Genomic DNA, 57,043 nt, shown 5'->3' with positions numbered 1-57,043 from the left:
GCCGAACTCGGCGAGGATCACGAAGACCTTGTCCTTGCGCTCCTGGGCCAGTTCGACGTACCGCTTGCCGATCTTGGCCTGGCGCGGGAGCCTGCCGTCGGCCCCGGCCCGCAGGCCGCCGGGTCGGCCTGCGGCCACCTCTTCGAGGGCCTGGCGGCGCAGGGCTTGCCGCTGGAGCTCCAGGGGGGCGGGCGGCGGGGCGGCCCGATCGGTCTGCTGCTGCCCGGCGGGCGTCGGCGCCGGGGTCGGGGGTGCGGTGGCGGCGAGCGCGGGGGCGGCGAGGAGGGCGAGTGATATCGCCGCTCCCACCGCAGCGAGTCTGCGCAACGTAGCTGACCTTTCTGGAAGTTCCGGTCGGTCGGGTTGGCCGGAGCGGGAGTAATATTTCACATGTGACAGGTGATTGATAGGTGTGGGACAGGGGGACGGCGGGTACGGCGGGTACGGCCGGGGGGCGTGCCCGACCGCGCCAGGACGTGCGCCCCGGCCCCTCCGAACTCGACGTTCCGAGGGCCCCGTTCGTCGCGCGGCGCTATCGTGCCGAGCGGGGACGACGGTGCGAGGGGGCGGAACCGCGATGCGATTTCTGTTTGTGCACGGCACGGGGGTGCGGCGCGAGCGGCACGACACGCTCTTCGCCCTGGTCCGGGACCGGCTGACCGCCCGGTTCCCCGGGGCGACCGTCGACTCCTGCTTCTGGGGGGAGCGGTACGGGGCCACCCTCAGCGCCCACGGGCGGTCGGTGCCCGGACTGGGCGCCCCCGGTGCGGTCCCCGGGCCGGACGAGGAGGAGATCGCCGAGTGGGGGCTGCTGGTCGCCGACCCGCTCTGCGAGCTGCGCGTCCTGGCGGAAGCCGGCTGGGACACCGCAGCCGGCGGCGACCCCCATGACGATCCCGACGGGGACGAGTTCGCCATGCCCGGCGTGCAGTCCGCGGGCGACCGCGTGCTGGAGCTGCTCGCCGGAGTCCGCGGGGTCCCCGACGGCGGCGAACAGGCCGCCCTGCTGCTCGGCACCGGCCTCGCCGCCGGATTCCCCGCCGCCCTGGAGAGCGTCTCCCGCTCCGCCGAGGCCGCCCGCGCCGGGGAGCGGGCCGTCGGCGAGACACAGGCCCTGGAGCTGGCCAAGGCCCTGGCCCGCGCGGTGACCGCCGCCGCACTCGCCTCGGCCGGAGCCGAGGCCGACTGCACCGGAGCCGAACGCGACCGCCTCGTCGAGCTGATCACCGCGCGTCTCGGTGGCGACGCCCGGTTCCCCGGCGCCCGCGCCGCCGCCGTCCTCGGCCGGCTCGCGATGCGCGTCACCACCCAGCCGCTGCTCAACGCCTGGCGCGGCTCCCTCACCGTCGGGGCCACCCCCGCCCTCGGCGACATCCTGCGCTACCAGGCCCGGGGCGCCGACCTCCGTGCCTTCCTGCACGAGCGGATCACCGCCGAGCCCGGTCCGACCGTGCTCATCGGCCACAGCCTCGGCGGCATCGCCCTGGTGGACCTCCTCGCCCTCGCCGCCGCCCGCGGCGAGCCGGTGCCCGGGGTCGAACTGCTCGTCACCGTCGGCTCGCAGGCCCCCTTCCTCTACGAACTCGGCGCCCTGGCCGGGGTCGTACCGGGCACCAAGCTCCCGTACGCCTTCCCGCGCTGGCTCAACGTCTACGACCGCCAGGACGTGCTCTCGTACCTCGCCGAGCCCGTCTTCCCCGGCGACCCGCGCGTCAGCGACCAGGAGATCGGCAGCCGCCAACCCTTCCCGGCCTGCCACAGCGCCTACTGGAAACAGGACTCCCTCTACGCACGCATCGAACAGGCGGTGGCCGAAGCGGAGATCGGGTGAACCCCCTGGACCTCCTGCCCTCCGAGCTGGGGCCGCGCACCTTCGCGCTCGTCGCCGGGGTCGAGAAGTACGAGATCAGCCGCCACTGGAACCTGCGCGGCCCGGCCCGCGACGCCCTGCGGTTCGCCCGCTGGCTCACCGGACCGGGAGGGGTGCCGCCGGGCCACGTACGGCTGCTGCTGTCCCCGCTCGACGATCCGGACTCCCTCGACTGGTCGGCCTCGGCCGGTCTGGAAGCCCTGCGCGACACGCACCGCCCGGCGACCGAGGCGAACACGAAATCGGTGCTGTTCAACGAACTCCCCGCGTGCGACGGCGATGTGCTGGTCATCTTCTGGGCCGGACACGGCTACACCGAACCGCTCCGCGGCGACCTGATGCTGCCCTCCGCGGACGCCCGGACCGGCCAGATCCTCCACCTCAACCTCGACTCCGCGCTGCGCTGGTGGCGCACCAGCCTCGTCAAGCGCGAGGTCTTCCGCTACCAGGCCGCCCTGGTGGACGCCTGCCGGGTCGACGCACCCCGCGAGGCCCGGTGGAACTTCGGGGCCAACGACTACGGCGGCGGCGCCACCGTCCCGGGGCGGCGCCAGTTCCGGCTGTACGCCTCCCGCGAGGGCGAGGCAGCGAAGAACGACGCCGAACGCGGCGCCGGCCGCTTCACCGAGGAACTCCTCGCCGAACTCGGCGAACGCCCGGTGCACGAGGCCGTCTCCGGCCTCGCCGACACCGCCCGCTCCATCCACCGGACCTTCCTGGGCCTGCGCGCACGCGGCGAGGGCTGGCAGCTCCCGCAGTTCGTCGTGGACCGCAACTGGGACGCCTCCTCCTTCCTCGACGACGACGTCCCCGGGATGGCGCCGCCGGGCGCGGGCCGCCTCGACCAGAGCGCCTGGGACGGGCTCGGCGAACTCTTCGAGGACCGCGACCTGCCGCGCTGCGCCTACGAGGCGTACCTGTGGGCGTTCAAGGCCGCCGGCTGCGCGGCCCCCGCCCGGGGCGGGCTGCCCGGCGACAGCCTGCTGGAGGTGGTCCAGGACCTGGACGAACGCCACGGCGGGCCGGGCGGGGTGCCGCTCGCGGTGCCCTTCGTACGGTTCCTCGGCGAGCAGGGCGCGGCGGGCGACGAGCAGTGGGCGGCCCGGGTGCGCGACTGGGTGCGCGCCACCCGCGAACGCCTCGGCCTGCCCGCGCTGCCGCCCCCGCCCCCGCCCGCGCGCAAGACGGCCCTGCACGTACGGCTGGAGACGCCGCCGGGCGGGGAGGACGGCTTCCTCGCCCGGATGTGGCTGCGCCGGGAGGCGACCGAGCACATCTGGGAATCGGAGGGCGAGCCGGTCCGGCTGGACGCGGTACGGGACGCACTCGTACGGCACCTCGGGGCGGTGGCGAAGGCGTGGGGCGCCGACGCGGAGGCCGGACGGCTGTCCGCTGCGGTGGAGCGGATCGAGTTCCACGTGCCGTACGAGCTCCTGGACCTCGACTTCGACCAGTGGCAGGTCCCGCGCGGCCCGGGCGGGCGGACCCGGCCCCTGGGGGTGATCTACCAGGTGGTGGTGCGCTGCCCGCAGGAACGCGAGGACACCGGCGCCGAATGGCGCGGCAAATGGCGCTGGCTGTGGGCCCAGGGAGGTCGGCACCCGGACGCGGTCAGGGTGGTGGCCGACGCGGACGCGGACGACGGGCTCGGCATGGAACTGGGCGCGGGAGCGGCGCCCGCGTGCGTACTGGCCCACACCCGGGCCGGGGCGCGGACCTCGGCGGTGGTGGAGGCCGTGCTCGAGGGCGGTGTCCCGGTGGCCCTCTGGCGCCGCGGCGCCTCACCGGCGGGCGCGGGCCGGGCCGGGGGACCGGGGGCGGCGCAGGCGGCTCCGGACGGCTTGGCGTACGGCGGGGCGGGGCGGGCGGGAGGTGGCGGGGGTGTGGGCGGTATCGGGGGCGCGGGGGGTGCCGGCGGCACCGGGGATGTCGGTCCGGACGGGTCCCCGGGCGACCTGCTCGCCCTGCTGGCGCCGGCCGGAGAGGACGGGCGGCCGCCCGACCCCGGCGCGCTCGACGTGCTCGCGCTGCCCGCCCGCGTGCGCGCGGTGCGCCGGGCGGCGGCCGTCGCGGGCGCGGGCGCCCCTGCCGGCGATCGCCGACAGCCGCCGGGGGGAGACCGGTTGGTCCTCCTGTGGGACGATCCCGACGACACCCTCATCCTCCGGTCCCTGGCTTGAACCCGATGCCGATACCGACGCCGCTGCCCACGCCGACTCCGATCCCGCACCCGGACCCGGGGCGGGTCCCGGACCCGACCCCGAATTCGACCCCGACTCCGAATCCGGCACCGACCCCGATGACCGCTCGCGGCTACGGCCCGCGACACCGACGATGGAGGCAGAGGCTGTGGTGAAGGACTGGTGGCTGTACCAAGGGACCGGCGAGGCCGCCGAGCGCCGGGCCAGGCTGGAGGCCGGACCGCCACCGCCCTGGCGGGACTTCGAGGGCATCCCCGACCCGGGGTACACGCCCCCCGGCTGCGAGGGGCCGGCCTGGGAGCGCACCTGGCGGCGCGGCGAGGGCTACGTGCCCGACGAGTTGGAGAAGGACGTGGTCAACACGGCCCTGCACCTGCGGCGGCCGCTCCTGATCACCGGCAAACCGGGAGTCGGCAAGTCCACGCTCGCCTCCAGCATCGCCGCCGACCTCGGCCTGGGCCCCGTACTGCACTGGCCGGTCACCAGCCGGACCGTCCTGCGCGACGGCCTCTACCTGTACGACGCCATCGGCCGGCTCCAGGAGGCGGGGCTGGAGCAGCTGCGCGCGCCCGGCGCCGAGCCGCCCGCGGCCCGCGCCGCCGAGGCCTCCGCCTCCACCGTCTCGTCCGAGGGCGGTCCCTCCATCGCCCGCTACCTGCGCCTCGGCCCCCTCGGCACGGCCCTGTTGCCCCAGGACCGGCCCCGCGTGCTGCTCGTGGACGAGATCGACAAGAGCGACATCGACCTCCCCGGGGACCTCCTCACCGTCTTCGAGGACGGAGGCTTCGTCATCCCCGAGCTCGCCCGGCTCGTCAAGGAGGCCCCCACCGTCGCCATCGGCACCGACGACGACACGGAGGAGGCCGTCCGGATCTCCCAAGGCCGTGTCCAGTGCCGGTACTTCCCCATCGTCGTCCTCACCAGCAACGGCGAACGCGACTTCCCGCCCGCCTTCCTGCGCCGCTGCGTCCGTCTCCACCTGGACCCGCCGGACCCCGACAAGCTCGCCCGCATCGTGCGCGGCCGGCTCGGCGTCGACATCGAGAACAGCGACGAGTACCGCGATCTGGTCCAGAGCTTCCTGGAGCGCGCCGAGGACGGCGACCTCGCCACCGACCAGCTCCTCAACGCCATCCAACTGCGCCTGGCCGGTGCCTGGTCCGCCCCCGGCGACCGCGAGCGCTTCCTCGACACCGTCATGCACCACCTCACCGGGCCCTCCGCGTGATCGAGAGGCTCCTCGCCGCCCTGGCCGAAGGCGCCGAGGACAGCGGCCCGCGCCCCGGGGTCGGGGCGGAGGAGATCGCCGACATCCTGTGGCTCGCGACCCGGGTGGACGCGGCCGCCCGCGGCGAGCCTCCTGTGCCGACCCCGGCAGTCGGACCCGAACCCGGCGACGACGGGATGGAGTTACCCGTCACCGTACGCGGCGGCGGCGCCGGCGAACCGGGCGTCCAGTACTTCCCCGCGGCCGGTCCCGCTCCCGCCCCCGGCGGCCCTGCGGACCCCGCCGCCGGCCGGACCGCGGGAGGCGGCGCACCAGGCGCCGCACCCGCGCCGGCCGCGCGCAGGGGCACCGCGGTGCGGCTGCCGCGCGCCGCCACCCTCGACGACCCGCTCGCCCTGATGCGCGCCCTGCGCCCGATCGGCCGCCGCAGCATCGGCGGGCCGGGGGAGGAGCTGGACGAACAGCTCACGGTCGAGCGCAGCATCGAGCGGATGGTGCTCACCCCGGTCCTGCGCCCCGCCGAGAGCCGCTGGCTGGACGTGGCCCTGGTCGTCGACTCCCACCCCTCGATGCTGCTCTGGTCCGACCTGGTGGAGGAGGTCCGCGGTCTCCTCACCCGCAGCGGGGTCTTCCGCGACGTACGGACCTGGCGGCTCACGGGCACCGGCCCCGGCGGCGTGCCCATGGTCGCGCACCATCGCGACAGCCCGCCCCGCAACCCCCTGGAGCTGGTCGACCCCGCGGGTCGCCGGCTGATCCTGGTGCTCTCCGACACGGTCGCCGGCGGCTGGCGCGAAGCCCCGCTGCGCGGTGTGCTCCGGCAGTGGTCGGCGCACAACGCCGTGGCCGTACTAAACGTCTTGCCCGAGCGGCTCTGGACGCGCGGGGCGGTCCGGCCGGTCCCCTTCGCCGTCCGCGCGGACCGGCCCGCGGCGGCCACCCGCTCCTGGCAGCGGGTCCCGATGACCCGGCGGGCCCGCGGCGGCGGGGCGGTGATCCCGGTCGTCGGCATCGCCTCCGGGAGCCTGGCCCGGCTGGTGCGGGTGGTGTCCGGCGACGGCCGCTGGCGGCGCCTCGCGTGCCTGCGCCTCGACGCGGAACCCGCGCGCGAAGCTCCGTACGGGACGACACCAGCGGCCCCGAAGTTCTTCCCGGACCCCCTGGAGGTGGTGGAGCGCTTCCGCGCGAGCGCCTCCCCGACCGCCCAGCGCCTCGCCGACCACCTGGCCGCCGTACCGCTCACCCTGCCCGTGATGACCCTCGTACGCCGCTCCCTGCTGCGGGACTCCGAGCACGGGCACCTCGCGGAAGTGGCGCTGGGTGGGCTGCTCGCCCCGTGGGACGGCGAACAGCCCGCCGATACGGTTCAGTTCGAGTTCCTGCCGGGCGTACGGGAAGCCCTGCTCGGGTCACAGCTGCGCGGCGACGTGGCCGCGGTGCGGGAGCTGGTCCGGCGGCGCGTCGGGGAGTACATGTTCCGCAACCGCGGCACCGGCCGCGACTTCACGGCGATCCGCCGCGCGCCCGGCGGCGGAGGCCGCCGCGAACTGGCGCCGGGGGCCATGCCGTTCGCCCAGGCCGCTGGACCGGTGTCCGGGCTGGCCGACCGGCTGGTACGGGTCCGCTTCGAGCCGCAGCGGGAGCCGTTGGCGGTGGGTGTGCTGTTGTCGCCCCGACTGGTGCTGACGGTCGCAGAGGCGCAGACCGGGGGACCGTACACCTCTGCGTGGGTGCGTGCGGCAGACGGGCAGGACGTCCTGTGTCGACGCGCCTGGGGAGACGGGGCGGCGCCCCAAGTGCTCCTGCTCGCCTCCGAGGTGGACCTCGTGGACCCGGCGGACTGGACGGGGCAGGCCTGGGCGGAGGGCTTCGCGGCCCCCGGGGAGCACCTGGTCGTGGACGGCTCCACCGACCAGGGCGAGGCGGTGGCGCTGACCGGCGAGGTCCTCCCGTACGAGGGGGAGCGCAACGGGGAGCTCGTCCGACTCTCCCCCGAACCGGAGACCTGGACCCAATACGGGGGCTCCCCGGTCTCCCGCGACGGGCTGCTGGTGGGCATCGTGCACACCGTGTGGCCGGACCGGATGGTGTTCCTGACCGGGCAGGCGCTGCTGGAGCAGCCCGGATTCCGCGAGGTCGTGGCGGCGCACGGGGTCGCCGGGAGTCAACGCTCGGGTGTCTGCCTGGCGGTACTGATCCATGTGGACCTGGCGCCGACCCACCGATCGGTGGAGGAGGAGGTGACTGACCTCCTCCTGCGGGCGCAGGAGGAGGTCGGCGAGGGAGGCCGGGTGTACTCCATGGGAGACGGGGTTCTGTTCGTTCCCATCGAGGATCCGGGTGCTCTCGGAAGAGCCGGGGTGATGCTGGCCGCGCTCCCCGGGCAACTGGAGCGGCTTCGCGCGGGCTCCGGCGAATGGGAGATCTCCCTGGCGGTGGCCCTGGCCAGAGGGCTGTTCACGCCCGATCTGCGGGGCCCGGCGGCGCACGAGGCTCACATGTTGGTCCGCCGAGCGGAACACATCCACCGGCCGGTCCGTTCCGGAGGACGGGGGACGCTCGTCATCATGAAGGGCCAATCGCTGCTCGATGTCGGCGGGCTGGAATCCCTCGCGATCGAGCCGCTGGCGCTCACGGAGCAGCATCCGCGCGGGTGGATCTGGACCGACTCCGCCGCCAAGGTGGGGCGGGCGCTGATCGATGCCGAGCTGAGGATCCACGACCCGGACATCGGCTGGCCACGCTGCGGGTACGGAGGCACGCAGGCGGATCCGGGTGGGTGCATCGGTATCCGTCTGCCGGACCGCATGCGCTGTCTCGCCCACGTGGCGGCGGTGGAACGGGACCTGTACCTCCTCACACTGGGACCGGGCGCGCACGTGGACCTGCGGGGGACCACCATCAGCGAGGAGCTGCTCGACCACCTGCTGCTTGCGCTGCGTGAACCCGGGGTGGGACAGGTGAGGATGGGGCGCGCGCTCTTCGACCGGGCGCGCTTCACCGGCGACTGGGTGACGCGCGGGGGTGAGTTCGGGGGAGGGGTCTCCTTCGACCGGGCCGTGTTCGAAGGCCGCGCCGACTTCGCCGCGGCACGTTTCAGGAAGAGCGCCTCCTTCGGACGGACCGTGTTCCGGCGCGGCTCCGGCTTCGTGGGAAGCGTCTTCGACGGGGAAGCGCGGTTCGCACGGGCGGACTTCGGCGGCGAGTCGGAGTTTACGGAGGCGACGTTCGCGGGTGGCCTGAGCCTGGCCCATGCCGAACTCTGGGACAGCGCGGGGATGGGCAGGATGAGGGTGCAGGGGGAGGCGGAGTTCGAGGGCGCGCTCTTCCACGGCAGCACCGAGTGGGGGGAGACCGTCTTCCTGGGGCCCGCCTCTTTCACGACTGCGGTATGGGGGTCCGTGGTGCATTTCAACGTGGTCCGCTTCGAGGGCCCGGTCTCCTTCGACCGGGTGACCTTCGCCGCCGAAGTGCGATTCTCGTACACAGATTTCACGGACCGGGTGACCTTCGACGCCGCGGACTTCGCGGGCCACGGACGATTCGTGAACGTGACCTTCGCCGATCCCTCGGGGCTGCCTGGCGCGTGGCGGTCGCTGCTGCCGCTGTCGGGTCCCGCGACGTTCCCCCTGCTCAGCGCCGACGGAGGCTCCGCGATGCCCACGCCCTGACCCGGGAGGGCTACCCGCTCCGCCGGAGCAGGAAGAACAGGCTGGGCCCGAAGTTGAGGGCGGCCAGCGGGCTCTGGACGCGCTGCTCCACCGCCAGCAGGCGGTCCTCGCCCACGCTGCGCTTCAGTCGGCCGCTGCGCATGTTGGACACCGAGAGCTTGTCCTCGACGCGCAGCCCGGCCTCCGCGAACTGCCGTACGACGGTGTCCGGATGGTGGTTGACGAAGGGAATGCCGCCCTCGGCGGCCTTCTCGGCGGAGCGGATGTCCACGGGCCCGCGCGGGATGCCGCGCAGCCGCTTCGCGTAGCGCAGCTTGTTCAGCATGTGCGCGGAGTTGGCCACCTCGATCAGGGCGCGGCCGCCGGGCTTCAGTACGCGCGCTATCTCCCGCAGCGTGGGGCCGGGGTCGGGGAGGTGGTGCATGACGCGGATCATGGAGACGAGATCGGCCGATCCGTCGTCCAGCGGAAGGTGTCCGGGGCGCATGTGGTGTGCCGAGATCCCGGGCCGGTCGGCCAGCAGCCGCTCGGCGATGGCCACGTGCTTGGCGCTCGGGTCGAACATCATGACCCGGTCCGCGTATTCCTTGAGGACCGGGCTCAACCTCCCGAACCCGCCGCCCACTTCGCAGGCGAGCCCGTAGTGGCTGTCGCCGATCAGTCGTTTGACCGCGGCCATTTCCGCCGCGTGCTCGTAGTCGCGCCCCTGCCAGTAGGCGACGTAGTCCTCCGACTCGTCGTCGTACTGGTCGCCCCGTGCTCCACCGTCGTTCATGTGCCGCCCCCCGATGTGCATGTGTGGCGCATCATCTCGGCGGATCCCGGGGGAGGCAACGGCTCCGGCGTGTGGATGCTGCACGGATTCCCGGGTGCGGGGCCTGTCGGTCCCGCACCCGGGCCGGGGTCAGGCGGTGGGCGGTACCCGTCCCGGGCGGCCCGCGCCGCGGGTCAGGCGGTAGCCGCCGATGCCCGCGAGGGCGGCGAGCAGACCGCCGGCCGCCGTCCAGAGCCAGCGGTCCGACCACCAGGTGCCCGACCAGTCGTCGGCCGGTGCGATGCCGGAGGCCGTACCGGCTCCGGGGACGAGCGGCACGGCCAGGGCGTTGTCGGCCGCGTAGGCGCCGCCGACGTCCTGGGCCTCGGCCCGCACGCGGGCCCGTACCGGCTGGCCGAGGTCCTCCGGCGCGAGGTCGGTGACCGTGAGCCTGAGGTAATAGGCGCCCGGCAGCGGGTCGTTGGCCCACTGATCGGCGCCCGATCGGACCGGGCGCAGCGTGCAGGACAGGTCGACGGTCGCCGCGTCCTTGGCGGCCGTGCCGGTCTGCGTGCCGTAGGTGCAGGGCTGGCGGCGGCGCAGGCCGTCGTACACGTCGAGCTGCCAGGTGGAGGCGGAGTGCCGGCCGGCCGCGGCGGGCAGGGTGACCGAGGCCCGCACGGTGGCGCGCTGTCCCGAGTCCAGGGGGAGCACCCAGTAGAGGTAGTCGCCGGTGGAGGCGTCGGCCGTGGCCCCCTCGCCCAACTGGAGCGGGGTGGCGGTACGGAAGGCCGTGCCGGCCTCGGTCGGACCCTCCCCGCCGCCGCTCGGGCTCGGCGACGGCGAGGCCGCCACCCCGAACAGGCCGCCGCCCACGAGCAGGGCGGCGGTCAGCGCGCGTCGCACGCTTCGATCACGTCTCAGGGCACTCATCAGTTGGTCCTCCAGACCGCGATACGCCAGCGGGAGACCCAGCCCCACACCAGTCCGGCGAGGAGGCCGGTGAGCGCCAGTACGCCGAGCAGCCACCAGCCGCGTCCGAGACCGAAGGAGGCCACGTCGGAGGCCCCGTCCGGGCCGTCCACCACGTCGATGGTCAGCTCGACCGGCATGCCCGGGGTGGTCTTGACCGTGGCGGGCGCCGAGAAGGAGTTGCTGACCTGGAGGCACACCGTCTCGGCCGGCTCCTCGTCGTCCGCGCTCCCGGCCTTGGGATAGCGCAGCCCGGACGAGATCAGGTCGGTCCGACCGTCACCGGCTTCCTGGCCGCGTACGATCTCCCGGCCGCTCAGCGTCGTGGCGCGCAGCAGCACGCCATAGTCGTTGTTCACCGCACGGTCGGCGCCGATGCTGACCGAGGCCCGCAGTTCCTTGCCCGGCGCCACGGAGACCCGGTACCAGCGGTGCTCCCCGAAGCTTTCGCGGTCACTGTAGAGACCGGGCTTCAACTCCGGTGCTCCCGTGCACTGCTTGGCGCCCTCGGTGGCCACCGGATTGACCACCGGAGTGGCCGCGCGGCCGACCAACTGTCGCACTCTGCCAGAGAGTTCGGCCGTGTGCTGTACGGAGGTGTACGTACCTCCGGTGGCCTCGGCGATGCAGATCAGCTGGTCGCGGGTCTTGGCGTCGGGGACGAGCCCGAGCGTGTCGATGACCAGGTGGATCCCCTGGGCCGCGATGTCCCGCGCCACTTCGCAGGGGTCGAGCGGGGCGCAGGTGTCCTCGCCGTCGGTGATGAGCACGATCCGCCGGGTGGCGTCGCCGCCCTTCAGGTCCTCGGCGGCTCCGAGCAGGGCGGGCCCGATGGGCGTCCACCCGGTGGGAGCCAGCGTGGCGACCGCCGTCTTGGCTTCGGTCCGGTCCAACGGGCCGACCGGGTAAAGCTGCTTGGTGTCCTTGCAGCCGAGGTTCTTGTCGGGGCCGGGGTAGTTGGCGCCCAAGGTCCGTATGCCGAGCTGCACTTCGTCGGGTACCGCGTCCAGCACCTCGTTGAACGCCTGTTTCGCGGCGGACATCCGGGTCTGCCCGTCGATGTCCTGTGCGCGCATCGAGCCGCTGACGTCGAGTACCAACTCGACCTTGGGCGCTTCCTTGGCCACGGGTTCCCCGGCGGCGGCGCCTGCCGGGAACAACCCGGCAGCGAGGGTGACGAACAGGCCGCACACACTGGCCCTCACCCATCTTCTAGTGATCATCGCCGGATCGTATTGAGATTCCCCGCACCCACCAAACCGAGCACCCGTTCCGGAGCCGATGCGCTCGCGGAACACCCGGTACGTCCCCTTCCGGTAGGCGCGGAACGTGTCGCGGCGGCCCGCCGCGCTCACCGCGACCAGTCGGCGTCCTGGTGGTCGGGGCCGCGGGGTGCCGCAGGGGCGGCGGGGGGCTGGAGGCCGACGGGGGGCTGGAGGCCGACGGGGACCTGGAGGCTTCCGTAGCGTTCCATGCGCTGCCAGCGCAGGCGCGAGCCCGCGATGGCGGTGAACACGGACTGGATGACGACCAGGTACATCAACTGGCGGTAGACGAACTGCTGGAGCGGCAGGCTCCACAGCGGGCCGGGGTGTTCCTCGTCCAGGCGGAAGGCGTAGAGGCCCATCAGGAGCTGGAGCAGCAGGAAGGCGCTCCACAGGCCCAGGATCCGCAGCGGGTCGAGGAAGATCAGACCGAAGACCGCTGTCACGTCGACCACGGGAGCGAGCAGCGGCAGCAACACCTGGAACATCAGGAGGTACAGCAGGCCCCGGCGGCCGAGCTTGCCGGCCTGGCCGCGCTGGGTGAGGGCGCCGCGGTGCTTCCACATGGCCTGGAGGGTGCCGTAGCACCAGCGGTAGCGCTGCTTCCAGAGGGCGCCGAGGGTGGCCGGGGCCTCCGTCCAGGCCTTGGCCCGCTCCTCGTAGACGACGCGCCAGCCGTCACGGCACAGGGCCATGGTGAGGTCGGTGTCCTCGGCGAGGGTGGTGTCGCTGACACCGCCCACGCGCAGGAGGGCCTCGCGGCGGAAGGCTCCCACCGCACCCGGCACGGTGGGCATGCATTCGGCGAGGTCGAAGAGGCGGCGGTCGAGGTTGAAGCCGACCACGTACTCGATGTGCTGCCAGCGGCCCAGCAGGCCACCGCGGTTGACGACCTTGGCATTGCCCGAGACGGCGCCGACGCGGCGGTGGGCGAACGGCTGGATGATCATGCGGACGGCGTCCGGTTCGAAGACGGTGTCGCCGTCGACCATGACGAGCAGGTTGCAGGAGGCCGCGGCGATACCGGTGTTGAGGGCGGCCGGCTTCCCGGCGTTGCGCTGGCGGATGACGCGGACGCCCGGCAGCCGCAGGGCCTCGACGATGTCGGCGGTCCCGTCGGTGGACCCGTCGTCGACCACGATGATCTCCACCGGATGGTCCGAGGCCAGCAGCGAGCGGACGGCCGCTTCGATGCCCGCGCTCTCGTTGTAGGCGGGGACGATGATGCTGACCGGTTCCGTGACGGGAGCTCCCCAGGGCACCCGGCGCTTGCGCACGTGGCGGCGGGCCGCGGTGAAGACGGCCACGGCGCGCAGCACGCTGATGGCGCCCGCCGCCCACAGCAGCCAGGACAGCGCGCTCAGGACCCGGTCGCTGGCCCGCAGGGCGTAGATGAGGGAGGTCCCCTGCCAGGCGTCCACGGTCGCAGCCTCGTGCGTGGCCGCGGGAAGACCGGTCGCCTCGGTGACGGTGGTGAGCTGGAAACCCGAGGCCTTCAGCCGGGGAACGAGGCGTTCGAGGGCCGCGACGGTCTGCGAGCGGTCGCCGCCCGCGTCGTGCAGGAGCAGGATCTGCCCCTCGCTGTCCGCGGGCAGGGAATTGGCCACGATCTGCTCGACCCCGGGGCGTCGCCAGTCCTGACTGTCCTGGGTACTGAGGACGGTGAGGTACCCCTCGGTGCCGGCCTGGACGACGGAGTCCCAGGCGCTGTCGTCGAGCGCCTCGCCGGTCGAGGAATAGGGCGGGCGCAGCAGGGGGGTGGTGACTCCGGTGGCACCGGCGATGACCAGTTGGCTCTCGCGCAGCTCCAGGGAGCGGCGCCAGGGCGAGGCTGCGCCGAGGTCGGTGTGGGTGAAGGTGTGGACGCCGATCTGGTGGCCGTCCTCGACGATCCGGCGCGCCAGCTCGGGGTGGGCGGCGACCTGCGCGCCCACGGTGAAGAAGGTGGCACGGACCCCGTTGCGCCGTAGGACGTCCAGGATCTGCGGGGTCCACCGGGGGTCCGGACCGTCGTCGAAGGTCAGGGCGATGGTGCGGGGCTTGACGGCCGCGGTCCGCCCCACGGACCCCTCGATCACCGGGCCGCCCGTCCGGATCTGCTCCGGGACGGCGTCCGCCGTACCCGGATCGCGGTGGGCTCCGTCGGCGGTGGTGTCGAACATGTGCGTGGCGTAGCCCTGGAGCAGCAGGGCCGCCGAGAGGGTCAGGACCAGGGTGGTCAGCAGCAGCCAGTGGGTACGCAGGGGGACGTTGCGTACGGTGCTGTGCCGGCCTCGGGGGAGGCGGCGGTTCTTCGACAAGGGGAGGTGCTTCCTGCCTGTGCTGGTGCCTGTGCTGGTGCCTGAGCGGGCGTCTGGACGGGGTGGGGGCGGGTCACGGGTGGGCGGTGGGTTTGCCGCCCTGGCCGGGCGCGGACGTGGACTTGCCGCGGTTGGTCTGGCCGGGGGCCGGCGTGTTCCCGGGGACGGTGGTGGGGGCCGGCTGCGCGGGGGGCGCGACGGTGGCGCCGGGCGTGTTCCTCGGAGTGGCACCGCGATCGGGGCCCGCGGCGGACGGGGCCGCCGGCGCCTGGGTGGTACCGCTCACGGCGGCGCCGGTGCGCTTCGGCGCGGCGGACCCGGGGGCCGGGGAGGCGGCCGGCGCCTTGCTCGGCGCTGCGTCCGGGGCCGCCTGCGAGGGGTGGGGGAGCGGCAGGAGCGGGGAGGAGAGCGTGGGCCCGCCGAAGAGGGAGCTCAGCAGGAGCACGATGTAGCCGACGGCGGGAACGACGAGCAGCCATCCCAGACGCCGTACGCGGCGCTGGCGCCTGCCGGAGGAGTCGACGAAGACGGGACTCGGGTCGGAGGTGGACGCGGGGGCGGTGGCGGGTGTGCGTGCGCGTCCGGAAGCGGGCGTGGGTGCAGGCGTTGCGGGGGGTTCGGAGGAGGGCGCGGGCGCGGGCCAGGGCGTGGCGGGAGGTTCGGGGAAGGGGGCGTCGGCGGACGATGGCGTGGCAGGGGGTGCGGGCCAGGGCGTGACGGTAGGCACGTGCCAGGGCGTGGCGGGGGGTTCGGCGAAGGGTGCGTCCGCGTGCCATTGCGCGGCGGGAGGTTCGGAGAAGGGCGCGTCCGCGGGCCAGGGCGTGGCGGGAGGTTCGGAGAAGGGCGCGTCCGCGGGCCAGGGCGTGGCAGGGGGCACGGGCGCGTACGCGGCGTGCGGATACGGTTCCGGCTCTGCCGTGGAACCCGGTGGTCGGTGCATCGGTGGACAGCCTCTACAGGTGGTGGACGGGACCCGGGCGGGGGTACGGACACGGGGGACGACCCGCACTCCGCCGGACCGGGGCCCGCCCGGCGTCAGGGGTTCGCCCGCGGGGGGTGCCCGGGCGGGACGTTGCGGCCGGGCGGGGACGGGACGGGGCTCGGGGGGCCCGGCGGACGGGTGCCGGGCCCGTGCTGTCCGGCGCTCGGGCCCGGGGTGACGGGACGCCGGCTCGGTTCGTGTTTGCCGGGATGCGTGGGGGTGGCGGCCCGCGGGTTCCGCGTGGGGGGAGCAGTCGGTGCGGCGGCGGCCGGTGCGGAGTCGGTCGGTTCCGGCCCACCGTCCCGGACGGGAGCGCAGTAGCCCGGAACGGCGGACCGGCCTCCCGCCGCGGCGACCAGCGGGGCGAACCGCTGCTCGGCCAGGACCTCCTCGGGACGCCGGCCCGGGGTGCGGGTGAAGGCCCGGCACAGCTCGGCCAGGTCGGCGGGCACTGCTGGGGACGAGCGGCCGGAGGCCCCGGGGGACGGCGCGTCCGCGACCCGGGTACCGGGCGTGGGGGAGGCGGCCGGGCGCTCGCGCTCGGGGGCGCCGCCCAGGGCGGTGGGGAGGCTGCCCGTGCCGGCCGCGACGGCCACGCCACCGAGAGCGGCCGCCAGGGCGGCGGCTGCGACCTTCGCGCCGAGGAGCGCCGCCGGGGTGCGAAGCGGCCGCTTCCGGGGCGTCGGGGCGGGAGCGGCGGCTGCGGATCCGGCTGCGGATCCGGCTGCGGGTGTGGCCGCGCGGGTGGCCGAAGGCGCGGCCGAGGGGTCGGCTGCGGGGGCGAGGCGAGCGGCCCGGAACATGGCCAGGGCATCCTGCTCGCCGGACAGTTCGTTCTTCCCCGCCGGAGCGGCGGCGGCTGCGAGCAGCCCCGCGAGCGCCTCGTGGCCACCCAAAGCGCCGGACGACTCCGTCAACTCGGGCATATCGGACGCGCCTTGCGTGCTCGACGCCCGCGACCGGGCGCCGGCGAGCAACTGCTCGGCCGTGGCGCGGTCGATCCGGCGGGATCGGTGGGTGCTCATGTCGTGCCCTTCAGCGTCGGAGCCGTCGTCGGTGTCACTCCTGGGGCAGAAGTGTTTTCGGACCACCCCGAACCACCCGGTTCGCCCGGTATGCCCCCGCTCCCTGCGGGCTCTGCGTCCGCGACCCCCGCGCCGCCTGCGGCTCCCGCCGCTCCTGCGCTGCCCGCGCTGCCTGCGGCTCCCGCCGCTCCTGCGCTGCCCGCGCTGCCTGCGGCTCCCGCCGCTCCTGCGCTGCCCGCGCTGCCTGCGGCTCCCGCCGCTCCCGCGCTGCCCGCGCTGCCTGCGGCTCCCGCCGCTCCCGCGCCGCCTGCGGCCGCTGCGGTTCCTGCGGCTACTGCCGCGCCTGCGGCTCTCGTGACACCCGCGGCCCCCGCCGCTCCCGCGCCGCCCGCGCTGCCTGCGGCTCCCGCCGCTCCCGCGACGCCTGCGCCTCCCGAGGCTGCTGCGGTTCCCGCGGCTCCTGCCGCGCCCGCGCCCTGCTGTTCGAGGAGTTTGGCGAGCTTGCGCAGCCCGCGGTGGGATGCCATCCGTACCGCACCGGACCGTTTGCCCAGGACCCGTGCGGCGCTGTCCGCGTCCAGGTCCATGACCACCCGCAGGAGCACGGCCTCCGCCTGGTCGCGGGGCAGGAGGGAGATCAGTGCGAGCGCCGCACCCGTCCCCATCGTGGCCAGTGCGGCCCCCTCGGTGTCCTCCTTCGCCGCCCGGAAGTGCAGGTACTCGACCGGTACGCTCACGGCCGGCCGGCGGCGCCGCCGCCGCAGCAGGTCCATGGCCCGGTTCCGGCCGATCGTCGACACCCAGCCGCGGAAACCGTCGAAGTCCCCGCTGAACGAGCCCAGATCCCGGGATATCTGGAGCCAGGCCTCGGAGGCCACGTCCTCCGCGTCCTCGCCGACCAGGACGGTCAGGTAGCGCAGGAGTACGGGCTGCACCGCGCGGAACAGCGCCTGGAAGGCCGCTTCGTCCCCCTGCTGCGCCGCCCGGACGGCGTCCGTCATGTCTACCGGTGCGCCCCGGGTTCCGGGGGCCCCCTGGATTTCCGGGGCCTCCCGGGTTCCGGGTATGCCCGCTTCGCTGTCGGCTCCGCCGAACTCCTCCGCACTGTGCACGCGGGACATCATGCGCCACCCGGGTCCGACGGCTCACCCCGTCCGGAGGACCGGCGGATCGTTTGCTTCGCTCCGGGGCTGGTCAAACGCGGCGACGTTGAGCAAGGATCGCGTCCGCACCTCGCCACGCACGTTCTTCCGGCACCACACGTCCACCACAGGAGGATGTCCATGCCCCGCCGTACCTCCCGCGGCCGCACCGCTGCAGTGATCGCGTCCCTGACCCTGCTCGGCCTGGCCGTGCCGGCCTCGGCGGATGCCTCGCAGCCCGCGTCCGGTCTGCCCCAGGGCCGCGTCTTCATGGTCAATCCCGTCCAGTCCACCGGTGATCAGACGCTCGTCGACGCCAAGGACTCGGCCGGCGCCGTGCCCGACTCCGCCTACGCCTCGGTCGCGCTGCGCAACCTGGACGGCAGCGGCGGCCTTTCCGGCCGGTGGGCGTACATCCGGTCGGAGACCGGTGCGCCCGCGGCCGCCGTGGACGCCGGCCGGTACAACCGCGCCGACGACCAGTTCGAGCAGGTCATGGCCTACTTCTGGGTCAACGAGGCGCAGGAGTACCTGCAAGGACTCGGCTTCGGCAGCGAACTGCCCGGAGCCAACGACCGCGCCCAGCCCGTCCGCATCAACCAGTGGGGCGCCGACAACTCCTTCTTCACCGACAAGAAGGCCGAGATCCGCTTCGGCAAGGGCGGCGTCGACGACGCCGAGGACGCGGAGGTCATCGTCCACGAGTACGGGCACGCGGTGCACCACGCGCAGGTCCCCGGCTTCGGCAGCTCCCCGGAGGCCGGGGCGATAGGCGAGGCCTTCGGCGACTACCTGGCCGTCTCGGTCGGCGAGCACGCCGCCGCCGTCCGCGGCTGGCCGCGCGGGACGGACCCGGCGTGCGTGGCCGACTGGGACTCGGTCGGCTACAGCGCGGCCCCGCACTGCCTGCGCCGCATCGACGGCAACAAGGTCTACGCGGACCGCACCGGCGAGGTGCACGCCGACGGCGAGATCTGGTCCCGTGCCCTCCTCGACATCCGCGGGGCCCTGGGCGCGAGGACGGCCGACCGCATCATCGTCAACGCGCAGTTCGGCTTCGCCCCCGACACCAGCTTCCGCGACGCGGCGCTCGCCACGATCGCCACCGCCCGGAGCATGTACGGGGCGGGCGCCGCGGACGCCGTCCGGACGGCGTTCAGGGACCGGCAGATCCCCGGTATCGCCTAGGGCCTGGCAATCCGTCGGCCGGGCTATCCCTCCCCCGTGAGTCCGGCGCGTTCGGCGAGGGCGCCGCCCTGGAAGCGGCTCTCGGCGCCGAGTTCCTCCAGCAGCTCGGCGATGTGGCGGCGGCAGGTGCGCAGGGACATGCCCATCCGCCGGGCGATCACCTCGTCCTTGGCGCCCTCGGCCAACAGCCCGACCAGTGCCCGGCGCAGGCTCGGTCCGACCTCCTTGTACGCGGCCCCGCTGCCACCGCGGAACGGGGTCGCACCGGACCAGTGCTGGTCGAAGACCCGGCACAGGTACGCCACCACGTCCGGGTTGCGCACCAGTACGGCGCCTTCGCCCGGGCAGCCGTCGGTGCGCCGGGGGAGGAAGGCCACGGAGCGGTCGAACACCACGGCCCGGTCCGGCAGTTCGGCGGCGGTGCGGTACTCGGCGCCGGCCTCCGTGAGGGTTTCCACGTACCCCTGGGTGGAGAGGCTGGCCCGCGCCGAATGCTGGTAGAGGGTGCGCATCCGCACCCCGCGGCGCAGCATCGCGAGGTCCCGCTCGATGGCGTCCCCGAGCCGGTGCGCGGCCCGCCCGCCGCCCGGCTGGATGCTGAACACCTCCTCGCGGCAGCGCGCCGACTCCTCGGTGAGCAGCGCCGAGGCGGCCGCGAGGTCCGGCAGTACGTCCACGCCCTGCCGGTGGTCGCGTTCGCGGCGGGCGGCGCGGTAGTGCGGCATGAGGGAGCGCAGGTCCTCGCGCACGGAATGGGCGTGTGCCGCGGCCTGCGCGACCTGGGCCTCCAACGGGCCGACCGCCTCCGCCGCGGCCGCGTCCGGGCTGACCGGGATCAGTTCCCCGGGGCTGCCGGGTGCGGGGCGCAGCAGCCGGAGCAACAGCAACGTGCGGCAGGCCTCCTCGGCCTCCTCGGGGGTCAGGCCGAGGGTCGCGGGTACTTCGGGCGCCTCGGGCGTCCGTCTCTTGAGGCTCCCCTGCGACAGCGCGTGCTCGAACACGGCGACGGCCCGGGCGTCCAGCCTCGGCAGCTCGATGGATTTGGTCTGCATGGTCATGATTTCCCCCGCAATGCGGCCCTGCTACTTCCGTGCCATGCAGGCTATTGCCAGCTCTCGGGACTGGACCAAGGGGGCATGCCGGTATGAACTTCTGTCATCGGTCGGGCCGCATCCCGGCGGGCCGATATGCCGGCATACGGCGCGAACCGCCCGACACGGGCGCTCGCCATCCGGTCCACGACCTCCCCATCCAGGAGCCACGCCATGTCCCGAAACCTGCCCCGCCTCCTCCTCCTCGCGGCCCTGCTGGCCGGCGGTCCGCTTGCCATGCAGCAGGAAGCGGGCCCGGGAGCGGCCGACGGGCACCACCGGGGAACGGGCGGCGCGGTGAGCGCGGTCCTCGCCGCGGAACCCCTCGACACGAGCTGGGGCGACGACTACATCCGGCCCGTCCTCTAGGGGCGTCTTGCCGTCGCGTTCCCGTCTGCCCAACCAAGAGCGAAGTGCGAGGTCGTAGAGCGTGTCATCACTGCCCCTGACTCCGGCCCCGACCCTCCCCGGGCCGCGGCGAACCCGCGCCGAGGGCCCCGCGGACCTGGCGCTGCTGCCCGACCTGGTGCGTGCCGTCCTCGTGAGGGGTGTGGCCGGGGCGGTGCGGGACCGGGTGGTGGGGGACCGGGCCGTGGGGGACTGGGCCGTGGAACCGGGGGAGTTCTGGTGCCACGTACGGCCCTCGGGCGCCGCCCGCCGCGCCCAGGGGTGGAAGCTCCACGTCTCGGCCACCCCGCTCTCGGCCCCCCTGGTCCTGGCCCGCGCCGCCGAGGTGCTGACCGGCCACCGCGCGCCGTTCAAGTTCGCCGGGAGCCCCGCGCGGGTCGCCGCCCTCGTCTCGGGGCGCTTCGCGCGGGGCGGGGCCGGCAAGTTCATCACGGTCTACCCGGCCGATGACGATCAATTCCGGCTGCTCGCAGAGGAGTTGCACCGGGCCACCGTGGGGTTGCCCGGACCCGCGGTGCTCTCCGACCGCCGCTATCTGCCGGGCAGTCAGGTCTACTACCGCTACGGGGTGTTCGCCGCGAGCCCCGAGCTCACCCCCGACGGGGCCTACGCCGCCCGGCTGACCGACCCCGCGGGCCGGCCGGTTCCGGACGAGCGCAACGCCTGGTACAGCCCGCCGTCCTGGGCGGGAGACCCGTTCCCGGACCGCCCGGCCGCTCCGGCCCGCAGTACGGCCACCGCGAAGCCCGTGCTGCTGCACGAGCGCTACCTCGTGCGCGGCGCGATCCAGCACTCCAACAAGGGCGGCGTCTTCCGGGCGGAGGACACCACCACCGGAGCCCCGGTGGTCGTCAAGCAGGCCCGCCCCCATGTCGGCGCCGGCCTCGAAGGCCTGGACGTACGGGACCTGCTGCGCCGGGAGGCGGCCCTGCTGGGACGCTTCGGCCTGCGGTTCCCCGACCGGGTCCCCCGCCTCGTCGAGGTGTTCGAGCAGCAGGGCAGCGCCTTCCTGGTCGCCGAGTCGGTGCCCGGAGCCACCCTGCGCCGGACCGTCGCCGAGCGGCTGATCAGGGAGGGCGCCGCCTGCCCCGACGAGCGGACCGCCGGTTCCCTGGTCCGGCAGCTGCTCGACCTGGTCGCCGCAGCCCACGAACTCGGCCTCACCCTGCACGACTTCAACCCCAACAACGTCATGGTCACCCCCGACGGGCAGCTCCGCCTGATCGACCTGGAGATGGCCGCCGCGGAGGGCGAACGCTGGGTCCTCGGCGCCACCCCCGGCTACACCGCACCCGAACTGCGCGCCGCCGACCCGGTGGCCCCCGCGTTCGGTCCCGGCGTGGACCTCTACGCCCTCGGCGCCACCGTCCTGCACGCCCTGACCGGCGCCGACCCGCTCTTCGCTCCGGACCGGCCCGCGGCGGAGGCCCGCCCGGGCGAGGAGCGGCTGTCCGGGCTGCTGGAGCTGCTGGGCCGGGACCAGCCGCTCGTACGACGGTTCGGGCCGCTGGTGCGCGGCCTGATGCGCGACGCACCCGCGGATCGCTGGACCCTGGAGCGGGCCAGGGAGGAGCTCGCGGACAGCCCGACACCGCAGACGGCGGCGGCACTTGGGGCGCCTGCGGTACGTACTCCGACCGCGGACCTGCGGGCACGGCTGCTGCACGACGGGATCGCCCACCTGCTCGCCACCATGCGCCCGGCCGACCCGGACCGGCTCTGGGCCGCGGACTCCGTCGGCGCGACCTGCGATCCGGTGGCCCTCCAGCACGGCTCCGCGGGCCCCTTGGGCCTGCTCGCCCGCGCCCTGCGGCACGCGGACGACCTCGCGGCCGGCTCCGGCTCCCCCCACGGGAGCTCCCAGGAGTCCCCGTACGCACCCCCGGTCACCCGGGAATCCCTGCGCGCGGGGCTGCGTACGGCCGCGCTCTGGACGGCGGACCGGCAGGAGGCGCTGCCCGGCCACCTGCCCGGACTCCACTTCGGCCGGTCGGGAACGGCCTGGGCCCTGCTCGACGCGGCCCGGGCACTGGAGGACGCGGCGCTCACCGAACGTGCCGTGGCCCTGGCCCTGGCGCTGCCCGTCGAGTGGCCCAACCCCGATGTCTGCCACGGCGCGGCCGGCGCCGGCCTGACCCAGCTGCACTTCTGGCGCACCACGGGCGACCCGCGGTTCCTCGACCGGGCCGCGCGGGCCGCCGAAGGACTGCTGGCAGCGGCCCGGCGTACGCCCGAAGGCGTCTTCTGGCCGGTGCCCGAGGACTTCGACTCCGGTCTCGCCGGCGCCTGGCACTACGGGTTCGCGCACGGGGTCGCCGGCGTCGGCACCTTCCTGCTCCTCGCCTGGGAGGCGACCGGCGACGAACGACTGCGCGCCGCAGCCGTGGAGGCGGGCGCCACCCTCGCCGGGGCGGCCCGCCGCGGACCGGCGGGCACCCTGTGGCCGGTGGACCGGGCCCGGCACCTGTCGGACTCCCCGGAACTGGCCCGGCACTGGTGCAGCGGCTCCTCCGGGGCGGGCACCTTCCTGGTCCGCCTCCGGGCGGTCTGCGGAGCCCGCGACACGGGCTGGGCCGACCTGCCGGACGTACCCGACCTGCCCGACCTGCCCGATCTGGCCGATCTGGTGGAGGGCGCGGCCGCCGCCGTCCGGGCGGGCCGGGTCACCGATACGGCCGCCACCTGCCACGGGCTCGCGGGCAACGCCGAGTTCCTGCTCGACGCCGCCGAGCTGACCGGCGACGCACGCCACCGGGCGGGAGCCGAGCTGCTGGTCGAGCACATGGCGGCCCAGGCGGTGCTGCGCGACGGCCGGCTGCTGGTGCCCGACGAGAACCGCAAGACCGTGCTGGCCGAGTACGCCACCGGCCTGGCCGGGAGCCTCTCGCTGCTGCTGCGCCTGCGGTACGGCGGCCCGCGCGCCTGGCTGCCCGAGGGCGGATCCGCCCACCCCTGAGTGTCCGGTGGCCGACGGCCACCGGCTGCCGGGCCCGCACGGGTCCGGCGTTCCACCCGCAGTTCCCTCTGCAGTTCTCTCTGCAGTTCCATCCGCACAGAAGGAGACCGCCATGGCGGAGTTCGACATCGACGCCCTCCAGGTCCTGCCCGAGGACCTCCGTACCGAGGACGCCCGCGGCGAGGAGCACGCCGCCGCGCTGATCACGGCCTGCCGCTGGCACACGAGCGGCTGCTGATCGCCCGCTGACCGGCGGCGGCGACCCCCTTCGCCGCCCTGGGAGGGACCGGACCTCTGCACCGGCCCCTCCCTCGCCGGTCGGCTCCGAACGGGCCGGCTCGCCCGAACGAGCCCTAGACGGGGGAGGGTTCGACGGAGGACCACCCCTTGGCGGTCGGGGTGAAGACGATCCCGCCCACCACCAGGAAGCCGAACGCGTCGTCGGCTCCGGGGCGGACGCCACCCGGGACGGTGAACCGGCCGGTCTGCTTGTGGGAGACCAGGTCGATGACCACGCCCGAGGTCCGGCACCGTACGTACGCCAGTCCGTCGGTCACCACCACCGCGTTCGAGGCCTCAGGGCGCTCCGGATCGGTGCACTCCTGCGCCAGCGGAATCCGCCACACGGCGCCGCCGGACTCTTGGTTGAGCTCCATGAACCCCGGCTCGCCGCCCGCCGCGGTCGCCATCAGGTACACCTTGTCCCCGGCCACGGCCGGTCCGGACAGCGTGGTGCCCGCGTACGGGAGGTCCGCGCTCCGCCGGCGCGCCGGCTCGCCGCGCAGGATGCCCGCCCCGTTCTCCTTGTTGCACAGGAAGACGGTCGCCTCGCTCTCGTCCCGGCCCAGCGTCAGTCCGCGGGTCTCGCAGATCCCGGGCATCGTGAAGCGGGTGCCGTCCTGGGGAGTCCCGAACGGCAGCTTCTTCCCCGTGGCCCCGTCGAGGGCGGTCACGAAGCTCTCGACCCCCGTGTCGGCGCCCTGGGCCCGCCCTTGTACGTACACCCGGTCCCCGTCGACGCGCAGCACCGGAAAGCCGTCGCCCGCCCCGGCCGCCCCGGACACCGCCTGCTGCCACAGGACCTTTCCGTACCGGGTCTCCAGCGCGGTGACCGTGCCGGACATGGAGACCGCGAACACCCGGCTGCCGCCCGCGTCCAGCACCGGCCGCCGCAGCATCTCCTTGGTGGGGAACTCCCACCGGGGGGTGCCCTCGACGAGGTCCAGCGCAGTGAATCCCCTGCGGTCGAGCGCGATCACCGTGTGGGTTCCGGCGGTCGCGCCGGGGGCCACCATCGGGGCCTTCCCGTCCACTTCGCCTTCCAGCAGCTGCTCCCACAGCAGTTCGCCGGTCGCCGCGTCGAACCGGCCGAGAGCGTCGCCCGTGCCGGGGCGGGGCGAGGTGCACACCAGCGAGGATTCCGCATACGCGCAGGACCCCATGGCGTCGCCGCCGTCCCAGGCCCGCCACCCGGCGGGGCGCCGGGCGGGCGCGTCCGCGTAGGCACGGCTGCCGGCGGGGCTGCCGCCTTCGGTGGCCACGTACGGGGCGAGGGTCCCTTGAGGCGTCGGCTGGGAGGGCGCACGCGCGGCCCCGCCGGGCGTCCCGGAGGGCCCGGCGGACGACTCGGGGGTCTTCGCGTCGTCCCGCGCACCGCCGGCCGGCGGGGAGAGCCGCAGGTAGACCCCGCCGCCGGTCAGCAGCGCAGCCACGAGTACCGCGGCGAGGAGGGAGCGCCTGCGGGGCCTGCGCGGCCGCCGGGGCCGGACGGCCACCGCGTCCCCGGCGGGGCCGGTCGGCGGCGCGGAGTGCCGGGTGAGCGGCCCGTCGGTGTCCTCGGCTCCATCTTCGGAGGCGGCGGCGGGCGATCCCGCCGGGCCGTCGGCGCCGGCGTCGGCGCCCTCTGCGTCGGCACCGGCCCCCGGCTCCGCTTCGTCGCCGCCCCGAGAGCCGGTCCAGGTCCCGGCCCCGAGGGGCTTACGGGCTTCCCCGCCGGGGCCGTCGCCCTCGCCGAGCGGGCTCTCCCAGTCGGCCGCCGGGATCTGCGCGAGCACGGCCAGCAGCTCGTCCGGTCCCGGCCGGGCGGCCGCCTCCTTGGCCAGGCACGCCCCGACCACGGCCCGTAGCGGATCGGCCAGACCCGCGATGTCCGGAGCCTCCGACACCACGCGGTAGGCAGTCATGTAGTGCGACTCCGCGTCGAAGGGCCCCCGCCCGGTCGCGGCGAACACCAGCACCGATCCCAGGGAGAACACGTCCGAGGAGGCCCGCACCCGTGCCGGAGCCGACAGTTGCTCCGGCGACATGTACGGCGGAGTCCCCAGGATCTGCCCGGTCGAGGTCAGCGTCTGCTGCCCCGCCGCCCGAGAGATCCCGAAGTCGATCACCCGCGGCCCGTCGTCCGTCAGCATGACGTTGTCCGGCTTCAGATCACGGTGGATCACCCCGGTGGTGTGCAGTTCGCGCAGCGCCTCCACCAGTCCGAGCGCAAGCACGCGCAGCGCGCTCCCGCGCAGCGGCCCGTCCGCCTTCACCCGGGCGCCCAAGGTCCGTCCCGGCACCAGTTGGGTGGCCATCCAGGGCCGCTCCGCGTCCGGGTCGGCATCCACCACCGCGGCGGTGAAGGCCCCGCTCACCCGCCGGGCGGCCGCCACCTCTTGGCGGAACCGGGTCCGGAACTCCGGGTCGTCGGCGAACTGCTGGTGCACCAGTTTCACCGCGACGAGCCGCCCCGAAGCGGCCCGCCCCGAGTACACCGTCCCCATCCCGCCGGAACCCAGCCGGGCGATCAGGGCATACCCGCCGATCGCGCGCGGATCCCCGTCCCGCAGTGTCATGTCCCGCCCCACCCCACCGAGTACATCCGTCGGCGGCACCCTATCCCGGACCTGCGCACTTGTACCGCGAAGGTACTTCCCGGCCCGCGCGGATCGGCAGGCGTCACGCCGAACGCAAGGCGTCCGTGGGGGAGGACCGGGCGGCCCGCAGGACGGGGTGGAGCCCGGCGAGCGCGGCCACCACCACCGAGACCGAGGGGCCGGCGACCAGGGTGTAGGAGGCCCGTACCGCCGGGGTCCGGGTCACGCTCGACGCGGCGGACGCGGCGGACGCGGCGGACGCGGCGGACGCGCCGGTGGACGGGGACCCCGCGCTGCTCCGGCAGGTCGCGCTCAACCTGCCGGCCAACACGGTGCGCCACAACCATCCCGACGGCGCCGCCGTGATCGCGACCGGCACCGCGGGCGACACGGTGTTCCTGGAGGTCTCCAACACCGGCCCCGTCCTGCCGCCGGAGGAGGTGCCCGCCCTGTTCGCGGCGTTCCACCGGGGCCGGGAGCGCGGCAGCGGTTTCGGGCTGGGGCTCGCCGCGGTCCGGGCGATCACCGACACGCACCACGGCGAGATCGTGGCCACGCCCCGCGCGGGCGGCGGGCTCACGGTCCGCGTCCTCCTGCCGGCCCGCAACGGGGGTGCAGCCCCTGCGGGTTGATCGACCTGGCCCGGCCGTATCAAGCGGCGGCCCCTCGGCCGCCCTCCGGTCCCTTCACGCCCGCCGCGCCGGCCGGCGGCACGGGCGCCCCGCGATGCCTGATGGTGATGGCCGTGGCCTTGGCCACCACCAGCGGGTTCAAGAAGCGCATCGGACCGATCAGGCGGGATGCGAACCGGTGCATGTGCCGGGCCATCGATGCGTCGCGGGCCGCCGCCGAGAACACCAGCTTCTCCCCGGGATTGAACGGGCGGGCCTTGGCGAAGTCGGCGGCCAGGCGCTGGTGGCCGCGGAGCCGCCACTGGTGTTTGCGCGAGTACCGTGCGAGCGACCTGTCGAGATCGCCCCGACCGGCCGCGGCCGGGGCGACGGCCTGCGCCAGCCACTGCGCGGACTCCAGGGCCCACCCGCATCCCACGCCCCACAGGGGGTCGCTGGTGAGGGCGGCGTCGCCGATGAGCGCCACGCCCGGCGCGGTCGGCTTCCTGTTGTGCAGCGGGTAGTCGATCGTGCCGATGATCTTCGAGATGCGCTCGGCGGCGTCGATGGGCGGCGCCTCGGGCAGGGCGCGGACGAACGCGGTGAAGCTGCCCTCCAGGTCCTCCCGGAAGGCCGGGAGCCGCTCCTTGTCCGGGAGCACCGCGAGGACCGTCACCCCGTCGTCGTTCGGGAACGCGTACGCCATGTCGGGTTCGAGGAACCAGGTGTGGCCGATCCCGTCGGGCAGCGGAAGGTTGCGGTAGTGCGCGAGGTAGCCGAAGCGCGTGTTCTCGTACGTCCGGGTGCGGATCCCGGCGTGCTCCGCCACGGCCGAGTCCTTGCCGTCGGCGCCGACCACCAGGCGCGCCCGGATCTCGCGTTCGCCGTCCGGGGTGGACGCGCGGACCCCCACGGTCCGTCCGGCCTCCCGGACCAGCCCGGTCACACGATGGCCGAGCAGCAGCTCGACGCCGGGGGTCTGCGCCGCGTGCGACCTGATCAAGGGGTCGAGGACGCTGCGCCGGATGTTGTACGCGTACGGCAACTCGGGTCCTCCCGGCGACGGCTTGGGCTCGATCCATCCCCAACGGGTGTACCAGCGGGCTGTGTTGCGAAGGGCTCCCGCCTTCTCCAGGGCCGGTACGAGGCCGAGCTCGTCCAGCACCGGATGGGCGTTGGCCGTGATGGAGTGGGTGCACAGCACCTTGTACGCCTCGGGGTCCGAGCGGCGTTCCAGCAGCGCGACGCGGACGCCGCGTCGGGCGAGCAGGATCGCCGCGGCACTGCCGGCGAGGCCGGCTCCGCTGATGACGACGTCGTAGTCGTGTTCCGCGCTCTCAGGCCTGGGCATGCGCTGATCGCCCCCTTCGGGGTGTGGTGCCGCTGACGGGAGTGGTGCAGCACCCACTGCTGTCATGCCCATGAAAACTTGTCAAGATCGCACCGGCCCGGACGGTCGCGACCTGGACCGCGGAGGTCCGGATCTCGGTCGTCCGAGGGCCCCGACCTCAGTCGTCCAGCTCCAGGCGGTGGACGCCGCGCTGGTCGACGCCGGCGACGAGGTACCGGCCGTCGGGCGAGGCCGCCAAGGACAGGACGTCCTTGTTCGGCATCGAGCGGGAGATGTTGTGCCAGGTCAGCCCGCCGTCGGTGGAGCGCAGTACGCCGCGCCCGCCGTGAACTGGACGGCGTGCACCTCGGCTTCGGACACCTGGTGCATCGTGGCCCCGAAGTCGTCCGAGTGGGACAGCCCCCACCAGCCGCCGAACCAGATCCGCCCGGGCTTGCCGGGGTCGGCCACGATGGTGTCGTAGTACCGGCCCTGGTCGCAGGTCTTCCAGTGGGCGCCGCCGTCGGTGGTGGTGTAGAGGCCGGCCGAGCTGGAGCTCTTGTACGAGATCGCCATCCGGTCCGGGTTCGCGGGGTCGACCAGGAACGCGGTTCCGTTCGCCTCGCGCGTGGCGACGCCCGACCAGGTCCGGCCGGTGTCCGTGGTCTCCTGCAGCACCACGTTGTAGAGGTAGTTGACCAGCTGCCGGCCGGACTTCGGGTCCGCCGCGGACGGCTGGAACCCGGGGGTGCTGGACGACATCAGGCGGCTGGTGGCCCAGGGGGAGCAGGCGCGGGTCCTGCCGGGCCTGCGGATCAAGCTGGCCATCGCGGACGACGCACTCGCGCTGATGCCCCTGTCGCTGGACCTGACGGACGGACGCGCGGCGGTGATCCGCCCGTCCTCGCTGCTCGACGCGCTGACGGACTACTGGCGGCTGTGCTGGACCCTGGCCACCCCCCTGCTCGCGCCACCGGAACCGACGGGATCCGGCGAGGAGTCCGCGGACCCCGGCGAGGAGGACCGGCTGCTCCTCGCCCTGCTGGTCAGCGGCTTGAAGGACGAGGCGATCGCGCGCCGGCTGGGCTGGTCGGTACGGACCATGCGCCGCCGGATGAGCCGCCTGCACGACCGGCTGGGCGCGGCGAACCGCTTCCAGGCCGGAGCCATCGCGGCCCGGCGGGGCTGGATCTGACCCGCCGCTCAGCGGCTGCGCACCGGGTCCGCCGTCCGGGGCAGGGCCAGGATCGGTGCGCCGCCGAAGTCGAGCCCGCGCAGCAGGGCGAGGAAGACCAGGGCGGTGATCGCGGAGGCGGCCGAGGCGAAGGACTGCGCGGCCAGGTACGCCTCCCAGTCCGCGTCCTCGACCAGGCCCGGCCGGCCCGCATCACGGGCGTACAGGACGGCGAACAGCACCCCGAGCGCCAGACCCGTCACGGTGAGGAAGCCGAGGACCAGAGCGGCGATCCGCATCAGCGGCACCCTCCCCGCCCGGCCCCCGGGAAGCGGAGCCACCCTGCCGAGCCACGCCAGGAAGGCCAGGGCCGCGGCGGCGAAGGCCAGCGCGATCAGGCCCCCGCCGACGGTGTCGCTGAGGCGGTGCCAGTGGGCCGAGACGGTGCTCGCCCCGATCCCCACCGCCCACAGGGCCCCGAGCAGTGCGACGAGCCCGCGCCAGTGCGGGGCCACCACGATCAGCAGCGCGAACAGGCCGGCCATCGCGATCGTGGTGTGGCCGCTGGGGAAGCTGTTGGTCACCTCGCTCGTCTGCCCGTACAGCAACGGCCGCGGCACCACGTACCGCTTGAGGACCTCGGCCACGCCCAGCCCGCCGACCAGGGTGAACAGGGCGGCCAGCGCCAGGAGCAGGCGCCTGCGCACCGCCCCGATGAGCACCACCAGGAGGCAGAAGAAGCCGAGCGAGCCCATCGTGATGGCCCGCAGGCGGCCGTTGGCCGCTTGCCGCTCGCGCCGGTCGGTGTACTCCTGCGACCCCCGCAGTGCGGCGTCCTCGAAGCGCTGCCCCGTTCCGGTGCGCACCATCAGCCAGTACACGGCCACCAGCAGCACCAGCGCCCCGGCTGCCGTGACCAGCCCCCGGCGCCGCACCAGCCCCTGCAGCCCCCTGCGCGACGTACCGCTCGACAGGCTCATGTTCCCCCTCACAACCCGAAGATGATCACTCAGGCTGACCCGCGGCAGCCGGTCCCGCACCTTGGAGCCGTCCATCCGGGGGATGTCCCGGGCGGACGGGAAGACGGTGGCGGCGCCCAAAAGACGGTGGTGGCGCCGGGAACGTCCCGGTTAGCATCCGACGATGACGATGCCGGCAGACAAGTCCCTCCACGACGCCGTGCGTCGATCCGACCTCGACTGGCCGGCCGCCCACCTCGACCCGCAGGTCTGCCCGCCGGCCGCCTTCGGACTCCTCGTCCGGCACGAGGATTCCCGACTGCGGTACCTGGGGCTGGCCCTGCTCGCCGAGCGCGTCACCTCGGGGCGGACGGGCGACGAGCGCGAGATGGCCGAGCTCGCGGGGCTGCTGCCCGCATCACTGGAGGGAACGCCGGAGGAGGCGCTCCTCCTGGCGCGGCTCCACGAACGACTCGGCCCGTATCTCCGGGGGCCCCGCCGGCCGTCGTGGCGTACGGCCGGACTGCCGGTACGGGTACGGATCGCCTGGCTGCGCGCCGAGATCCTGAACGAGCCCGCGGTGATCCGGAAGGAGCCTCCGGGCGAACTGCTCTACCAGGCCGTGCGGGAGACGACCGCCACCGGTGCACACCGGCCGGAGCAGCTCGTGAACGAGCTGGTGGGCAGCGGCGATCCGGTGCTGCAGGGCGAGGGGCTGCGGCTGGCCCGGCAAGGACTGCACGCCGGCCTGCTGGCGCCCGTACTGGTACGCGCACACGTGATCGGGCTCCTCGGCAGCGCCGGCCCGGCCGTCGTCGTCGCCGCGCTGGAGGAACTCGCCCAGCCCTGGGCGGCGTCGGAGCCCCTGCCGGCGGGGCGGCTGACGCCCTTCCTCGCCGCCGCATCGGCGGTCACACGGCCCGGGGCCGCCGATGCCGCACTCACGGCCGCGGCTCACCACGGACACCGCGGCCTGCTCCGGCAGGCCATCGACGACCCGGATCTGCCACCGGGCCTTCGCCGGCGCGGGATGGAACTGCTCGGTGATCTGGCGGACCGCGGCGACATCGGCGCCCTGACGGCGATCGCCGCACGGGACCCGCTGCTGTTCGGAGCGCCGGCGGTGACCTGCCTGCGCGGGCTCCACCGGCGCGGGCACTTCCCGGACGCCCCGCACGTCCCGTCCGTCATCGGCCTGGCGCTGGCCGATCACTCGATTCCGCCCCGCGAGGTCGCGACGATCCTGTTCACCTGCCGGCACGAGACGCTCCGCGTCCTGGTCGACGTAGCCGCAGGCGATCCGAGCTGGCCGCGGCGACTCGCCCTGCTGGTCGCCCTGGCCGGACAGGGGGCGCAGGACCTGTCGATCGGGGACGCCGTCACCCGGGTCCTCCCCTCGGCTCCCGCGCCGGGTCCGTTCCTCGACGCGATCCGTGCGCTGCGCCACGCGGATGCCGAAGACGCCGTGATCGCGCTCCTGCCCTCGGCGCCCGCAGCGGCGCTGGACGCTCTGGAGGCCATCGGCGGGCACCGGACGCCGACGGCGCTGAGGGAAGGGCTCGGCCTCGTCGCGGAGGAGGGCGGGGGAGAAGGGGAGAGGCGCGCGGGAGAGCCGGAGGCGGGCGAGGGAGAGCCGGAGGCGGGCGGAGGAGAGATCGCCCCGCATCTCCGCGCCGTACGCCATCGCGCCCTTGAGGTGCTGTGGCACCTGACCGACGATCCGTCACGGCGGCGTGCCCTCCTCGTCCGCCTCGATCCCGCCGATCTGCCGACGCGCATCGCGGCGGACCTCGGCGGGCCGGACGAGCAGGAACTGGCCCTCCTGAGCTCCCATCTGGACCCGGACCAGCCGGTGGCCGCACTGTGCCGACTGGCCGCACACGGCGGCGCGGGCACGCTGCCGGTCATCGCGGACCTGCTGCTGCGCGTCGTGGCCGAGCTGGCGGCGTCCCGGGAGCCGGGCGCAGCCGCCCCGCGACCCGACGGCGGACAGCAGGCCCGACAGCAGTCCGAGGACTCGCCCTGGGAGCCGGCCCGACCGCCGGGCGGGGAGCCCGTGGTACCCCAGGAGATCCTGGACGCCGTACACGGCCTCGGCCGCCGGCTCCACGAGCGGGGACGGATCAGACCGGCCTGCCTACTCGACGCGCAGACCCCAGAAGAGGCGGGGCACGCCCTCGTCGCGACCCTGGCGCTCGATCTGCTGGACCGGCCCGGACTGTCGAGCGGCGAACAGGCGGTCCTGCTCGAACTCCTGCTCCGAGCCCCCTACGCACGCACCCGTGCACGGGTGCACCGCCTGCTGCGGCACCGCGACCGGCACGTGCGCAAGCACGTGATCGCGCTCCTCGCCCGCGAGGCCACCGGGGACGACGCGCAGGCCCTGTCGGCGACGCTGATCACGCTGACCACCGCCTCGGACATCCAGACCGTCCGGCAGGCGCTGCTCGCCCTCGGTCACGCGCGGGCCCGCTGGGCCTCCTCCGCGATCGCCGCATGTCTCGGCCATCCGAACATGAACGTCAAGAAGACCGCCGCGGAGGTCCTGGTCCGCGCGGGCACACCCGTGGCGGTACCGGCGTTGCTCTTCTGGCTCGGACGCCACGACAATCCGGGCCTGCGCGGCACCCTCATCGCGGCGTTGCGCGCCATCCTCAAAGACGCGTACCCGGCGACCGTCCTCGCCGCCGCCGAGCACAGCGACCACGGCCGTCCCCGTGAACTGCTGCTGGCAGGCCTCGACGGCGCTCTGCCGGTGCGCTCGGTCCTCGCACTGGACGAGCAGGCGTCACTGGTCGCCCCGACCCTGCTCGCCCTGGTGGCGACCGGTCGCGTCGGCCTCGCCGCCGGGACGGTCGAGGACCTGTCGACGGCCCTGGCCAGGCACGGGATCACCACGCCCGCCGCACCCCGGTCCGCGGCGGACACCGGAGCCGACCGCGACGTCGACGCGCTGGAGGCGGAGGGCTGGCACGCCCCGACCGCGCTGCGCCTCGCCGCGCGACACGAGGCGCCGCGCCCCTTCGGACTGCGGGCGCTCCGGCCCCTGCTGCCGGACTGGCTGCGCCTGGCCGCCTCCGAACCCGCCGAGCGAACTCGCGTCCTGCGGTTCACGCTCCGGCTCTGCCCCGCGCCGTGGGAGGCCGGGGAACTGGCGGCCTTCGCCCGGTCCACCGGGGTCCTGCTCGACGGGCTCGCCGAGGCCCCGGCGGAGGACCGGCACGACCTCATGGCGGTACTCGAAGCGATCGCACCGACCCTGCCGGCGGTCGAGAAGCAGGCCGTCACCGCGGCGGTACGCGCGCTGCCCCGCGCCTCCGCGGACAGCCCGTCCACACTGACGCTGCTCCGGAGCCTCGGCGCGGTACTGGTCCGCGCCGACCTCGAACAGGCCATGGAATCAGCCCGGTTGGGTGCCAGTCCCCGGCAGGCCGAGACCGCCGTCCTGAGGGACGCGTTCGCCACCTCGCAGTCTCCGGCGGCTACCGCGGCTACCGCGGCTACCGCGGCTACCGCGGCCACCGCGCCGGCCGAGGCAGAGGCAGAGGCCGAAGCCGAGGCAGAGGCAGAGGCCTGGCGCGCCGAGCTGGAGGCCGCGGTGTGCACACCGGGCGCCCTGGAGGAGTTCCGCCGACGCTGCCGACAGCACCACGGCGTCCAAGGCCACGGCTCCCGGGACCGCCTGACCGCGCTGATCGAGGTCCACTCCTCGGCCGGCCCCGAGGTCCGCGTCGCCCTCGTCGACTGGATGACGGAGCTCCAGCCCCTCGACGCACCACCGTGGACCATCGCCGAAACCGCCCGCGCCAAGGCTCCGCACCCGCGGACCGTACGCATCGACGACCTCGACCAGCCCCGTTCGGCGGCCTTGCGGGACCGCCTGCTGGCCATGCTGCAGGCACCTGCGCCGGACCGCCGGCACACCGCGGCCCTCGCGCTCCTCGAATGGCCCGAGCTCGAGTGCGGGCTCCCCGTGCTCCGCGCGTTCCTCCGGGGCCGCATCGACGTACCCGTCAGCGCCGGCCTGACCCGCGCACTGAGCGCGATCGACGAGGAGGAACTCCGCGCGGACGGCGTCCTGCACGACAGGGTCGCCCTCGCGGCAAGCGAACTCGACCCGTCGGACCTGGAGCCCCTGGTCCCGCTGCTGCTCGAATGGTGGGAGCACGACCCGCCGTCCGGCAGCTCCGCAGCCGGGCAGGCGCTGGGCCGGGTCCCCGCCGACGTGCTGGCGGAGCGCCTCGCGGCCCGTCTCGACGCCGGAGCCTGGGGGTTCCTCGACCTGCTCGGCGGGCGTCCCCTGCTGCGCACCCCCGCGCTGACGCGAACCTGCCGGCGGCTGCGCGCCGAAGGACGCGACGACCTCGCCGACACCCTGCTCCTCGTGGATGGTCCGCTGCGCCGCCCGGACACCGTGCAGCAGGACGCCGACGCGCTGGAAGCACTCCGCGACCGCGGCCCGGCCGCGTCGACGGCGGCGTCCCAACCCCTTTCCCGGGAAGGCTTGTTGGAGCTGGCCCGTACGGGTGACCCGGTGCAGGTACGCCAAGCACTCACGCGACTGGCCGAGGGCCACAGCGGCCCGGACGCGGACCGGGACCCCGGCCTGCGGGACCTGATAGGGGAGTTGCTGCACCATCCCATGCCCAAGGTCCGCCTGCACGCCCACCGGACCTCACGGGCCGTGCTGGACCGTCAGACCTACCTCCACCACACCTCGATCCTGCTGCACGACCCCCAGCCGGACCTGGTGCGCACGGCGATCCGGACCCTCTGCCACGCGACCTGGGCACCCGCGATCCCCGCGGTGACCGGACTGTTGGAGCACTCCCATCACGTCGTCCGCAGGGCCGCGGCCGAGGGGCTCGTCGTCATGGGAGCCCCGGCGGTCCCATCTCTCCGACACGCCGCCGGCCACGCCCGGCCCGACAAGCGGTCCGTCTACGCAGAGCTCCTCGAACAGATCAGGCAGGGCAGTCCGTGAGGGTTCCCTTGTCCGGCCGGGGCGTCGAGGGAACTCCGGCTGCCGCGAGGTGCCCGACCCGGTCGCGGGTGGTCAGGTACCTCGCTGCGCGGTGGGATCAGCCCCTTGCGTGCTGGTGGAGACTGGCCGCCAGGAGGTGGGAGTCGAGCAGGGAGACGTCCGCCGTCCTGTCCGCCCGTGCGTAGCCGGCCAGCATCCGTTTGGTCAGGACGAGGGCTTCGGGTGAGCGCCGGACGAGGGGCCTGGTCCAGGCATCGATCACCTTGTCCAGCTGGTCGAGCGGGGCGGTCCGGTGGAGCAGGCCGATGCGGTGGGCCGTGGCGGCGTCGAAGACGTCGCAGGTGAGCATGAGCTCGCGGATCCTGGACGCGCCGACCTCGGAGACCAGGCGCCCCATCGCCCCGCCCCACGCGGGCGGCAGCCCTATGCCGACCTCCGGCATGCGGAAGCGGCTGGTGTCGGCGCCGGCGCGCAGATCGCAGAAGGCGGCGAGGGCGAGACCGGCGCCGATGACCCGCCCGTGCAGCCGGGCGATGGTGACCGCGTGGGTGTTCTCCAGGGCCTGGCACAGGCGGTGCGCCTTGTCCGCGATGCGCCGCAGGCCCACTCCGGACGGATCGGCGGTCAACGCCTCCTGGTACTCGCCGCGGTCGGCGCCCAGGCAGAAGTCCGTACCCCGTGACGACAGCGTCAGGATCCGGACGTCGGGTCTCTCGTGCAGGTCGTCGAGCAGGGTGGTGAGATCGTCGAGGACCGCGGCGTCCAACGTGTCGCCCTGCCCCCAGGGGTTGAGGCGGACATGCAGTACGGGGCCGTCCTGCTCGGTGCCTATCGCCTTGGGGGCGGTCCGAACCTGTGCGGGGGAGGGGGAGAGGGCGGCGCGGGGGGAGGCGGTCGGGATGGGGGTCGGTTCGGTCATGCGACTGCTACGTCCAGGTTCAGGAGTCGTCGGAACGCCACGCGGGGCGCCATCGACGGGGGGCGTACGAGGGTGAGGCGGGGGAGGCGCCGGACGAGCTGGTGGAGCAGGGTCTGGGCTTCGATGCGGGCGAGCGGGGCGCCGAGGCAGTAGTGGATGCCGCCGCTGAACGCGAGGTGGTCGGGGGCGCGTTCGGGGTCGAACCGGTCCGGGTCGACGTGCCTGGCCGGGTCCCGGTGCGCCGCTCCGATCATGAGGTGGACCATCTCGTCGCGGCGGATCTCGAAGCCTCCGAGCACGGAGTCCTGCGATGCGACCCTGCTGATCACGTGGGTGGGCGGGTCGTAGCGGAGGGTCTCCTCCACGAAACCGGCCACGAGGTCGGGGTTGTCGGCGACCATGGCCCAGCGGTCCGGGCTTTCGACGAGCCGCAGCGTCATCGTGGAGAGGAGGGTCGCGGTGGTTTCCAGGGCGGCCAGCAGGACGAACAACACCAGGAAGTAGACGGCCTCGTCGGCCTTGTCCTGGTCGGGCTCGATCGCGTCCCACGTCTGGATCCACCGGGTGACGGGGTCGTCTCCGGGGTGGGCGCGCCGATCGCGCACCAATTCCATGAAGTAGGTGCGGAGTTCCGCCGTGGCCGCATCGGACAGGGCCAGTTGGCTGGCCGACGGCAGCAGCTCCTGGGTGAAGACCTGGTCGTGCGTCAGCTCTCGGAGGCGGGGCCAGTCGGCCTGCGGCAGTCCGAGCCAGTCACCTATGGTGGCCACCGGCAGTTCCTCGCAGACGAGTTGCGAGAAGTCCGCCTCGCCGGTGCGTATTCGCTCGGTGAAGGCGTCGAGGAGTTGATCCGAGGTCCGCTTCACGTTGCGTCCGATGCGCTCCACGGTGCCCCGGTCGAACGAGCCGGCCGCCCGCCGCACCTTGGTGTGGTCCGGGGGGTTGAGCGCGGCGAGGGTGTTGCCCATCTCGCGCGAGGAGGGGGCGTTCCAGCGCGTTCCGGGCCCCTGGCGCTCCCGCCACGCCTTGTCGGGCTCCAGCCATTGACGGCTGCGCAGAACCTGGTCGCAGGCGGCGAAGCCCGTCACGGCGAAACCGCCCCAGGGGGCGGGCACCACCTCGCCGCGCGCGAGGAGTTCGTCGTATATCGGGAAGGGGTCGGCCTGCCCTCTGGCCGTCCGGAGACGGGAGAAGAGGGAGGCGGACGCGCGGCGGTCGTACGTCGGAGTTACGGCAACGCCCATGTGGCGGCTCCTTTCTGAGAACCAGCCGCCATGCATACCCGCATGATCGTTAGGCATCCGCTACCGCCGAGTACTCAGGGTGTTACCTGAATCACATATTCCTCATTCGCCTCTGGTCCACGCCAGGAAGCGGCTGAACAGGCCTCCCTTGGGCTGCGACGCGGCAGGGGCATGCGTCCCCGAAGGGCCGGTGTGGGTGGAGGGGGTGGCCGTCTGCTGCTGGGGCGTCTGGCCCGCGTTCGACCCTGCCGACCAGGCGGTCCCGGCGGACGCGGCCGACTCGGTTCCCTGGGCAACGGCCCTCGGGGTGAAGCGGATCGGAAGAGTGACCAGCGAGCGGCTCCACGGGCTCGGTGCCCACGTGAGCGCCTTGAACGGGACGCGCAGCTCGACGTCGTGAAGCTGGTTGAGCAGCGTCTCGACGGCCGTCACGGCGATCATGAAGGCCGGGTCCTTGGCAGGGCAGGCGTGCGGGCCCGCTCCGAACGCCAAATGCGCCTTGGCGCTGAGCTGTTCGCGGTGCTCGGTCAACTTCGGGTCGGTGTTGGCAGCGGCGAACGAGACGAGGATCGGGTCGTTCGCCCGGATCACCCGGCCGCCGATCTCGACGTCGTGAGTCGGGTAGTGCGCCGCGTAGTTGGAGATCGGCGCGTAGTTCCAGAGGGTCTGGGAGACCGCGTCCTCGACCGGGAGCCCGAGCTGCCACTCGTCTCCGAGGTACAGGGCGCTGCTGGTGCCGATGGCGGCGGTCAGCGGCGCGGTGCCACCGGAGAGCAGGGTGACCAGCTGGTGCAGCACCTCCTCGTCGGTCAGCCCGGCCGAGTGCTCCATCAGGCGCGTCGTCAGGTCGTCCGTCGGCCGCCGCCGCTTGAGGGCGATCAGCTCGGTGAGCGCCCCGCCGAGCACCTCGTCGGCCCCGGGGGTCCCCTCGAAGATGCCGCTGATCCCGGCGATCACGCGGTCGCCGATCTCGGGCGGGCAGCCGAACAGCTCGCTGAAGACCAGCAGGGGCAGCGGCTGGGCGTACTCGGCCATCAGCTCCGCATGGCCGCGGACGTCGGTACTGAACTGACTGATCAGGTAGTTGGCGGACTGCTGCGTCTGCCGGATGAGCTGGTGCTCGTTGACCGTGGCGAGACTGTCCGTAACGGCCCTGCGCAGGCGGGCGTGTGCCGCACCGTCACTGAAGAGCGCGTTGGGGCGGTACCCCATCATGGGCAGCGCCGGGCTGTCGGCCGGGACGCGGCCTTCGTTCAGGGCGTTCCAGCGTCGGGAGTCGCGCACGAAGGAGGCGGGGTTCTGCAGGACGTACAGCGCGGCGTCGTAGCTCGTGACGAGCTCGACCTGGACGTCGGGGGCGATGTCCACGGGCGCACTGGGACCGTACGCACGCAGCTGTGCGTAGTGGCCGTCGGGGTCGGCTCCGAACGAAGGGCCGTACATCTGGACGTTCCCGTGCGCGGGGCAGCCGGGAGGTATCTCGTGCGGGTCACGTGGCTGTTGCATTCCTGCGCTCCTAGCCGAGTTGGGACATGAGGTGTTTCACGAGGGTGATGAGGGCCCGCGCGGAGGAGTTCTCGTCCCGTACGTCGCACTCCACGACAGGGGTCTCGGCGCTGAGGTTCAGGGCCTCGTGCACCTCGTCGAGCGGGTAGTGCGTGGTGCCCTCGAAGTGGTTCACGGCGATGGCGTACGTCAGGCCGAAACGTTCGACGAGGTCCAGGACGGGGAAGGACTCGTGCAGGCGCTCCGGGTCGACGAGGACCAGCGCGCCCAGAGCACCCCGGGAGAGCTCCTCCCACATCTCCTTGAAGCGCTCCTGGCCGGGCGTTCCGAAGAGGTAGAGCACCAGGGTGTCGCTCAGGGTGAGCCGGCCGAAGTCCATGGCGACGGTGGTGGTCGTCTTGTCGGGCGTGCCCGACAGATCATCGAAACCCACGCTGGCTTCGGTGATCTCTTCCTCGGTCCGCAGGGGCTCGATCTCCGAGAGACTGCCGATGCAGGTGGTCTTGCCGACCCCGAAATGCCCCACGATGAGGATCTTCACCGCATGGGAGACATCTGGATCCAGGTACACGCGTTACGCTCCGAATCGATTCTTCAGGCCCTCGAGCACGGCACTGACCAGTTCTCTGTCGACACGTTCGGCGCGCGGTATCGGGGTCCTCGCGAGGATGAGATCGTCCTCCTCCAACTGCGCCAGCAGGATGCGGACGACGCCCAGGGGCAGGTGCGTGTGCCCCGCCACCTCGGCCACGGACAGGAAGCCGTTCGCGACCAGGTCCATGACCCGCCCCGCTTCCGGGGACAGCGTGCGCGCTGCCACCTGTCCGATCTCCGCCGCCGCCGTCACGAGCGTCGTGTGCTCGTACTCGTGGTCCGGGGGCAGTGCCCGTCCGTTCGTGATCACGAAGAGGGGGACTAATGGAGACGTCAGTTCCAGCTCGTCGTCGTGTCCGAGACCTTCAGGCATGGCCAGTCCCCTTCCCCGGTGTCGCCGTCGCGGTCAGTCTGGGAACCACCTCGTGCAGACGCGTGGTGAACTGCTCGATGTCGCAGTCGTGTTCGGCGGCCGCGGCCAGGAAGGCGTCGGGGCCCGCCGCCATCAGGAAGATCCAGCCGTGCTGGAACTCGATGACCGTCTGACGCCATTCCGCGTCCTCGATGACCCCCGCGAACTGGGAAGTGACCCGGCTGTAGGCGTGGATGCCCGTCATGGCCGCGGAGATGGTGTCCGCGAGGTCGCGGCTCATCCCGTTGGTCGCCCCACGGGGAAGGCCGTCCGATCCCAGCAGCACGGCGTGGCGGGCACCCTTCACCTCGGACATCACCCGGTCGAGCTCACCGAGTACGAATCCCGAGTCGCCCGGGACCGGCTGCCGGGGTGCGCTCCCGCGTCGCACTCCGGCGTCCTCGGTGTGCACGCGCGGCGGCGAGGTGAGGTTGTTGCCCAGCCGTGCGACGAGGCGGTGCATGCGGAAGGAGATCTGTTGCATGTCCACATCGGGCGCGGCCGCGGCGGCGAGGTAGGAGCCCTGCCCCGCCCCGATCAGGAAGCTCCAGCCGTGCGAGAACTCGATGATGGTCTGGTTCCACTGCCGGTCCTCCTCCGGTCCGGCGAAGTGGGCCGTCGCCCGGCTGAGCGACTGCATCCCGGCCATGGCCGCGGAGATGGTGCGCACGTCCTTCTCGGCCAGGCCTTCGGTCGCGCCGCGAGGAAGGCCGTCAGCGGACAACAGGACGGCGTGCCGTGCACGGGGCACGTTGTGCACGATGTCCTCGAGCATCCACGACAGATCTGCGGTCATGCCTCTTCGGGCCCTTCGAACGAGGTGGCGTCAAGGTTGCGGCCGGAGAGCGTGCCGCGCTGGAAGGCACCCAGGCTGCGCCCGGAAGCGCGGCCCGTCTCTCCCGAGATCCGGGGCGCCGGCGCGGTGGTGTCGGGATCGGGGACGCTCGCGATGGGCGCCTGACGCGCGCCGCGCTTGGGAAGCCCGTGCATCGTGCGCGACGTCGCGCTGTGCGGCACCGTGCTCTGCGGCGTCGTGCCGTGCGAGGTCGCGCTCTGCGGCGGCCGGTTCTCGGCGGCGCGCCGGATCTCGCTGACCGGGGCCTCCTGGACGGGCGGAATCTCCTCCATGGTCCACAGCTCCTCGGGCAAGAGGACGACGGCCCGGACGCCGCCGTATCGGGAGACTCCGGTGACATCGACCTTGAAACCGTGCTGACGCGCGATCAGGCCGATGACCGGGAAGCCGAACTTCGGCTGGGTCCCGAGCTGCGAGAGACGGGGGGCGATTTCTCCGGAGAGCAGTGCGGTCGCCCGCTGCCGCTCTTCGTCGTTCATGCTGACGCCGGCGTCGTCGATGACGATGCACAGGTTGTTCTGGACGCGCTGGAACGTCACTTCGATCGGCGCGTCGTGCTGCGAGAAGCTGGCAGCGTTGTCGAGCAGCTCCGCCACGGCGAGGGCGACGGGCGCGACCGCCGACGCCTTCAGGGCGAGACTGGTCTGCTGCATGATGGCGACCCGGTGGAAGTTGCGGATCTGGCCCTGGGCGCTGCGCACCACGTCGTAGACGCTGGCGGGCCTGTTGCGGCGGCCGAGCGGCGCACCGCACATGACGGCGATGCCCTGAGCCTTGCGCGCCATCTGGGCGTTGGCGTGGTTGACGTCCAACAGGTCGCTGAGGACGGTGTGTCCGCCGTACTTGCGCTGGATGCCGTCCAGAAGCAACGTCTGCTCGGCGGCGAGGCTCTGCAGGAGGCTGGCGGCACCCTTGAGGACGGCCTTGGTGTTCTCCTCAGCGGCTTCCTTGGCTTCGCGGAGCGTGGCGTCCTGCTCGACCCGGAACCTCTGCAGTTCGGCGCGCGACACGTGCAGGTGGCTGTCCGCCGCGAGCAGTTGGTGCCTGAGTTCGGCCTCGGTGTGCTCCTTCTTCGCCCCCAGCGCTCTGTTGCGGGCGACCAGTGCCACGACCGCGGCCACGGCTATCGCCGCCACCGCAACCAGGCACCACACAAGTGCGTCTCGATTCATGGAAACCTTTCCCGGCGCGTGCCATGCGGACGGCTGCAGATACACCTCGCGAGGCCCCGCAACACAGCTGATCGGCACGGTTCACCCGGTGTTGCGCGGTGATCATGCCGCCGATCCAAATCAGCATCTGCGTCAAAATGAATCAAGATCACAGATGCCGGGATGCTATCACCGGATCTGTAGCTCCCCGGACGCCCGCTATGGCGCCCGATCCGCCCAACCGGAGTGTTACGGCCGGGGGTTGACATGGCCTTTCGATCCCTCCGTACCGGCCATCGGTCACGCCCCGCGCCACCCGTCCGTTAAGCAGTTCTTCACGAGAGGGGTGGCGATCTCTCACATCCATCTGTCCCGGGAAGGGCCCATCGGCAGGTGGGTGCAGGTTCAATCACGCTGGCCGAATGTGGGCTTTTGCCCCTGTTCATCTACATCTCATCAAGATCGGAACCGGGATCCGGGATAGGGGTGTTCTCGTCGCTATTGCCCCGCATTGTGGGGCGGGCGAACGAGCGTGGTGGCGCTGAGGGGATGACGCCGTCGGAGTGCGAGCAGCCGAAGCGTCCGCGCAACCGGCTCCGCGAACCGGAAGATGATTTCCACCGAAACGAAGGGCGCCCGCGGCGCCTCCCGTGTCACCCGGGAACTAACGGGCTTAAGGGAGACCGGCCGACCGCACATCACAGCGGGATGTGCGGCGGCACGGGGTACACCGGCGCATAAGAGGTGTCGGGTCGAGGAACGGCAATGCAATGGCGGAGTGGTTCGCCGCCCGCACCGAAACGAATTGTTGAGTGACGAACGATGGCCCAAAACGCCGAAACCCGCAGGGCCGTTCCGATGGGGCGGCGGCCCGGCCGGACGGCTCCGATCGTGGGCGCCGGCGGCACGTACGGGGCCGTTCTCGCCGGCGACGTCCTGCGCCAGGACCCGGTGGCGCTCATGATCGACTCTCGGCCTGGCGGCGCGATTTCGCTCTTTCCCCCGCCGTGGCCGTGCCGGTTCTCTTGGCTCGTGCGCCGGTGCGGCGACCACATGACCACAACCCGCCCCCTGGAGGACTCATGGCATCGGACGCGAACCAGGAGTGGAAGCTCGACGGCGGAACCGCGTGGATACGTCCCTCGAGCGACAAGGGCCTCGTCAAGCCGCTCGTCCTGGCCAGCAAGGCAGGACCGGGGGAGACGGACCTGGCCGCGCTGCGGGCCCGGCTCTACTCCACCCCGGACTCATTCGGCGAAGCGGCGCGCGCCCGCGGCCACGACCTGATCCTGGTCGGCTTCAACGACGGCGCCGCCCCCCTGGCCGACCTGGCGGACACGGTCACGGAAGCCCTCCGTCGGACGGCGGCCGAGCAGACGGGCGACGCCCCCCTCACCGTGGGCGGCATCGCCAGGGGAGCCCTCGCGGTCCGCTACGCCCTCGCCGAGATGGAGCACCGGCAGGAGAACCACCGGACGGGGACGTATTTCTCCTTCAACGGAACGGCGCCCTCCCCGGAGGAGAACACCGAGTCTGCGGTCCGGGGCAGTTGGCCGCAGCTGCCGCAGAAGCTCAAGCTGACCATCGGCGACGTCCCCGACGACCTGAGCGACGACGACTTCGACGACACCACCACGTCCCCCGCGGACCCGGAAGGCCTGCTCATCCCCGGCGCCCAAGTCACCTGGCTCCTGAACCACCTGGCCTAGGGTCGGGCAGCCGGGCAGCCGGGCAGCCGGGCAGCCGGGCACGAGCCGCCGTCATCGCGGCGCCCTGCGGACCGGCCGGGGCTGCGGGGGCTTGCCCGGGGCCGGCGGGCGGAGAATCCGAGTGGCGCGCAGGCCGCACCGGCAACAAGACTGCGCAGGTGAGCGATTGCTACCCCTGCCGCACCCCCTGGCCCGACGACCGCTCGGCACTCTGCTGGTGGCTCCCCACCTTCTGGCGCCGCAACCACCCGGCGTCGTGACCCGTGAGGACGGCTCCCCGGTGAGCGGTCACCTGCCGTCCGCCACGTCCTCCGGTTCGTGGTGCGGGTACGCCCGGGCGCGCTTTCCCTGGTACGAACGCACGTCGGCCCCGCGGCCCGCCGCCGCGATCCGGTCGAGCAGCTCCGCGGCCACCGGGGCCGTCCTGAGCGAAGAGTTGAGCGTGTCGAGCAAGTCCAGCAGGGTCCTCATCGGCGCCGCGGCCATGTGCTCCAACAGCGCGTGCCGTCGATCCTCGGGGAGCGTCATCAGGTCGGCGGCAAAGGGCTCACCCAGCCCCACGGCGTGGATGCGCCGCATGAGGTTTCCCAACGGGAGTCGGACGAGGTGCTTGTCACCGCGGTGGGCGAGCTCCGCGAGAACGGCCACGACGTGATCTGCGGGATGGTAGGAACCTGCGGCCTCCGACAGGCTCCGCCGGACCGGTGCGTTTTCGTCGGACAGGAGCGAGATCACCTCCAACACCTCAGCGGCAGGTCGGTCCGTCTCCATGAGGCACACCAGGACGTCGGACGATATGAGCCAAGGCTCGCTGTGCCAGTGGCGGTGCAGCACCGCCAGCTCGGGCACGGACCGGAACCGGGCGGCGCTCCGGACGAGACGGGATATGAAGGTCACCGAGAACGGACCCCGCATCATCACGTCACCGATCTCCGTGACCACGTCGAGGGACCGGGCCTGCGCGACATCGCTGAGCAAGGACTCCCCCCTGGAATGCTCACGCGCCTCCCCGAGCCATTGCAGCACCACCACGATCTCCTCGGCCGGACGTGCCCACGCCACGTCTGCCAACTCGCGGCCCAGCGCGCGTACGTCACCGCCGGAACGGAACCCCTCAAGGCGCTCCATCAGCACCCCGATCGGCCCCCCGTCGTCCCGCTGCAGCTCGGCCAGTTCCTCTTCCATGGCCAGGACCCGGTCCTCCAAGTCCCGGCAGCGGGTCTCCGCATCGGCCCGTAGGGCGGACGTGTCGGCCAGATCGGCGCGAAGCCTCGCGATCTCGGCGAGGAGGGTGTCGCGGACGGTGGTGTACTCGTCGAGCGCGGTGCGGAGCTCGACCTCGCGGCGGGTGGCGGCGGTCAGGTCCGCCGACCAGTCGCGGTTGAGCGAGTCGAGCTCGCCCCTCACGGACAAGACCTCCGCCTCGCGCTTCGCCAACAGGTCGTGCAGCGCCTCCTCCTGACGGGTCAGGCGGGCGATCGTGCGCTGGGAGCGCATCATCTCGTGGCGGAGGCACTCCAGTTCGTACCCGGAAGGGTTGGTGGCCTGCAGGGCCGCCAGGCGTTGGCGGTGCACCTCGGCCTTGGCCTCTTCTTTGAGAGGGGCTCCCAGCTTGTGCTCCGCCTCGCGGATGAGGCGGCCGATGAAGTCCTCGGTGGCGACGCGGCGCCCGCGCAGGAAGCGGGAGACGGTGGCAGCGTCCAGGGCGACGCGGACGGCGTACGCCTCCTGCGAGACGCCCAGGGTCTTGAACAGGCCCGTCAACGTGTTGCCGAGGGTGGCAACCTCCGGCACCTCGCCCCGCTCGGTCGCGGCCGAACTCGCAGCTGAGCGGGCCATCTCCGGCATCCCGGCCTCCCCCGTGCCTTGCACCCGTACTGGCAACCCTTGCGGCTGTCGCAGCCTAACCCGGCCCTCCCACGCTGAGGTCGTCAATCAGCCGCCCCTGGAAGGAAACCGATCCATGGCCACCGTCTGGACCTCGACCATCGCCGGCGCCCGGTGGGCCGCGCGGGTGCTCATCGTCGGGCTCGCACTCGTGCCCGTCGTCATCGTGACCCTCGCCTCCGTACCCGCCCTGCTGGTGCTTCCGTTCTCCCGCCGCCGCAGCGCACAGGCCACCACCATCGTGCGCCAGCTGATCGCGTGGACCCGGGGTCTGCTGCTCACCAGCCGGGAGCGCTGAGACCCTGGGCCCCGGGGCCAAGGAGGGGATCAGCCCTGCTGTTCGCTGACGTTGACCATCCACGTGATGCCGAACTTGTCCGTGCACATGCCGAAGACGTCGCCCCACATCTGCTTCTCCAGGGGGACGGACACCGTGCCGCCGGCGGACAGCTCGTTCCAGTAGCCTCGCAGCTCGTCCTGGTCGTCGCCGCTCAGGCTCACCGCGATGTTGTTCCCGGGCTTGTGTTCCGTCCCGGGCGGGTTGTCGGCGCCCATCAGGGTGAATCCCCTGGGCGTCTCGAGCATGCCGTGCATGATCTTGTCGGAGTATCCGGGGGGCGCCTCGGAGCCGAATCCGCCGTAGGTGTGGACGGCCAGATCGCCGCCGAACACCTCCTTGTAGAACTCCATGGCCTGCTTCGCATCGCCGGCGAAGCTGATGTACGGGTTCAGGCGAGAGGACACGTTCGCTCCCTTTGTGACGAATGGTCAGTGCGGGGCAGCCTATGTGTGCGGCGTGCGTACGGAGGGTTCCCCCGGGCCGTCCGTCTGCCTCGTGTCGCACACCCGTAGAGGCGGGCCGCATCGCTCCGAAAGGAGTGCGGGGCCCGTTCGTGTATCTGACGTGGGGAGAGTTGCCGGCCGGCGGAGCGTTCACGATGTTCCGCCGCGCCGAGCTGATGCTCGACGACCTCCCGCTGCAGGCCGTCGAACGGGGCGCAGCCGAATCGCGGCTCGGACGGACGGATGCCTGCGGGATGCCCGTGTGCGCTGCGGTGCGCCCGCCCGCGCTCACCTGGAGCTGAGCACCGTGCACCGTACCGCCGACGTCGGTCGGCTGCGCGGCGCCCTCGGCGGGCACGTGGCCCTCCAGATGCACCTGCGTGCCGTCGAGGTGGAGGCGGAAGTCGAAGAACGGGCAGCACTGCTGCTCGGCAGCGGCGAGCACGGTCAGGGCCACGGCCCGCTCCACGGCAGGGTCAGGCGCAGCCCGTCGGGGATCTGGGCCCGGACGGCGCCGCCGACGGCCTCACGCCGGCGTCCGTTCGGCAGTCAGGAGCCTGGCGCCCTCGTAGGAGCGCAGGGGGGCGCCGGAACACCGGAACGCTCGGCCGGCCGGGAGATCCGCATCGTGCTCACACCGTCGACGAGAAACCTTCGACCCGGGTCGAAGGTCAAGCCGTCAAACCCCACGGAGGCGTCGCGTCGCGCCAACCCATCCGGGAGGGGTCAGCCGGAGACGCAGAACTCGTTGCCGACAGGGTCCTGCAAGGTGGTCCACTCAAAGCCCGGCGCAGTGTGCTCGCCGACGACCTTCGCGCCCATCGTCACGAGCCGGTCGACCTCGCCCCTGCGGTCCGGAGAGTCGAAGTCGATGTGCACACGGTTCTTACCCGGTTTGGCCTCGGGCACGCGCTGGAACCCCAGGACGAGCGGCCGGGCCGCGAGGATGACGAACTCGCCGAAGTCCTCGGCAACTTCAACTCCCAGAGCCGCAGCCCACCAGTCGGCGAGTTCCCGGGGCTCCGCACAGTCGATCGTGATCATCTTTGCCGACAGCGTCATGGGCTTCACCGTAGGGGAGGAGGGACGTCCGACGCGTGCAGCCACTGTCCGGCAACTCGGTGAACCTTCCCGGTCGGAGCACTGGTTGACATGGTGCATGGTGCATGGTGCCCGGCCCGGCCCGGCCCGGCCCGGCCCGGCCCGGCCCGGCCCGGCACTAGCCTCCGATGTCGCGCCTCTGGACATCGTCCAGTGTTTCGCGCCGTACGAGCGTCCGGGCCGCGCCCTCGTGGACCGCGATCACCGGGGGCCGGCCGACCATGTTGTAGCCGGAGGCCATCGACAGCTGGTACGCACCCGCCACGGGAACGGCGAGCAGATCTCCGGGACGGACGTCGCCCGGCAGTTCCACATCGCCGGCAAGGACGTCGCCGGCTTCGCAGTGCCGGCCCACGACCGTCGTCCTCCGCGGGTCGGCCGTCGACTGGCGGCCGATGAGGCGGGGCGCGTAGCGCACCCCGTACAGGGCGGGCCTCGGGTTGTCGCTCATACCGCCGTCGACGGCGACGAAAACGGTCTCGCCCGTGCGCTTGACGGCCAGTACGCGGTACAGGGCGACTCCGGCCGGCCCGACGACGCCGCGCCCCGGTTCGATGACGAGCCGGGGTACGGGCAGGCCCGCGGCGGCGCAGGCCTCGCCGAGCTCGGCGCGCATCCGGCGGGCGAAGGCGGTGAGGTCGAGAGCGGGTTCGCCGGGCCGATAGGCGATGCCGTGGCCGCCGCCCATGTCCAGCTCCGGCAGGACGACCCCGTGGGCGTCGCGAACCCGGGCCATCAGCCCGACCATCCGGCGGAGCGCCACCACGTACGGCTTCACCTCGGTGATCTGCGAGCCGATGTGGCAGTGCAGGCCGGCCGGTTCGAGCTGCGGCCGGCCGAGTACGCGCACGATGGCGTGCTGCGCCGACCCGTCGGCGATCGAGAGCCCGAACTTCTGGTCCTCCGTACCCGTACGGATCTTGGCGTGGCCCCCGGCCGAGACGCCCGGCACGACGCGCACCAACACCTTCTGATGCCCGTCGGGCCCCACGGCGGCCGCGATCCGGGCCATCTCGGACGGACTGTCGATGACGATCCGCCCCACGCCCAGCCGCAGCGCCGCCTCCAGGTCACGGGGCGACTTCGCGTTGCCGTGGAGCACGATGCGCTCGGCGGGGAAACCGGCGGTCACGGCGAGCTCCAACTCCCCGGCGGAGCACACGTCCAGGCCCAGTCCCTCCTCCTGCACCCAGCGCACGATCGCGCGGGAGAGGAACGCCTTGGCGGCGTAGAGGACTTCGGCCTCGGGGAGAGCGGCGCGGTAGGCGCGGCACCGGTCGCGTACCTCGCCCTCGTCCAGGACGTAGGCCGGTGTGTCGAAGCGGTCGGCGATCTCCGTCAATGACACGCCACCGACGGCGAGGTCGCCGTGCGGCAGCAGAGTGGTGGACGCGGGCCACACGGACAGTTCGCCGGCGGCGGTCGGAGCATCGGGGAGGTCGGTGATGGTCATGGTGCGGTTCCCCTTCAGACGGTCCGGGCGGCGACGTCGGGATCCTGCGGCATTGGTGTGGTGAGGGGACCGGTCGCCGTTGCCGGCGCGACCGGGGCGACGGCAGGAGCGGTCAGCGTCGGATCGACGGTCAGCAACGACGCTCCCACCGGCCCGGTCATCGCACGGAGCGCGGACTCGGAGAGCCGGATCCAGGGCCGGCCGACGCCGAGCGTGGCCTCCAGCCGCTCCGCACTCGTGAAGCCCACGGCGGTACGGGCTCCCAGCGGGGTGCGGAACAGGCGTACCACCACCTCCGCCCTTCCCGGCAGGACCGGTACGTACAGGGGTCCGGCCGGGAAGCGTTCCTCGGGCTCCGGGTCGTCGTCGTACTGGAACAAACACATGGGGCCCTCCCAGAGGAACCACGAGTGGCAGATGAGGCCCCGGACGCGGGGAGGCAGCCCGGGGCACGACACCGAAGCTATCCCCGCTTCCCCACCCCCGAGCCCACCCCATGACGCCCCCTTGACGACGAGGGGCCAAGTCCATACGCATCACTGACGGCACGAGTCCGTGCGAGAAGACCGCCAACAACCGCCCGCTTCTTCGCCATCGTCACCGACCTGGTGGGTGCCCCCGCAGAACTGATCGACGAGTCCGGCGCACTGGCCTGGCGCACCCGCACCACTGTGTGGGGCACCACGACTTGGACGTCCACCAGCAAGGCGTACACCCCACTTCGCTTCCCGGGCCAGTACTTCGACCCGGAATCGGACCTTCACTACAACCGCGGAGGCCAAGGAAGTCCTTCAGGACGTGCGCAAGGAGGTTTGGGGCTGGGGAGGCGGACCCGGCTTCTACGGGCCGAAGTGGTGGGTTGACGACGAGGTGAATGCCGCCCCGCAGCGCCGCGCCGGGTACTTGGCCACGGCCTGACCGACCTACCCGGCCCTACCACCCGCCCTACGCCCAACCCTTACCCCGAGGAATTCTTTGGCCGGCTATATCGAAGATCGTTGGATCAAAAAGAAGAAGGATCCCGTCACAGGGAAGCGTGAGCGTACGACCCGTTACGGCAAGGGGTCTCGGTATCGGGTCGCTGGAATCCCGGGCGGCCGGGACATGTCGTTCGATGTGCTGGAGGACGCCAAGGGGTGGCTCCGGCGGTCCGGCACCGACAGTGAACGAGGCGAGTTCGTCGACCCGCGCGACGGCTCCATCACCTTGACGGACTTCGTCACGCGCCACTGGCGTGCCGGCGTTCGCGGCGCGACCGGCACGGTCAAGCGAGTTGACGAGCGTGTACGACTCCACATCCTTCCGCACCGCGGTGCGGTGGCGCTGCGCGACGTGTCGGCGACCGTCCTGCGCGGCTACGTAGCCACGCTCGAAGGCGAGTGCTCTCCGCGGTACGCCGGCAGATCCTCACCTCGCTGTCGAACATCTTCGAGACCGCGATCGACGACAAGCGCCTTGTCCGCAACCCGATGCGGGCCGAGACGGTGCGTTGGCCGAAGGCCCTCGACGAGGATCGTGACGCGTGGCCGCTGGCAACGGCGCAGCGGGTGCGGGACGTGATCAATCCTCGCTACCGGATTGCGGTCGTCGTCGCGCTGGGGTGTGGGTTGCGCCAGGGAGAGGTGTTCGGGCTGTCGCCGAGGGACATCGACTTCGAACGCGGCGTCATCCGAGTGCGCAGGCAGGTGCAACTTCTCTCCGGGCGTCTCTACTTCGCCCTGCCCAAGGGCGGCAAGACGCGCATCGTCGACATGCCCCGTTCGGTGGCCACGGAACTGGCCGCGTACTTCCTCGACCATCCGGCAGTCGACGTCGAGCTCCCCTGGGGCGGACCGGAGCCCGACCGGGAGAAGCAGAGCTTCCCGCTCGTCCTCACGACGACGTACGGCAACGCCATCCGCGCCAACATCTTCAACGACGAGGCGTGGAAGCCAGCCCTCGCAGCGGCCGGGGTCATTCCCGTGCGGGAGAAGGGTGCACGGTGGAAGGCCTCCCGCAAGGACGGCTTCCACGTGCTCCGGCACACTTACGCCTCGGTCCTCCTCGAAGCGGGCGAGTCCATCGTGACGCTCGCCCGGTGGCTCGGTCACTCAAGTCCGACCATCACCCTCGACCACTACGCCCACTTCATGCCGGAGGCCGGCGGCAAGGGACGCGCGGCCATCGACGCACTACTCGGCACGGTGCCCGAGTACGTCCCGGACAGCCTTGCCCATATGTGAGAGAACGGGTGTCACAGCATGCGCTGTGGCACCCGTTTCCGCTGTGCAGGCTTCACGAAGCCTGTGATTCGCCCGCAGAACCTGCGAAGAGTCCGGCCTTCTTCGCGCCTCTCTGGTCAGCCTCTCTGCACTGCTGCGCGTGCCCGCGCAGCATTCATGGCGGCGCCATCGCGCGCGAGGTAGGCCCTCTCCTGCACGCTGCCACCGAAGTCACCCCATGCGTAGAAGGTGGCTACGAGGGCGGCCGTAGTCGCTGTTCCCGAGGATGCAGTCGCCAAGATCCGGGCCACGCTGGCCGGCAGTTGCGCGAGAGGCCGCACTCTCGTTTGGACGGCGATATCGGCGCACCGTCCCGCCCACACTTCGAGACCTTGCGCGGCCCGTGCGAGGAACATCGCGACGCAGGCGAAGAAGGCGTAGGCGAAGGCGAACCCCGCCAAGAACCTCGTGGGCAGACCGGGGGTCGGGCCGGTGCCGAAGAGGGGCAACCCGCGGACGCAGTAGGAGACTGCCTGTCCGGAGATGGCTGCCAGGAAGGCGGATCCGAACAGCGACCCACTGATGTCGTCGTAGTCGTCCTCTGCCACTTCAGGCCCGCTCGGTGGCGTAGGGCGGGCCCGTCGTTGCGCGGGCATGAAGAGGTTAACGATGCTGCCGAGGACGTTGCCGGCCACGAACGTGCCCGAACCGTGGTTCGTCTGGTTCACGACCTTCTTCTCGCCCTCCGGCGGTCGGTCAGTCACGTGCGAGCCCACCATGGTTGATCGTCAGGCCGCCGTGGTTGTCGCCGCCGATGAACAGTCCGCTCCCCGTGTTCTGCTGGTTGTACACGGTAGTTCCTGCCATGGTCAGAGCCTTGAACTCGGGGATGGCCTCCGGATGCGCGTCGAGGTGCACTCGAATCAGCGGTGTCAGTCGACCCACGAGCTCATCCGACGTGGCGTCCCGGTCATCGAAGACGGCGATCACGGCGTCCTGCTCGGCGGTCGATCCACGGCGTACGAGTTCTCGGACCTTAAGGCCGACCCACGCCGCCCCGCCTGCCACAGCCCCACTGGCCAGCGCGACGGCCGACCCTGCGGCAATCTCTCCAACAACATCGTTCAGACTCAAGGCTGTTGACTCCAATGGGATCCAAAGTGGGGCCCCAACGTACTGCCGCGAGCGTGAGCGGGAGACGGCTTTCGTTGTTGTGGCCGTCACCTGCGGGGGCTTCCTTCCCTACTGCGGCGCGAGGCGCGTCTTTGGAGGGGACCAGCCATGCCGCCATCGGCGCCCCGGGCGGGCGGCGGGCACCTCTCGGGATTGGGACAGGGACATGGGTTCATCGGTCAACGTGGTGGGCCATGTACGAGGGCCAGCCGTGGTGCTCGTCCCTGCCAAGCGGACCTTCGCGCGGCACTGTCCGTGACGGTCAGCGGGGGCTGTCCGCGGGGAGCCGAGGCGCTCGGAGAGCGTGGAGCAGCAGGTGGGGGAGGTCCGGCTCGCTCCCCGGCGCCGCCAATTCTTCCCAGATTCTCCCCAGGGCCCTGAGTTAGGCCCTGGGGCGTGATTGCTCTAGCGAATTCGATCGGTGGTGCTCGCTCGTCGGCTAGAGCCAGTCGCGCTTCTTGAAGATGACGTACAGGCTCACGCATACCACTGCCATCAGCAGGATTGCGAAGGGGTAGCCTCCTGCCCACTTCAGCTCCGGCATGTCTTCGAAGTTCATGCCGTAGATCGTTCCCACCAACGTGGGTGCAAACAAGATGGCGGCCCACGAGGAGATCTTCTTGATCTCCTCGTTCTGTTCGAAGCCGGCCTCGGCCAAGGCGCGCATTTCGGCGTTCTGTTGTTGGGAGACCAGGGTGGCGTTGACCGTCAGGATTTCCGTCAGGGCCTGGCGGAAGCCGTCCACGCGTTCGCTGGTGTGGGTGACGTGGTCGGCTACGTCGCGGAGGTAGCGCTGGAGTTCCTCGTCCGTGCCGTACTTCGCGAAGCCGGCCATCAGGCTGTGGAGCATGCCGACCAGGGGGCGGGTGGCGCGTTGGAACTCGACCATTTCCCGGGAGAGTTCGTAGATGCGGCGTGAGACTTCCGGGTCGCCGCTGAAGACCTCGGTCTCGATCTCGTCCATGTCGATCTGGACGCCCTCGACGACGGGGACGTAGCCGTCGACCACCGCGTCGAGGATGGCGTACAGGGCGGCTTCCGGGCCGAGGGAGAGGAGTTCGGGGGACTCCTCCATGCGGCGGCGGACCGCCGAGAGGTCCGGGGCCGCGCCGTGGCGGACCGTGATCAGGAAGTCGGGGCCGACGAAGACGTGGAGCTCGCCGAAATCGACCTCCTCCAGCGCGTCCAAGTAGCGGGCGGCCCGCAGGACGACGAAGAGGGTGTCTCCGTATCGCTCCAGCTTGGGGCGCTGGTGGGCCTCCAGGGCGTCCTCGATGGAGAGCGGGTGGAGGTTGAACTCGTCGGCCAGGGAGTGGAGTTCGGATTCCGTGGGGCGGTGCAAGCCGATCCAGGCCATGCCGTCGGGCTGTTCGCGCAGCCGTCGGAAGGTGTCGGCGAGGGTGGTGGGCGAGGCGACCCGGACTCCGTCGCGGTAGACCGCGGAGTCGATCACGCTGCGGTGGTCCGCGGGCGTGGGAGCCGGCGGGGGCGGCTTCGGGGCCCGTGGGGGTGCGGCCGGGGGAGCCGAGGGGAGAGCGGCCGGGCGTCGCCAGCCCACGCGCTTCGCGGGCCCGGCCCCGGGTGCGGCGGCGGACGGGGGCGAGGGGCGGCGGCGGTCTGGTCGCTCCGACATCGCAGGTCAGCTCCCGGTCGAACGGGTGTTTACGGGCAAGGTGCAGGATATCCGGGTGAATGGTCCCCAGGGCTCCCCGGGGTCCATTCGAGTCCGTGGGGGCGGATGCGGCCGGACCGGAGTTGCGGACAGGACCGGTCCGGCGGCGCGGACAGAACCGGACCGGAGTTGCGGACAGAACCGGTCCGGAGTTGCGGACAGAAGGTGTCCGCATGGGCCGCTACGTTGCTGTCATGGCCTCCAAGACGACGCGTCCCGTACTCGACACCCGTGCGCTGAACCGTGCCACGCTCGCCCGCCAGCTGCTCCTGACCCGCGCCGAGATGTCCGCGCAGGACGCCACCGGGCACCTGCTGGGGCTGCAGGCCCAGAACGTGAAGCCGCCCTACTTCCAGCTCCACGCCCGCCTCGCCGGATTCGGGCCGGCCGAGCTCGCCGGGCTGATGGAGTCCCGGCAGGTGGTCCGGATGGTCACCATGAGGTCCACCATCCACACCCACACCGTCCACGACGCGCTCACCCTGCGCCCCCTGGTCCAGCCCGCCCGCGACCGGGAGATCAACTACTTCCGCAAGGGCCTGGTCGGAGTGGACCTGGACAGGCTGGCCGAGCGCGCGCGGGAGTTCGTGGAGGCCGAACCGCGGACCATGGCGGAGATACGGGAGGAACTGCTCAAGGAGTGGCCCGGAGCCGACCCGCAGTCGCTGTCCGTCGCCGCGCGCTGCCGGCTGCCGCTCGTCCAGGTCACCCCGCGCGGGGTCTGGGGGAAGAGCGGGCAGGTCCGCCTCACCACGCTGAGCGAGTGGGTTCGAGGGCAAGAGAGCGGCCTGGGCGGGGAGACGCCGGGGATCGATGACGTCGTACTGCGCTATCTCGGGGCCTTCGGGCCCGCCTCCGTCAAGGACATGCAGACGTGGGCCGGGCTCACCCGGTTGCGCGAGGCCTTCGAGCGGCTCAGGCCCGTCCTGGAGGTGTTCCAGGACGAGAACGGCGTCGAGCTCTTCGATCTGCCCGACGGGCCGCGCCCCGATGCCGAGCAGCCCGCCCCGCCCCGCTTCCTTCCCGAGTTCGACAACCTGCTCCTCTCCCATGCCGACCGCTCCCGGGTGATCGCGCCCGAGCTGAAGGGGAGTACCTGGTCCGGGAACCAGGCGCACTGCACGCTGCTCCTCGACGGCTTCCTCGCAGGGCTCTGGAAGCTGGACGGCGGGACGCTCACCGTCGAGCTGTTCGCCGAGGTCTCCAAGGCCGACAAGGCGGAGATCGTGGCCGAGGGGGAGGCGCTTCTCGCCGCCATGGGCGAGGACGGTCCGGGCGGGGGCGGCTCCGTTCGTTTCGGCTCCATCCGCGGCTGAGCCCCGCCACCTCGGCCCGCCGCGCACTGGTGGCCCGTACGCCGGACACGGCACGATGCCTGGCACGACCGAGATCACCCGCACTCGTTCTCGTTCGTGGCGGGCCGCGCTGCCATCTGCGCATCGCGGCGCGCCATCTGGCAGCTGTTCGGGACCCTAGGAGAGAGCACATGCGGATTCCCATGACCGTCACGGACTTCCTCGACCGGGCGGAGCTGGGGTTCTCGTCGAGCCCGGGCGTGGTGGACGAGCCGGATCAGCCGGCTCCACCGGTCCCCGATTCGACCTACGGGAGGCTGGGCGAGCGCGTACGGGCCTGGCAGGCGGGATTCGACGCGCTGGGGGTGGGTGAGGGCGAACGCGTGGCCGTGGTCAGCCACAACTCCGCCCGGCTCCTCGAGCTGCTGTTCGCGGTGCCGATGAGCGGGCGCGTCTGCGTACCGGTGAACTTCCGGCTGAAGCCGGAGGAGGTCGACTACGTGGTCCGGCAGAGCGGGGCCTCGGTGCTGCTCGTCGACCCGGAACTGGACGAGGCGCTGTCGGGCGTCAAGGCCCGCCACCGCTTCGTCCTCGGCCCGCAGACCGACGCCGAGCTGATGCGCTTCGGGGTGGAGCCGCGTCCCTGGTCGCACCCCGACGAGGACGCGACCGCGACGATCAACTACACCTCGGGGACCACCGCCCGCCCCAAGGGGGTGCAGCTCACCCACCGCAACATCTGGGTGAACGGACTCACCTTCGGACTGCACACCCGGGTCTGGGAGCGCGACGTCTACATGCACACGCTGCCGATGTTCCACTGCAACGGCTGGGGCATGCCCTTCGTGATGGCCGGGCTCGGCGTCAAGCAGGTCGTGCTGCGCAAGGTCGACGGCGCCGAGATCCTGCGCCGGGTCGAGGAACACGGGGTCACGCTGATGTGCGGTGCGCCCGCCGTGTGGAACACCGTGCTGGACGCGGCGGCGAGCTGGGAGGGCGAGATCCCGGGCCGCGACCGGGTGCGCGTCGTCTGCGCGGGCGCCCCGCCGCCGAGCCGGACGATCCAGCGCATGGGCGAGGAGCTGGGCTGGGAGTTCACGCAGATCTACGGCCTGACCGAGACCTCGCCGCTGCTCACCTTCAACCGGACCCGGCCCGCCGACGCGGAGCTGCCGGCCGAGGAACGGGCGCGCAGGCTCGCGCGCGCGGGGCTGCCCGCGCTGGGGGTCAAGCTGCGGGTCTCCGAGGACGGCGAGGTCCTGGCCAGGTCGAACGTCGTACTGGAGGGGTACTGGGACAAGCCGGAGGAGACCGCGGCCGCACTGCAGGACGGCTGGTTCCACACGGGTGACGGCGGCACGGTCGACGAGGCCGACGGCCACCTGACGATCTCCGACCGGAAGAAGGACGTGATCATCACCGGCGGCGAGAACGTGTCCTCGATCGAGGTGGAGGACGCGATCTTCAGCCATCCGGCGGTCGCGGAGGTCGCCGTCATCGGGGTGCCGCACGAGAAATGGGGCGAGACGATCAAGGCCCTCGTGGTCCTCGCCGAGGGACAGACCGTCCAGGAGGCGGAGATCATCGCCCACTGCAAGCAGCGACTGGCCGGGTACAAGGCCCCGACGACGGTCGAATTCCGCGTCGCCATCCCGCGTACGGCCACCGGAAAGATCCAGAAGTTCAAGCTTCGCGAGCCGTACTGGTCGGGCCTGGAGCGGCAGGTGAACTGACCCCGGGGAGGACGCAGGGGAACGACCGGGGGCCGGTACGGGGCTGCGCGCTTCAACAGCCCCGAGAAGAACGGCAACCACCGGGCGCTGGCCGACATCCGCGAGTCCATCGCGGAGCTGCGCTACTACCGCGAGGCGGTCTTCGTGCCCCAGCCCGGCCCGGACTCGGACACGGCCAAGGCGATCGCGGCGAAGCACGTCCTGTGACCCGCGCCCGCACCCTCCGGCACCCCTGATAACTCGGGCGCGAGCACCCGCTCGGACCCTGTACACTTTTTCTCGGCCGGTCAGTGAAACGACCGGACGACATGGTGGGTATAGCTCAGCTGGCAGAGCACCTGGTTGTGGTCCAGGATGTCGCGGGTTCAAGTCCCGTTACTCACCC

At 72.6% G+C, this 57,043-nt stretch carries 45 protein-coding genes, 1 tRNA gene and 2 pseudogenes (1 of these 48 cut by a window edge); 19 read left to right on the top strand and 29 right to left on the bottom strand.

The features are described 5' to 3' along the window. Positions 1-138 (bottom strand): annotated as a pseudogene (locus ACFVX6_RS21775) (immune inhibitor A domain-containing protein) (its annotated part extends 1,449 nt beyond the left edge of the window); the annotation flags it as partial. Positions 139-577: 439 nt separating this feature from the next. On the opposite strand from ACFVX6_RS21775, the gene ACFVX6_RS21770 reads away from it, so the two are divergent. The 4 genes from ACFVX6_RS21770 to ACFVX6_RS21755 all read left to right on the top strand — a co-directional run bounded on the left by ACFVX6_RS21770 (position 578) and on the right by ACFVX6_RS21755 (position 8,970). Further along, the gene (locus ACFVX6_RS21770) at positions 578-1,831 is read left to right on the top strand and encodes a hypothetical protein (protein WP_389693809.1); all 1,254 of its coding nucleotides are present in this window, start codon (positions 578-580) and stop codon (positions 1,829-1,831) included. Continuing rightward, a complete protein-coding gene (locus tag ACFVX6_RS21765; RefSeq protein WP_389693807.1) occupies positions 1,828-4,050 on the top strand; it encodes a hypothetical protein in 2,223 nt (740 codons plus the stop codon). Before ACFVX6_RS21770 ends, ACFVX6_RS21765 begins: the two co-directional genes overlap by 4 nt. 154 nt (positions 4,051-4,204) lie before the next feature. Further along, a complete protein-coding gene (locus ACFVX6_RS21760) occupies positions 4,205-5,299 on the top strand; it encodes an AAA family ATPase (RefSeq protein ID WP_389693805.1) in 1,095 nt (364 codons plus the stop codon). Next, positions 5,296-8,970: an SAV_2336 N-terminal domain-related protein gene (locus ACFVX6_RS21755; protein ID WP_389693803.1), complete on the top strand. Its 3,675-nt coding sequence runs from the start codon at positions 5,296-5,298 to the stop codon at positions 8,968-8,970. Before ACFVX6_RS21760 ends, ACFVX6_RS21755 begins: the two co-directional genes overlap by 4 nt. 10 nt (positions 8,971-8,980) lie before the next feature. Here the strand turns inward: ACFVX6_RS21755 and ACFVX6_RS21750 are convergent, their stop codons facing one another. The 7 genes from ACFVX6_RS21750 to ACFVX6_RS21720 form a co-directional block, all read right to left on the bottom strand. After that, the gene (locus ACFVX6_RS21750) at positions 8,981-9,745 is read right to left on the bottom strand and encodes a class I SAM-dependent methyltransferase (protein ID WP_389693801.1); all 765 of its coding nucleotides are present in this window, start codon (positions 9,743-9,745) and stop codon (positions 8,981-8,983) included. A gap of 129 nt (positions 9,746-9,874) precedes the next feature. Next, positions 9,875-10,657, bottom strand: coding sequence for a hypothetical protein (locus tag ACFVX6_RS21745; protein ID WP_389693799.1), 783 nt, complete (start codon positions 10,655-10,657; stop codon positions 9,875-9,877). Next, a complete protein-coding gene (locus ACFVX6_RS21740; protein ID WP_389693797.1) occupies positions 10,657-11,919 on the bottom strand; it encodes a VWA domain-containing protein in 1,263 nt (420 codons plus the stop codon). Before ACFVX6_RS21740 ends, ACFVX6_RS21745 begins: the two co-directional genes overlap by 1 nt. A gap of 128 nt (positions 11,920-12,047) precedes the next feature. Continuing rightward, complete coding sequence (locus ACFVX6_RS21735) at positions 12,048-14,261, bottom strand: bifunctional polysaccharide deacetylase/glycosyltransferase family 2 protein (RefSeq protein ID WP_389693795.1); 2,214 nt, start codon at positions 14,259-14,261, stop codon at positions 12,048-12,050. A gap of 73 nt (positions 14,262-14,334) precedes the next feature. Continuing rightward, positions 14,335-14,988 (bottom strand): hypothetical protein, encoded by a 654-nt coding sequence (locus ACFVX6_RS21730; protein WP_389693793.1) that lies wholly within the window; start codon positions 14,986-14,988, stop codon positions 14,335-14,337. A 308-nt stretch (positions 14,989-15,296) separates the two neighbouring features. Next, positions 15,297-16,268, bottom strand: coding sequence for a hypothetical protein (locus ACFVX6_RS21725; protein WP_389693791.1), 972 nt, complete (start codon positions 16,266-16,268; stop codon positions 15,297-15,299). Continuing rightward, positions 16,265-17,380 (bottom strand): RNA polymerase sigma factor, encoded by a 1,116-nt coding sequence (locus ACFVX6_RS21720; RefSeq protein WP_389693789.1) that lies wholly within the window; start codon positions 17,378-17,380, stop codon positions 16,265-16,267. The genes ACFVX6_RS21725 and ACFVX6_RS21720 overlap by 4 nt, the downstream gene beginning before the upstream one ends. A 171-nt stretch (positions 17,381-17,551) precedes the next feature. Between ACFVX6_RS21720 and ACFVX6_RS21715 the strand changes: the two genes are divergently transcribed. Then, the gene (locus ACFVX6_RS21715) at positions 17,552-18,598 is read left to right on the top strand and encodes a M4 family metallopeptidase (protein WP_389693787.1); all 1,047 of its coding nucleotides are present in this window, start codon (positions 17,552-17,554) and stop codon (positions 18,596-18,598) included. A gap of 23 nt (positions 18,599-18,621) precedes the next feature. Here the strand turns inward: ACFVX6_RS21715 and ACFVX6_RS21710 are convergent, their stop codons facing one another. Then, positions 18,622-19,656 carry a hypothetical protein gene (locus ACFVX6_RS21710; protein WP_389693785.1) on the bottom strand — a complete coding sequence of 345 codons (1,035 nt, stop codon included), beginning with the start codon at positions 19,654-19,656 and terminating at the stop codon, positions 18,622-18,624. Between the two features lie 207 nt (positions 19,657-19,863). On the opposite strand from ACFVX6_RS21710, the gene ACFVX6_RS21705 reads away from it, so the two are divergent. From ACFVX6_RS21705 to ACFVX6_RS21695, 3 genes are all read left to right on the top strand, one after another. Then, a complete protein-coding gene (locus ACFVX6_RS21705; RefSeq protein WP_389693783.1) occupies positions 19,864-20,058 on the top strand; it encodes a hypothetical protein in 195 nt (64 codons plus the stop codon). Between the two features lie 61 nt (positions 20,059-20,119). After that, entirely contained in the window at positions 20,120-23,053 is a 2,934-nt protein-coding gene (gene lanL / locus ACFVX6_RS21700; protein ID WP_389693781.1) for a class IV lanthionine synthetase LanL, read from the top strand. A 112-nt stretch (positions 23,054-23,165) separates the two neighbouring features. Then, the gene (locus ACFVX6_RS21695) at positions 23,166-23,291 is read left to right on the top strand and encodes an ALQxL family class IV lanthipeptide (RefSeq protein WP_250744215.1); all 126 of its coding nucleotides are present in this window, start codon (positions 23,166-23,168) and stop codon (positions 23,289-23,291) included. 115 nt (positions 23,292-23,406) lie between these two features. Here ACFVX6_RS21695 and ACFVX6_RS21690 read toward each other — a convergent pair whose 3' ends face one another. Both ACFVX6_RS21690 and ACFVX6_RS21685 read right to left on the bottom strand, forming a co-directional pair. Beyond that, entirely contained in the window at positions 23,407-25,890 is a 2,484-nt protein-coding gene (locus ACFVX6_RS21690; RefSeq protein ID WP_389693779.1) for a protein kinase, read from the bottom strand. A gap of 103 nt (positions 25,891-25,993) precedes the next feature. Further along, on the bottom strand, positions 25,994-26,137 hold the full coding sequence (locus ACFVX6_RS21685) for a hypothetical protein (protein ID WP_389693777.1): 144 nt from the start codon (positions 26,135-26,137) through the stop codon (positions 25,994-25,996). A gap of 49 nt (positions 26,138-26,186) precedes the next feature. Here ACFVX6_RS21685 and ACFVX6_RS21680 point away from each other — a divergent pair, with 49 nt between their 5' ends. Continuing rightward, positions 26,187-26,543, top strand: coding sequence for a sensor histidine kinase (locus tag ACFVX6_RS21680; RefSeq protein ID WP_389693775.1), 357 nt, complete (start codon positions 26,187-26,189; stop codon positions 26,541-26,543). Positions 26,544-26,562: 19 nt separating this feature from the next. On the opposite strand, the gene ACFVX6_RS21675 is transcribed toward ACFVX6_RS21680, so the two are convergent. After that, entirely contained in the window at positions 26,563-27,873 is a 1,311-nt protein-coding gene (locus ACFVX6_RS21675; RefSeq protein ID WP_389693773.1) for an NAD(P)/FAD-dependent oxidoreductase, read from the bottom strand. A gap of 285 nt (positions 27,874-28,158) precedes the next feature. Then, positions 28,159-28,614, bottom strand: a complete 456-nt coding sequence (locus tag ACFVX6_RS21670; protein WP_389693771.1) for a hypothetical protein — start codon at positions 28,612-28,614, stop codon at positions 28,159-28,161. Here ACFVX6_RS21670 and ACFVX6_RS21665 point away from each other — a divergent pair. Then, positions 28,601-29,047: a hypothetical protein gene (locus tag ACFVX6_RS21665; RefSeq protein ID WP_389693769.1), complete on the top strand. Its 447-nt coding sequence runs from the start codon at positions 28,601-28,603 to the stop codon at positions 29,045-29,047. The genes ACFVX6_RS21670 and ACFVX6_RS21665 overlap by 14 nt on opposite strands. Before the next feature lie 8 nt (positions 29,048-29,055). On the opposite strand, the gene ACFVX6_RS21660 is transcribed toward ACFVX6_RS21665, so the two are convergent. Next, positions 29,056-30,006, bottom strand: a complete 951-nt coding sequence (locus ACFVX6_RS21660; protein ID WP_389693767.1) for a phosphatase PAP2 family protein — start codon at positions 30,004-30,006, stop codon at positions 29,056-29,058. A 163-nt stretch (positions 30,007-30,169) separates the two neighbouring features. Here ACFVX6_RS21660 and ACFVX6_RS21655 point away from each other — a divergent pair, with 163 nt between their 5' ends. Beyond that, complete coding sequence (locus ACFVX6_RS21655) at positions 30,170-34,969, top strand: HEAT repeat domain-containing protein (RefSeq protein WP_389693765.1); 4,800 nt, start codon at positions 30,170-30,172, stop codon at positions 34,967-34,969. 97 nt (positions 34,970-35,066) lie between these two features. Here the strand turns inward: ACFVX6_RS21655 and ACFVX6_RS21650 are convergent, their stop codons facing one another. The 7 genes from ACFVX6_RS21650 to ACFVX6_RS21620 form a co-directional block, all read right to left on the bottom strand. Continuing rightward, positions 35,067-35,888, bottom strand: a complete 822-nt coding sequence (locus ACFVX6_RS21650; RefSeq protein WP_389693763.1) for an enoyl-CoA hydratase/isomerase family protein — start codon at positions 35,886-35,888, stop codon at positions 35,067-35,069. Beyond that, complete coding sequence (locus ACFVX6_RS21645; protein ID WP_389693761.1) at positions 35,885-37,132, bottom strand: cytochrome P450; 1,248 nt, start codon at positions 37,130-37,132, stop codon at positions 35,885-35,887. Before ACFVX6_RS21645 ends, ACFVX6_RS21650 begins: the two co-directional genes overlap by 4 nt. Positions 37,133-37,234: 102 nt before the next feature. Further along, positions 37,235-38,638 carry a cytochrome P450 gene (locus ACFVX6_RS21640; RefSeq protein WP_389693759.1) on the bottom strand — a complete coding sequence of 468 codons (1,404 nt, stop codon included), beginning with the start codon at positions 38,636-38,638 and terminating at the stop codon, positions 37,235-37,237. Between the two features lie 10 nt (positions 38,639-38,648). Further along, positions 38,649-39,209 carry an ATP/GTP-binding protein gene (locus tag ACFVX6_RS21635; RefSeq protein WP_389693757.1) on the bottom strand — a complete coding sequence of 187 codons (561 nt, stop codon included), beginning with the start codon at positions 39,207-39,209 and terminating at the stop codon, positions 38,649-38,651. Positions 39,210-39,212: 3 nt separating this feature from the next. Beyond that, positions 39,213-39,605 (bottom strand): DUF742 domain-containing protein, encoded by a 393-nt coding sequence (locus ACFVX6_RS21630; RefSeq protein ID WP_389693755.1) that lies wholly within the window; start codon positions 39,603-39,605, stop codon positions 39,213-39,215. Then, complete coding sequence (locus tag ACFVX6_RS21625; RefSeq protein ID WP_389693753.1) at positions 39,598-40,440, bottom strand: roadblock/LC7 domain-containing protein; 843 nt, start codon at positions 40,438-40,440, stop codon at positions 39,598-39,600. The genes ACFVX6_RS21630 and ACFVX6_RS21625 overlap by 8 nt, the downstream gene beginning before the upstream one ends. Then, positions 40,437-41,672 carry an ATP-binding protein gene (locus ACFVX6_RS21620; RefSeq protein WP_389693828.1) on the bottom strand — a complete coding sequence of 412 codons (1,236 nt, stop codon included), beginning with the start codon at positions 41,670-41,672 and terminating at the stop codon, positions 40,437-40,439. The genes ACFVX6_RS21625 and ACFVX6_RS21620 overlap by 4 nt, the downstream gene beginning before the upstream one ends. A 1,061-nt stretch (positions 41,673-42,733) precedes the next feature. Here ACFVX6_RS21620 and ACFVX6_RS21615 point away from each other — a divergent pair. Beyond that, entirely contained in the window at positions 42,734-43,360 is a 627-nt protein-coding gene (locus ACFVX6_RS21615) for a hypothetical protein (protein WP_389693751.1), read from the top strand. A 288-nt stretch (positions 43,361-43,648) separates the two neighbouring features. Here ACFVX6_RS21615 and ACFVX6_RS21610 read toward each other — a convergent pair whose 3' ends face one another. Then, positions 43,649-45,199, bottom strand: a complete 1,551-nt coding sequence (locus tag ACFVX6_RS21610) for a hypothetical protein (protein ID WP_389693749.1) — start codon at positions 45,197-45,199, stop codon at positions 43,649-43,651. 124 nt (positions 45,200-45,323) lie between these two features. Here ACFVX6_RS21610 and ACFVX6_RS21605 point away from each other — a divergent pair, with 124 nt between their 5' ends. Next, a complete protein-coding gene (locus ACFVX6_RS21605) occupies positions 45,324-45,545 on the top strand; it encodes a hypothetical protein (protein WP_389693747.1) in 222 nt (73 codons plus the stop codon). A gap of 29 nt (positions 45,546-45,574) precedes the next feature. Here the strand turns inward: ACFVX6_RS21605 and ACFVX6_RS21600 are convergent, their stop codons facing one another. Continuing rightward, complete coding sequence (locus ACFVX6_RS21600) at positions 45,575-45,991, bottom strand: VOC family protein (protein WP_389693746.1); 417 nt, start codon at positions 45,989-45,991, stop codon at positions 45,575-45,577. A 20-nt stretch (positions 45,992-46,011) separates the two neighbouring features. Between ACFVX6_RS21600 and ACFVX6_RS21595 the strand changes: the two genes are divergently transcribed. Continuing rightward, positions 46,012-46,332 (top strand): DUF5990 family protein, encoded by a 321-nt coding sequence (locus ACFVX6_RS21595; RefSeq protein WP_389693744.1) that lies wholly within the window; start codon positions 46,012-46,014, stop codon positions 46,330-46,332. Between the two features lie 424 nt (positions 46,333-46,756). Here the strand turns inward: ACFVX6_RS21595 and ACFVX6_RS21590 are convergent, their stop codons facing one another. From ACFVX6_RS21590 to ACFVX6_RS21580, 3 genes are all read right to left on the bottom strand, one after another. Beyond that, positions 46,757-47,092, bottom strand: a complete 336-nt coding sequence (locus ACFVX6_RS21590; protein ID WP_389693742.1) for a VOC family protein — start codon at positions 47,090-47,092, stop codon at positions 46,757-46,759. A gap of 157 nt (positions 47,093-47,249) precedes the next feature. Then, positions 47,250-48,584, bottom strand: coding sequence for a diaminopimelate decarboxylase (gene lysA, locus ACFVX6_RS21585; protein WP_389693740.1), 1,335 nt, complete (start codon positions 48,582-48,584; stop codon positions 47,250-47,252). A 14-nt stretch (positions 48,585-48,598) separates the two neighbouring features. Then, positions 48,599-48,970 carry an SAV_915 family protein gene (locus tag ACFVX6_RS21580; protein ID WP_389693738.1) on the bottom strand — a complete coding sequence of 124 codons (372 nt, stop codon included), beginning with the start codon at positions 48,968-48,970 and terminating at the stop codon, positions 48,599-48,601. A gap of 993 nt (positions 48,971-49,963) precedes the next feature. Between ACFVX6_RS21580 and ACFVX6_RS21575 the strand changes: the two genes are divergently transcribed. After that, positions 49,964-50,806 (top strand): tyrosine-type recombinase/integrase, encoded by an 843-nt coding sequence (locus ACFVX6_RS21575; protein WP_389693736.1) that lies wholly within the window; start codon positions 49,964-49,966, stop codon positions 50,804-50,806. 116 nt (positions 50,807-50,922) lie between these two features. On the opposite strand, the gene ACFVX6_RS21570 is transcribed toward ACFVX6_RS21575, so the two are convergent. The 3 genes from ACFVX6_RS21570 to ACFVX6_RS21560 all read right to left on the bottom strand — a co-directional run bounded on the left by ACFVX6_RS21570 (position 50,923) and on the right by ACFVX6_RS21560 (position 53,591). Then, the gene (locus ACFVX6_RS21570) at positions 50,923-51,513 is read right to left on the bottom strand and encodes a hypothetical protein (RefSeq protein WP_389693734.1); all 591 of its coding nucleotides are present in this window, start codon (positions 51,511-51,513) and stop codon (positions 50,923-50,925) included. A gap of 28 nt (positions 51,514-51,541) precedes the next feature. After that, positions 51,542-51,919: a hypothetical protein gene (locus ACFVX6_RS21565; RefSeq protein ID WP_389693732.1), complete on the bottom strand. Its 378-nt coding sequence runs from the start codon at positions 51,917-51,919 to the stop codon at positions 51,542-51,544. Between the two features lie 478 nt (positions 51,920-52,397). Beyond that, positions 52,398-53,591: a magnesium and cobalt transport protein CorA gene (locus tag ACFVX6_RS21560; RefSeq protein WP_389693730.1), complete on the bottom strand. Its 1,194-nt coding sequence runs from the start codon at positions 53,589-53,591 to the stop codon at positions 52,398-52,400. Positions 53,592-53,824: 233 nt separating this feature from the next. Between ACFVX6_RS21560 and ACFVX6_RS21555 the strand changes: the two genes are divergently transcribed. The 4 genes and pseudogenes from ACFVX6_RS21555 to ACFVX6_RS21540 all read left to right on the top strand — a co-directional run bounded on the left by ACFVX6_RS21555 (position 53,825) and on the right by ACFVX6_RS21540 (position 57,042). Next, positions 53,825-54,946 carry a winged helix DNA-binding domain-containing protein gene (locus ACFVX6_RS21555; protein ID WP_389693728.1) on the top strand — a complete coding sequence of 374 codons (1,122 nt, stop codon included), beginning with the start codon at positions 53,825-53,827 and terminating at the stop codon, positions 54,944-54,946. Positions 54,947-55,116: 170 nt separating this feature from the next. Continuing rightward, the gene (locus ACFVX6_RS21550) at positions 55,117-56,658 is read left to right on the top strand and encodes an AMP-binding protein (RefSeq protein WP_389693726.1); all 1,542 of its coding nucleotides are present in this window, start codon (positions 55,117-55,119) and stop codon (positions 56,656-56,658) included. A gap of 36 nt (positions 56,659-56,694) precedes the next feature. Further along, positions 56,695-56,865 (top strand): annotated as a pseudogene (locus ACFVX6_RS21545) (oligoribonuclease); the annotation flags it as partial. A gap of 104 nt (positions 56,866-56,969) precedes the next feature. Then, positions 56,970-57,042: transfer RNA gene (locus ACFVX6_RS21540), tRNA-His, on the top strand. Position 57,043 lies beyond the last annotated feature (1 nt).

Source organism: Streptomyces sp. NPDC058289 (genome assembly GCF_042880975.1).
Taxonomy (GTDB): Bacteria; Actinomycetota; Actinomycetes; order Streptomycetales; family Streptomycetaceae; genus Streptomyces; species Streptomyces stoeckheimensis.
The sequence above is the reverse complement of the archived record's forward strand: the minus strand, read 5'-3'. Positions and strand labels throughout refer to the sequence as shown.

Bases quoted from the DNA above. Each gene is read 5' to 3' on its own strand.
- ACFVX6_RS21770 (WP_389693809.1), top strand. From the start codon at position 578: ATGCGATTTCTGTTTGTGCACGGCACGGGGGTGCGGCGCGAGCGGCAC.
- ACFVX6_RS21760 (WP_389693805.1), top strand. From the start codon at position 4,205: ATGGAGGCAGAGGCTGTGGTGAAGGACTGGTGGCTGTACCAAGGGACC.
- ACFVX6_RS21750 (WP_389693801.1), bottom strand. From the start codon at position 9,745: ATGAACGACGGTGGAGCACGGGGCGACCAGTACGACGACGAGTCGGAG.
- ACFVX6_RS21745 (WP_389693799.1), bottom strand. From the start codon at position 10,657: ATGAGTGCCCTGAGACGTGATCGAAGCGTGCGACGCGCGCTGACCGCC.
- ACFVX6_RS21740 (WP_389693797.1), bottom strand. From the start codon at position 11,919: ATGATCACTAGAAGATGGGTGAGGGCCAGTGTGTGCGGCCTGTTCGTC.
- ACFVX6_RS21725 (WP_389693791.1), bottom strand. From the start codon at position 16,268: ATGAGCACCCACCGATCCCGCCGGATCGACCGCGCCACGGCCGAGCAG.
- ACFVX6_RS21715 (WP_389693787.1), top strand. From the start codon at position 17,552: ATGCCCCGCCGTACCTCCCGCGGCCGCACCGCTGCAGTGATCGCGTCC.
- ACFVX6_RS21710 (WP_389693785.1), bottom strand. From the start codon at position 19,656: ATGACCATGCAGACCAAATCCATCGAGCTGCCGAGGCTGGACGCCCGG.
- ACFVX6_RS21705 (WP_389693783.1), top strand. From the start codon at position 19,864: ATGTCCCGAAACCTGCCCCGCCTCCTCCTCCTCGCGGCCCTGCTGGCC.
- ACFVX6_RS21695 (WP_250744215.1), top strand. From the start codon at position 23,166: ATGGCGGAGTTCGACATCGACGCCCTCCAGGTCCTGCCCGAGGACCTC.
- ACFVX6_RS21690 (WP_389693779.1), bottom strand. From the start codon at position 25,890: ATGACACTGCGGGACGGGGATCCGCGCGCGATCGGCGGGTATGCCCTG.
- ACFVX6_RS21675 (WP_389693773.1), bottom strand. From the start codon at position 27,873: ATGCCCAGGCCTGAGAGCGCGGAACACGACTACGACGTCGTCATCAGC.
- ACFVX6_RS21670 (WP_389693771.1), bottom strand. From the start codon at position 28,614: ATGTCGTCCAGCACCCCCGGGTTCCAGCCGTCCGCGGCGGACCCGAAG.
- ACFVX6_RS21660 (WP_389693767.1), bottom strand. From the start codon at position 30,006: ATGAGCCTGTCGAGCGGTACGTCGCGCAGGGGGCTGCAGGGGCTGGTG.
- ACFVX6_RS21655 (WP_389693765.1), top strand. From the start codon at position 30,170: ATGACGATGCCGGCAGACAAGTCCCTCCACGACGCCGTGCGTCGATCC.
- ACFVX6_RS21650 (WP_389693763.1), bottom strand. From the start codon at position 35,888: ATGACCGAACCGACCCCCATCCCGACCGCCTCCCCCCGCGCCGCCCTC.
- ACFVX6_RS21645 (WP_389693761.1), bottom strand. From the start codon at position 37,132: ATGGGCGTTGCCGTAACTCCGACGTACGACCGCCGCGCGTCCGCCTCC.
- ACFVX6_RS21640 (WP_389693759.1), bottom strand. From the start codon at position 38,638: ATGCAACAGCCACGTGACCCGCACGAGATACCTCCCGGCTGCCCCGCG.
- ACFVX6_RS21630 (WP_389693755.1), bottom strand. From the start codon at position 39,605: ATGCCTGAAGGTCTCGGACACGACGACGAGCTGGAACTGACGTCTCCA.
- ACFVX6_RS21625 (WP_389693753.1), bottom strand. From the start codon at position 40,440: ATGACCGCAGATCTGTCGTGGATGCTCGAGGACATCGTGCACAACGTG.
- ACFVX6_RS21620 (WP_389693828.1), bottom strand. From the start codon at position 41,672: ATGAATCGAGACGCACTTGTGTGGTGCCTGGTTGCGGTGGCGGCGATA.
- ACFVX6_RS21615 (WP_389693751.1), top strand. From the start codon at position 42,734: ATGGCATCGGACGCGAACCAGGAGTGGAAGCTCGACGGCGGAACCGCG.
- ACFVX6_RS21610 (WP_389693749.1), bottom strand. From the start codon at position 45,199: ATGGCCCGCTCAGCTGCGAGTTCGGCCGCGACCGAGCGGGGCGAGGTG.
- ACFVX6_RS21605 (WP_389693747.1), top strand. From the start codon at position 45,324: ATGGCCACCGTCTGGACCTCGACCATCGCCGGCGCCCGGTGGGCCGCG.
- ACFVX6_RS21595 (WP_389693744.1), top strand. From the start codon at position 46,012: ATGGTCAGTGCGGGGCAGCCTATGTGTGCGGCGTGCGTACGGAGGGTT.
- ACFVX6_RS21590 (WP_389693742.1), bottom strand. From the start codon at position 47,092: ATGACGCTGTCGGCAAAGATGATCACGATCGACTGTGCGGAGCCCCGG.
- lysA (WP_389693740.1), bottom strand. From the start codon at position 48,584: ATGACCATCACCGACCTCCCCGATGCTCCGACCGCCGCCGGCGAACTG.
- ACFVX6_RS21580 (WP_389693738.1), bottom strand. From the start codon at position 48,970: ATGTGTTTGTTCCAGTACGACGACGACCCGGAGCCCGAGGAACGCTTC.
- ACFVX6_RS21560 (WP_389693730.1), bottom strand. From the start codon at position 53,591: ATGTCGGAGCGACCAGACCGCCGCCGCCCCTCGCCCCCGTCCGCCGCC.
- ACFVX6_RS21555 (WP_389693728.1), top strand. From the start codon at position 53,825: ATGGCCTCCAAGACGACGCGTCCCGTACTCGACACCCGTGCGCTGAAC.
- ACFVX6_RS21550 (WP_389693726.1), top strand. From the start codon at position 55,117: ATGCGGATTCCCATGACCGTCACGGACTTCCTCGACCGGGCGGAGCTG.